Source organism: Flavobacterium bomense (genome assembly GCF_003970355.1).
The window spans coordinates 57672-115342 of sequence record NZ_RYDJ01000008.1 but is presented as its reverse complement, the minus strand read 5'-3'; the positions used below and the strand labels follow the sequence as shown (position 1 = coordinate 115342).

46 protein-coding genes (2 of these 46 cut by a window edge) are annotated in these 57671 nt (G+C 33.7%); 10 read left to right on the top strand and 36 right to left on the bottom strand.

Annotated features, from left to right (window positions below; genetic code table 11):
• Window positions 1-2377 carry the 5' portion of an excinuclease ABC subunit UvrA gene (uvrA, locus tag EKL98_RS08815; RefSeq protein ID WP_126562084.1) on the bottom strand. The gene continues 419 nt to the left of window position 1, outside the view, so only the first 2377 of its 2796 coding nucleotides appear in the window; the start codon lies at window positions 2375-2377; its stop codon lies off the left edge, out of view.
• A 224-nt stretch (window positions 2378-2601) separates the two neighbouring features.
• Between uvrA and EKL98_RS08810 the strand changes: the two genes are divergently transcribed.
• Both EKL98_RS08810 and EKL98_RS08805 read left to right on the top strand, forming a co-directional pair.
• Window positions 2602-2937 (top strand): hypothetical protein, encoded by a 336-nt coding sequence (locus tag EKL98_RS08810; protein WP_317125149.1) that lies wholly within the window; start codon window positions 2602-2604, stop codon window positions 2935-2937.
• A gap of 226 nt (window positions 2938-3163) precedes the next feature.
• Window positions 3164-3748, top strand: coding sequence for an RNA polymerase sigma factor (locus EKL98_RS08805; protein ID WP_126562083.1), 585 nt, complete (start codon window positions 3164-3166; stop codon window positions 3746-3748).
• A 287-nt stretch (window positions 3749-4035) separates the two neighbouring features.
• Here the strand turns inward: EKL98_RS08805 and EKL98_RS08800 are convergent, their stop codons facing one another.
• Window positions 4036-4686: an endonuclease III domain-containing protein gene (locus tag EKL98_RS08800; protein ID WP_126562082.1), complete on the bottom strand. Its 651-nt coding sequence runs from the start codon at window positions 4684-4686 to the stop codon at window positions 4036-4038.
• 77 nt (window positions 4687-4763) lie between these two features.
• On the opposite strand from EKL98_RS08800, the gene bcp reads away from it, so the two are divergent.
• Entirely contained in the window at window positions 4764-5216 is a 453-nt protein-coding gene (bcp, locus tag EKL98_RS08795; protein WP_126562081.1) for a thioredoxin-dependent thiol peroxidase, read from the top strand.
• Between the two features lie 144 nt (window positions 5217-5360).
• Here the strand turns inward: bcp and EKL98_RS08790 are convergent, their stop codons facing one another.
• Complete coding sequence (locus EKL98_RS08790; RefSeq protein ID WP_126562080.1) at window positions 5361-6824, bottom strand: TonB-dependent receptor; 1464 nt, start codon at window positions 6822-6824, stop codon at window positions 5361-5363.
• A 94-nt stretch (window positions 6825-6918) separates the two neighbouring features.
• Here EKL98_RS08790 and EKL98_RS08785 point away from each other — a divergent pair, with 94 nt between their 5' ends.
• Together EKL98_RS08785 and EKL98_RS08780 are read left to right on the top strand one after the other, a co-directional pair.
• Complete coding sequence (locus EKL98_RS08785; RefSeq protein ID WP_126463392.1) at window positions 6919-7683, top strand: MBL fold metallo-hydrolase; 765 nt, start codon at window positions 6919-6921, stop codon at window positions 7681-7683.
• Window positions 7684-7694: 11 nt separating this feature from the next.
• Entirely contained in the window at window positions 7695-8195 is a 501-nt protein-coding gene (locus tag EKL98_RS08780; protein ID WP_126555469.1) for a hypothetical protein, read from the top strand.
• 51 nt (window positions 8196-8246) lie between these two features.
• Here the strand turns inward: EKL98_RS08780 and EKL98_RS08775 are convergent, their stop codons facing one another.
• The 4 genes from EKL98_RS08775 to EKL98_RS08760 all read right to left on the bottom strand — a co-directional run bounded on the left by EKL98_RS08775 (window position 8247) and on the right by EKL98_RS08760 (window position 12537).
• Window positions 8247-8897, bottom strand: a complete 651-nt coding sequence (locus EKL98_RS08775; protein ID WP_126562079.1) for an alpha/beta hydrolase — start codon at window positions 8895-8897, stop codon at window positions 8247-8249.
• A 3-nt stretch (window positions 8898-8900) separates the two neighbouring features.
• Window positions 8901-9239: a hypothetical protein gene (locus EKL98_RS08770; protein WP_126455457.1), complete on the bottom strand. Its 339-nt coding sequence runs from the start codon at window positions 9237-9239 to the stop codon at window positions 8901-8903.
• A 4-nt stretch (window positions 9240-9243) separates the two neighbouring features.
• Window positions 9244-10497: a dihydroorotase gene (locus EKL98_RS08765; RefSeq protein WP_126562078.1), complete on the bottom strand. Its 1254-nt coding sequence runs from the start codon at window positions 10495-10497 to the stop codon at window positions 9244-9246.
• A gap of 111 nt (window positions 10498-10608) precedes the next feature.
• A complete protein-coding gene (locus EKL98_RS08760) occupies window positions 10609-12537 on the bottom strand; it encodes a BatA domain-containing protein (RefSeq protein WP_126562077.1) in 1929 nt (642 codons plus the stop codon).
• A gap of 182 nt (window positions 12538-12719) precedes the next feature.
• Here EKL98_RS08760 and EKL98_RS08755 point away from each other — a divergent pair, with 182 nt between their 5' ends.
• Window positions 12720-13832, top strand: a complete 1113-nt coding sequence (locus EKL98_RS08755) for a lactonase family protein (RefSeq protein ID WP_126562076.1) — start codon at window positions 12720-12722, stop codon at window positions 13830-13832.
• A gap of 146 nt (window positions 13833-13978) precedes the next feature.
• Here the strand turns inward: EKL98_RS08755 and EKL98_RS08750 are convergent, their stop codons facing one another.
• The 10 genes from EKL98_RS08750 to EKL98_RS08700 form a co-directional block, all read right to left on the bottom strand.
• Window positions 13979-15331: a DEAD/DEAH box helicase gene (locus EKL98_RS08750; protein ID WP_126463381.1), complete on the bottom strand. Its 1353-nt coding sequence runs from the start codon at window positions 15329-15331 to the stop codon at window positions 13979-13981.
• A gap of 780 nt (window positions 15332-16111) precedes the next feature.
• On the bottom strand, window positions 16112-17641 hold the full coding sequence (gene eptA / locus EKL98_RS08745) for a phosphoethanolamine--lipid A transferase EptA (protein ID WP_126562075.1): 1530 nt from the start codon (window positions 17639-17641) through the stop codon (window positions 16112-16114).
• Complete coding sequence (locus EKL98_RS08740; RefSeq protein ID WP_199739627.1) at window positions 17622-18449, bottom strand: phosphatase PAP2 family protein; 828 nt, start codon at window positions 18447-18449, stop codon at window positions 17622-17624. Before EKL98_RS08740 ends, eptA begins: the two co-directional genes overlap by 20 nt.
• Window positions 18450-20031: 1582 nt before the next feature.
• Complete coding sequence (locus tag EKL98_RS08735; RefSeq protein ID WP_126562074.1) at window positions 20032-20700, bottom strand: FAD-binding oxidoreductase; 669 nt, start codon at window positions 20698-20700, stop codon at window positions 20032-20034.
• A gap of 37 nt (window positions 20701-20737) precedes the next feature.
• Entirely contained in the window at window positions 20738-20959 is a 222-nt protein-coding gene (locus EKL98_RS08730; protein WP_126455375.1) for a hypothetical protein, read from the bottom strand.
• A 10-nt stretch (window positions 20960-20969) separates the two neighbouring features.
• Window positions 20970-21722, bottom strand: coding sequence for a PRC-barrel domain-containing protein (locus tag EKL98_RS08725; RefSeq protein ID WP_158618322.1), 753 nt, complete (start codon window positions 21720-21722; stop codon window positions 20970-20972).
• A 315-nt stretch (window positions 21723-22037) separates the two neighbouring features.
• Entirely contained in the window at window positions 22038-22535 is a 498-nt protein-coding gene (locus EKL98_RS08720) for a hypothetical protein (RefSeq protein WP_233589404.1), read from the bottom strand.
• 1553 nt (window positions 22536-24088) lie between these two features.
• A complete protein-coding gene (locus EKL98_RS08710) occupies window positions 24089-24895 on the bottom strand; it encodes a HipA domain-containing protein (protein WP_449404007.1) in 807 nt (268 codons plus the stop codon).
• Window positions 24896-25037: 142 nt separating this feature from the next.
• Complete coding sequence (locus tag EKL98_RS08705) at window positions 25038-25370, bottom strand: HipA N-terminal domain-containing protein (protein ID WP_126562070.1); 333 nt, start codon at window positions 25368-25370, stop codon at window positions 25038-25040.
• 5 nt (window positions 25371-25375) lie between these two features.
• Window positions 25376-25594: a helix-turn-helix domain-containing protein gene (locus EKL98_RS08700; RefSeq protein WP_126562069.1), complete on the bottom strand. Its 219-nt coding sequence runs from the start codon at window positions 25592-25594 to the stop codon at window positions 25376-25378.
• A gap of 304 nt (window positions 25595-25898) precedes the next feature.
• On the opposite strand from EKL98_RS08700, the gene EKL98_RS08695 reads away from it, so the two are divergent.
• Genes EKL98_RS08695 through EKL98_RS17855 form a run of 4 tightly spaced genes read left to right on the top strand, consistent with a single transcriptional unit; the run spans window position 25899 to window position 27532 of the window.
• On the top strand, window positions 25899-26654 hold the full coding sequence (locus EKL98_RS08695) for a hypothetical protein (RefSeq protein WP_126562068.1): 756 nt from the start codon (window positions 25899-25901) through the stop codon (window positions 26652-26654).
• Between the two features lies 1 nt (window position 26655).
• On the top strand, window positions 26656-27096 hold the full coding sequence (locus EKL98_RS08690) for a DUF5675 family protein (RefSeq protein WP_126562067.1): 441 nt from the start codon (window positions 26656-26658) through the stop codon (window positions 27094-27096).
• A 3-nt stretch (window positions 27097-27099) separates the two neighbouring features.
• On the top strand, window positions 27100-27366 hold the full coding sequence (locus tag EKL98_RS08685) for a hypothetical protein (protein ID WP_126562066.1): 267 nt from the start codon (window positions 27100-27102) through the stop codon (window positions 27364-27366).
• Entirely contained in the window at window positions 27356-27532 is a 177-nt protein-coding gene (locus tag EKL98_RS17855) for a hypothetical protein (protein WP_199740691.1), read from the top strand. Before EKL98_RS08685 ends, EKL98_RS17855 begins: the two co-directional genes overlap by 11 nt.
• Before the next feature lie 94 nt (window positions 27533-27626).
• On the opposite strand, the gene EKL98_RS08680 is transcribed toward EKL98_RS17855, so the two are convergent.
• From EKL98_RS08680 to EKL98_RS08595, 19 genes are all read right to left on the bottom strand, one after another.
• Window positions 27627-28415, bottom strand: coding sequence for a hypothetical protein (locus EKL98_RS08680; protein ID WP_126562065.1), 789 nt, complete (start codon window positions 28413-28415; stop codon window positions 27627-27629).
• An 11-nt stretch (window positions 28416-28426) separates the two neighbouring features.
• Window positions 28427-29179, bottom strand: a complete 753-nt coding sequence (locus tag EKL98_RS08675) for a hypothetical protein (RefSeq protein ID WP_126562064.1) — start codon at window positions 29177-29179, stop codon at window positions 28427-28429.
• 58 nt (window positions 29180-29237) lie between these two features.
• Window positions 29238-29660, bottom strand: a complete 423-nt coding sequence (locus EKL98_RS08670) for a DUF6943 family protein (RefSeq protein WP_126562063.1) — start codon at window positions 29658-29660, stop codon at window positions 29238-29240.
• 855 nt (window positions 29661-30515) lie between these two features.
• Window positions 30516-31367, bottom strand: a complete 852-nt coding sequence (locus tag EKL98_RS08665; RefSeq protein WP_126562062.1) for a hypothetical protein — start codon at window positions 31365-31367, stop codon at window positions 30516-30518.
• Complete coding sequence (locus EKL98_RS08660; RefSeq protein ID WP_126562061.1) at window positions 31342-32343, bottom strand: type IV toxin-antitoxin system AbiEi family antitoxin; 1002 nt, start codon at window positions 32341-32343, stop codon at window positions 31342-31344. Before EKL98_RS08660 ends, EKL98_RS08665 begins: the two co-directional genes overlap by 26 nt.
• Window positions 32344-32700: 357 nt before the next feature.
• Window positions 32701-33156 (bottom strand): hypothetical protein, encoded by a 456-nt coding sequence (locus EKL98_RS08655; RefSeq protein WP_126562060.1) that lies wholly within the window; start codon window positions 33154-33156, stop codon window positions 32701-32703.
• Between the two features lie 239 nt (window positions 33157-33395).
• The gene (locus EKL98_RS08650) at window positions 33396-34253 is read right to left on the bottom strand and encodes a hypothetical protein (protein WP_126562059.1); all 858 of its coding nucleotides are present in this window, start codon (window positions 34251-34253) and stop codon (window positions 33396-33398) included.
• A gap of 622 nt (window positions 34254-34875) precedes the next feature.
• Entirely contained in the window at window positions 34876-38331 is a 3456-nt protein-coding gene (locus EKL98_RS08645) for a DEAD/DEAH box helicase family protein (protein WP_126562058.1), read from the bottom strand.
• 43 nt (window positions 38332-38374) lie between these two features.
• The gene (locus EKL98_RS08640; protein WP_126562057.1) at window positions 38375-40147 is read right to left on the bottom strand and encodes an ATP-binding protein; all 1773 of its coding nucleotides are present in this window, start codon (window positions 40145-40147) and stop codon (window positions 38375-38377) included.
• Window positions 40148-40229: 82 nt separating this feature from the next.
• A complete protein-coding gene (locus EKL98_RS08635; RefSeq protein ID WP_126562056.1) occupies window positions 40230-41561 on the bottom strand; it encodes a hypothetical protein in 1332 nt (443 codons plus the stop codon).
• A gap of 64 nt (window positions 41562-41625) precedes the next feature.
• Window positions 41626-42207 carry a super-infection exclusion protein B gene (locus tag EKL98_RS08630; protein ID WP_126562055.1) on the bottom strand — a complete coding sequence of 194 codons (582 nt, stop codon included), beginning with the start codon at window positions 42205-42207 and terminating at the stop codon, window positions 41626-41628.
• Between the two features lie 19 nt (window positions 42208-42226).
• Entirely contained in the window at window positions 42227-43387 is a 1161-nt protein-coding gene (locus EKL98_RS08625) for a restriction endonuclease subunit S (RefSeq protein WP_126562054.1), read from the bottom strand.
• Between the two features lie 324 nt (window positions 43388-43711).
• A complete protein-coding gene (locus EKL98_RS18050) occupies window positions 43712-44374 on the bottom strand; it encodes a PDDEXK nuclease domain-containing protein (RefSeq protein WP_233589402.1) in 663 nt (220 codons plus the stop codon).
• The gene (locus EKL98_RS18045; protein WP_233589401.1) at window positions 44371-44772 is read right to left on the bottom strand and encodes a DUF1016 N-terminal domain-containing protein; all 402 of its coding nucleotides are present in this window, start codon (window positions 44770-44772) and stop codon (window positions 44371-44373) included. The genes EKL98_RS18050 and EKL98_RS18045 overlap by 4 nt, the downstream gene beginning before the upstream one ends.
• A gap of 165 nt (window positions 44773-44937) precedes the next feature.
• Window positions 44938-46503 carry a class I SAM-dependent DNA methyltransferase gene (locus EKL98_RS08615; protein WP_126562053.1) on the bottom strand — a complete coding sequence of 522 codons (1566 nt, stop codon included), beginning with the start codon at window positions 46501-46503 and terminating at the stop codon, window positions 44938-44940.
• Window positions 46504-46562: 59 nt separating this feature from the next.
• The gene (locus EKL98_RS08610) at window positions 46563-47834 is read right to left on the bottom strand and encodes a DUF2130 domain-containing protein (RefSeq protein ID WP_126562052.1); all 1272 of its coding nucleotides are present in this window, start codon (window positions 47832-47834) and stop codon (window positions 46563-46565) included.
• A 105-nt stretch (window positions 47835-47939) separates the two neighbouring features.
• Window positions 47940-53852, bottom strand: coding sequence for a DEAD/DEAH box helicase (locus tag EKL98_RS08605; RefSeq protein ID WP_126562051.1), 5913 nt, complete (start codon window positions 53850-53852; stop codon window positions 47940-47942).
• 3 nt (window positions 53853-53855) lie between these two features.
• Window positions 53856-56873 (bottom strand): hypothetical protein, encoded by a 3018-nt coding sequence (locus EKL98_RS08600; RefSeq protein ID WP_126562050.1) that lies wholly within the window; start codon window positions 56871-56873, stop codon window positions 53856-53858.
• Between the two features lie 69 nt (window positions 56874-56942).
• A protein-coding gene (locus EKL98_RS08595) for a helix-turn-helix transcriptional regulator (RefSeq protein ID WP_126562049.1) crosses the window boundary here: on the bottom strand, window positions 56943-57671 show its 3' portion. The gene runs 279 nt beyond the window's last position; 729 of the gene's 1008 nt are visible here — the last part of the coding sequence; its start codon lies beyond the right edge, outside the window — the gene reads right to left on this strand; it ends in the stop codon at window positions 56943-56945.

Here is a 57671-nt window from a genome sequence, read left to right as displayed (position 1 = left end):
GTTTATTAGTATTGAAAAACGCAATCGCATCGTCTATGGTCATTGTAAGAATATCATGAATGTTTTTGCTTTCAAAAGCTACTTCCAGTACTTCTTTTTTGAATCGTTTCCCGTTGCAGGTTTCACAAGGTAATTGTACATCAGCCATAAAAACCATTTCTACGTTGATAGCACCTTCCCCTTTACATGTTTCACATCTCCCTCCATCAACATTAAAAGAAAAATGTTTGGCTTGATAGCCTCTAATCGTTGATAGTTTTTGTTTAGCATACAATTCTCGGATATCATCATACGCCTTGATATACGTCACCGGATTAGAACGGGAACTTCTTCCTATTGGGTTTTGATCTACGTATTCTATGTGTTTAATTTGAGCAAAAGAACCGGTCATTTCAGTAAATTGTCCTGCTTTTTCACCTGCGTTTTCCAACTTTTTTTGCATGGCCGGAAAAAGGATTTTCTTAACAAGCGTACTTTTTCCACTTCCAGAAACTCCTGTAATAACCGTTAATACATCCAGTGGAAAAGTAACATCAATATTTTGTAAATTATTTTCTCGTGCTCCTTTTATGTCTATAAAATTCTTGAAAAGTCTTCGTTTTTTAGGGACGGTAATTTCTAAATCACCGTTTAGATATTTTGCTGTAAGTGAAGTAGATTTTAGTATTTCATCATAGGTTCCCTGCGCGACTAAATGCCCGCCTAAAGTTCCTGCTTCCGGACCTATATCAATAATCATATCAGCGGCTTTCATGATATCCTCATCGTGTTCTACCACAATGACCGTATTGCCTAAATCGCGTAACGATAACAATACTTTTATCAAACGTTCTGTATCTTTTGGATGTAAACCAATACTGGGTTCATCCAAGATATACATTGAACCCACTAAGCTGCTCCCTAATGAAGTGGCTAAGTTGATGCGTTGTGATTCACCTCCAGAAAGTGTTGCAGAATTTCTGTTTAATGTAAGGTAGTCTAATCCTACTTCGGTTAAAAACGATAGACGGTTGTTGATTTCAACCATTAATCGCTTCGCAATTTGCTTTTCATACACATCTAAATCAATGTTTTCGAAAAAGGTTACCAGATGTTTAATCGGTAAATCAACTAAATCAGAAACCGTTTTTGCGTTTATTTTCACGTAGGAAGCTTCTACTCTCAAGCGTTTTCCTTTGCAGGAATGGCATTTGGTTTTGCCTCGATAGCGCGAAAGCATTACTCTGTTTTGAATTTTATAATTTTTTTCTTCCAGTTCTTTAAAAAAATCATTCAGCCCTTGAAAGTAGCTATTTCCATTCCAAATTAGTTCTTTTTGATCCTCAGACAACTCATAATACGGTTTGTGTATTGGAAAATCAAATTTGTAGGCATTATTTACTAATTCGTCGCGAAACCAGCTCATACTTTCTCCTCGCCAAGGGAAGATTGCGTTTTCATAAACAGACAAAGTGGTATTTGGCACGACTAATTCGGAATCAATTCCTATAATATTTCCATATCCTTCACAAACGGGACATGCTCCATACGGATTATTGAAGCTGAACAAATGAACGTTGGGTTCTAGAAATGTAATACCATCCAACTCAAAATTATTGGAGTAGGAATACTTTTTATCAGCGTTTAATTCTTGTAAATGGCAGATCCCTTTTCCTTCAAAGAAAGCAGTTTGCACCGCATCAGCAAGACGATTGTAGAATTCTTCTTCTCCGGAAGTATCGTGATTGACTACAATTCGGTCAATGATTAAGAATATTTCTTTTTTATCTAGTGAATCCGGTAAGTCGTCCAGACGAACCATTTCGTTATTCACTAATATTCGGGCAAAACCTTGCTGTAATAGGACCTTTAGTTTGTCTTCCAGTTTGCGTCCTTCTTCCAGATGAATCGGAGCAAGCAGCAACCATTTGCTGTTTATTGCAAATGTTTTGACATCGGTAACGACATCGGTAACGTTATTTTTTTTGACTTCCCGACCAGAAATAGGCGAATACGTGCGTCCAATTCTGGCAAAAAGCAATTTTACATAATCGTATATTTCGGTTGAGGTTCCTACAGTAGAGCGGGCATTGGTAGTATTCACCTTTTGTTCAATAGCAATTGCCGGAGCAATTCCTTTGATGTATTCCACTTTTGGTTTATCCAATCGTCCAAGAAATTGTCTCGCATACGAAGATAAACTTTCTACATAACGGCGTTGCCCTTCGGCATATAAAGTATCAAAAGCCAAGCTTGATTTTCCAGAACCCGAAAGTCCCGTGATAACCACTAATTTATTGCGGGGAATGGCGACGTCTACATTTTTTAGGTTGTGTACTTGCGCTCCTTTTATAATAATATTTTTCTTTGGATCTAGTTTCGAAAGGTCAACTTGCATAAAAATGATAATTTTTACAAAAGTAATCAATTTTGAACAGAGAAAAGGGAATGAACAACTCACAAATAATCATAAAAAGCACGGTTGAAAAGTGCTTTTCTTCTTGTATCGTTTTAATGTTTTCAATCCAATAAATAAATACTATTATTAATTTTATTTTTGAAAAATTAATAACAAGAACTTTTGAAAACAAAATTATACATTTTTCTTTTTTTAATATCTTTTTGTGTTTTTCGCAAGAGCTACCGCCAATTGTAAAATATTTCTCTACTACTTATGGTGCAGGAAATCAAAACTGGATGATTTCTCAAGATCAAAATCATTATGTTTTCTTTGCAAACAATGAGGGATTATTAGAATTTAATGGATCTAATTGGGAATTGTATCCATCACCAAATGAAACTATTGTTCGTTCTGTAAAAGTGATTGGAAATAAGATTTTTACTGGTTGTTATATGGAATTTCAGTTTTGGAAAAAACGAATAATTAGTGGAGTTTTAGAAATAAAATTGGCGAATTTGATTATTCTGCTAAATATTTTGAAATTACAAACAACTTGAATGTATTCATCGGCATGCTATTTGTGTTGTAAATGTGAAAAAACAAGAAAAATTTTAACAAATTTCAATGAACATCTGTTAATTTATATTAATTTTACTTGGATCTTAAAATAATAATTGGTTAAATTTGAAAACTTTAATAAACCTAAAAACTCTTTAGCCTATATACAAAACTACTTTTTAGAGAAAACTCTCCAATTTTAATTAAAAACTAAAAAGTATAATTATGGTTAATATACAACTCCCTGACGCATTATTGGTAAAGGAATACATCTCAGGTAATGAGGATGCCTTAGCTAAATTGATAAAAAGGCATGAATCAAAAATTTTTGGTTTTATATATTCTAAAATTCCGGATAGAGATATTACCAAAGACATTTTTCAGGATACTTTTATCAAAGTAATAAAAACTTTAAAATCAAATTCGTATAATGAAGAAGGTAAATTTTTACCTTGGGTAATGCGTATTTCCCATAATCTGGTTGTTGATCATTACCGAAAAACTAAAAAAATGCCCATGTTCAGAGAAACGGAAGAGTTTTCCATTTTCTCAATTATGTCCGATGATTCGTTGACCATAGAAAACAAAATAATATCGGAACAAGTCGAACTGGATTTAAAAAAACTAATAGAAGAACTTCCTGCTGATCAAAAAGAAGTTTTGGTGATGCGAATGTACCAGGATATGAGTTTTAAGGAAATTTCAGAGACAACAGGAGTGAGTATCAATACCGCCTTAGGGAGAATGCGTTACGCTTTGATGAATTTGAGAAAAGTGATTGATAAACACCAAATTGTTTTGACTAATTGACAATATACTGAAACTTGCTGCGTTGTAATAGAAAACAAATTTGTATTACTCTATGGCAAAAACTTACTCAAAAAAATCATTAGTTTCTCAAACAATGAAACCCAGTAAAGAAACAATTTCTTTTTTATTAAGCTATTCTAAGGCGTTAAGCATACTGAAAATAGACAATAAAAATTTCGAAATTATATCGAATTGACCAAGAAATAGCAGCTTTCCTATTTTATTTGGATTGTAAAAGACTAGAAAACCGCTTATTCCATTTGGAAGCAGCGGTTTTTTAGCATACTTTATTTTTTATAATATGTATCAATAACCGTTTTTCGGCCAATAGTTTTAGTAATAATATCCTGATCTAAATCCCAGCCACGAGCCGGAGAATATTCTCTTCCGTACCAAATAATTTGAAGATGCAGGTCATTCCAAATTGCTTCAGGAAAAAGGCGTTTAGCATCTTTCTCTGTTTGAACTACGTTTTTCCCATTGGTTAAATTCCAGCGGTACATCAAGCGATGAATGTGTGTGTCAACCGGAAAGGCTGGAACTCCAAAAGCTTGGGACATCACAACACTGGCCGTTTTATGTCCTACCGCGGGTAATTCTTCCAGAAATTCAAAACTCTGAGGTACTTTTCCGCCATGTTTGTCAATTAATATATGGGATAAACCATGAATTCCTTTTGATTTCATTGGCGATAAGCCACAAGGCCGAATGATTTCCTTAATTTCTTCGACAGACATTTTGATCATATCAAACGGATTATCTGCTTTTGCAAAAAGTAAAGGAGTGATTTTATTTACTTGAATATCCGTACATTGTGCGGATAATAAAACGGCAATCAGCAACGTATACGGGTCTTTATGATCCAAGGGAATTGGAATCGTAGGATATAGTTTTTTTAACGTATTTATAATAAAAATTACACGTTCCTGTTTATTCATTATTTATTAAATTTGATTGGTAAAGAAAAACAATTTCGGCGGCATTAGCAAAATTCAAATTCAAATCAATAAAAATAATGACAACATTAAAAAAAGGAGATAAAGCACCTGATTTTTCAGGTCTGGATCAAGATGGAAAATTACATCAATTAACAGATTATGCAGGTAAAAAATTAGTAATTTTCTTTTATCCAAAAGCAAATACGCCAGGATGTACAGCTGAGGCTTGTGACTTAAGAGATAATTTCGAGCGATTTGAAGCAAACAATTATGCTCTTCTGGGCGTTAGTGCCGATGCTCAAAAAGCACAGGCCAAGTTTAAGGAAAAGTATAACTTTCCTTTTCCATTACTTGCAGATGAAGACAAATCAGTGATACAGGCTTTTGGGGTTTGGGGTCCCAAGAAATTTATGGGAAAAGAGTATGACGGGATCCACAGGACTACTTTTGTAATTGATGAAAACGGGATTATTGATGAGGTTATCTCGGCTGTAAAAACCAAAGTGCATGCTGCTCAGATACTAAAATAAGGATTCCGTGGTGTCATCCTTTATTGCATTTGCAAATATAAATGCAAACCAACTTTTAATAATAAACAAAGTCCAGATCTGCGGTTTTAATTGACCCCAGCTCTGGACTTTGTTTTTAATTTAACTCAAAATTTGACTACTGATTCACGAATTGATTTCCTTCAAAACTTTAGTAGGATCAAATCCAAAAAGTCTGTGTTCCTTAATTATTTCTGCAATACCAGGGGGAAGCATTGTTTCCCAACCGGGCTTTCCATTATTAATCATATTTAAAACTTCACGAGAGAACACCTCTAAAATAGAGGGGTCATAATCATCTATATCAACTACTTTTCCGTTGAATTTAAAGAATTTATAGAGTTCTTTCATTCTTGGGTGTACTTTTAAATTTTCGGAGGTGATTATTTCTCCATTTTCCCCAATCATTGGATACAAGAATACTTTCATGTCGCGGTAGAATAATTTCCCGAAAGCTTCCAGAATTCCGCCACTTAAATGACGGTAATATTTCTCGTCAAAAATATCTATTAAATTATTCACACCCATGGCTAATCCCATTCTGGCTTTGGTATAATTCGCAAAATACTCCACTACCTTGTAATATTCCTGAAAATTTGAAATCATTACGGTTTGTCCAAGTGAACAGAGTAATTCAGCTCGATCCATAAAATCTCTTTCATCGATTTCTCCATCAGATCGTAGGTTGGATAATGTAATTTCAAAAATCACTAATGTGTTTTCCGGACTGACCTTGTTCTCATTTAAAAACATTTTTAATGATTTCTCATACATGTCCATGTTGACTTTTGTAACGGGACGAAAACTACCCCTAAAAGCAAGGATGTTTTTCTTGTATAATATAGCAGCAGGAAGTATGTTTATTCCATCAGGATTAAACATAACGGCATCAGTCATTCCATTTTTGACTAATTGTAAACTCATCAAACGATTGTCAACATCAGCAAAACGTGGACCTGAGAAATTTATGGTGTCTATTTCTAATTGATCTTTGTCTAAATGGTCATACAAATAACGCAAGAGACGTTTGGGATCATTGTATTTGTAATACGCCCCGTAAATTAAATTTACGCCCAGAATACCCAATGTTTCCTGTTGCAAACGCACATCAGTTTCTTTAAATCGAATGTGAAGAATAATTTCATTATAATCCTCATCCGGCTCAATTTGATAACTAATACCAACCCAGCCATGTCCTTTGAATTGTTTGGCAAAGTCAATAGTGGCCACGGTATTCGCATAGCTAAAAAACATTTTATTAGGATGTTTTTCTCTGCTTAGCCTTTTTTCTATTAGATTTACTTCATGAGAAAGCATTTTTTTGAGTCGACTTTCAGTCACATAACGACCGTCCTCTTCAATTCCATAAACGGCATCGCTAAAGTCTTTGTCATAGGCTGACATTGCTTTTGCAATTGTACCTGACGATCCACCAGATCTAAAAAAATGTCTTACAGTTTCCTGTCCAGCGCCAATTTCTGCAAAAGTTCCATAGATATTTTCGTTCAAATTGATACGAAGTGCTTTATCTTTGACTGAAGGGATTTGTTCGATGATTTTATCACCTTTTAATTTTATTTCTGTATCCATTTTCTTTTAATATGGCTAATATTTTGTAAAGTTAGTTAAATAGGTTTCTAATGAAAGGGAATTAACCCTATTTTTGCAAATAAAATAAAGAAAGTTGACGGTATATTTTTTAGGAACTGGTACATCACAAGGCATTCCTGTTATTGGTAGTAATCATCCTGTTTGTAAAAGCTCTGATTCTAAAGATAAAAGACTGCGCGTCTCTGTATGGATTTCTTGGGAGAATTATTCTTTTGTAATTGATTGCGGACCTGATTTCAGACAGCAAATGCTTGCGTCAAATTGCCAGAAAGTAGATGGTATTTTATTTACTCATGAACATGCGGATCATACCGCAGGAATCGATGATATTCGGCCTTTTAATTTCAAACAAGGAGAAATTCCAATTTATGCACATCAACGGGTTATAACTAATCTAAAAAGACGTTTCGATTATGTTTTTGAAACGGTCAATAAATATCCCGGTGCGCCTTCTGTTACAACTATTGAAGTTGTCAACAACCAGTCATTTGCCATTGGCAACAAAACGGTTGTCCCCATCAGTGTCATGCATGGAAATCTTCAGGTTTTTGGGTATCGAATTGATGATTTTGCCTACTTAACGGATGTGAAAACTATTGAAAAAAGTGAAATAGTCAAGTTAAAAAATCTAAAGGTATTGGTTGTAAATGCTTTACGGGAAGAGTCTCATGAAACGCATTTCAATTTAAAAGAAGCGTTGGATTTTATAGCTTTGGTCCAACCAGAAAAAGCCTATCTTACACATATTAGTCATATCATGGGGTATCACGAGGAGGTTCAAAAAAATCTCCCCGAGCATGTTTATCTCGCCTATGATAATCTAGAAATTAAAATTTAATTATATTTAAAATGAAAAATTCATTATTCCTGTACCTTACTATTCTGGCTGTGCTTTCTACTGTTTTTACGTATATGTTTTTGAGTAAACAAGTAGTATTTGAGCAAACTAGATATGAAAAAACCACTAAAAAATTAAGAGACAGTCTGAGTTTGGTTTCGAATCAATTAGTGGATGCCAACTATTTTTCTTTGGAAAAAAATGAGAATGCTCAAAATTATTTTGATACTACAAGCGCTAACAAAACAATTCAATACGAGAAATTGATTCCTTTCGTCACTGAAAAATTATTGGATTTGAACGCCAACCCAAAGGGAAATCCGTATACGGGTCAAGATCAAATTAGCACAAATAAATTTATTATTAACAAAGTCAAAATACTAAACCACAGATGGATTATTGCTGATTATAGTGATGGTGAAATTTGGGGTGAAGTTTTGTTGAAATATTTTGTCAATGAAGATAAAAGTATTTCTTTTGAGGTCAATCAATCGTTGTTGTACCAAAAATAATTAAGGTGCCGTATTCCGTTTATAAAGACCTGAATACGGCACAAATATTATTTATTCATTCTCTAAAATCCAGTTTTTGAAGTCATAAAAATTCTGTGGAGCAACTCCATGACCTATAGGATATTCTTTGAAGGTTATATTTATCCCTAAATTTTCTACTATTGCTGGTGTTTTTCTAGCCCATTCAACTGGAATTACTTGATCCACTGTTCCATGTGAAGCAAATATTTTCAGGGTATGAAAGTTGTTTTTTAGGTAATCCTCAGTGACAATTTCTAAATTTAAGTACCCGCTCATCGCAACTACTTTTTGAACCTTTTCAGGGTACGAAAGTGCAACTGCATAACTCAATATAGATCCTTGGCTGAAGCCAATCAATGTGACTTTCTCAGCATTTATGGGGTAGGTTTGAATTAATTCATCAATAAATCCGGCAATTAAATCTCTTGAAACTTTGGCTTGATCGTGATCCGAAAATTTATTTTGATCCGCATCAAAATTGATTGCATACCATGCATATGCACCGTATTGCATGTTATAAGGCGCACGTGCTGAAACAATATAATATTCATCAGGAAGCTCGGTTGCAAATGAAAATAAATCGTCTTCATTGCTGCCGTATCCGTGCAATAAAAGTAAAAGTGGATTTTCGTCTAATTTTATTTTAGGCTCTCGTATTTTATATTCTAAAGATAAATTCATGGATTATGAGATGTTTGATAACCATTTTTGATAATACGTTCCCAATAATGGAACCGGTTTTGTTTCTCCTTTTATAGCACTGGTAATACCGTAAGACCATAAAACAAATACGAAAATCCACATGGGAGCCGAAATCATTAGGCTGTCAAAATTGCTGATGATTAATCCCAGTGATATGAATGTTAAAGTAAGTCCCAGTCCTTGACGGATGTGAAATGAAGCAAATTCATTTTTGTCCTCGGAGTTCATAGACATGGCAATAAATACGCCAATTCCTAAAATATAACTGGTGATTGCGGCCGTCTTTCCTGACTCTGAATTATTATTATTAATAGTATTCATTTTTTTATGCTAAAATTAATTTTCCTTGATTCACAATTCCGTACACTTTACCTCTTAGTTCAGTTCCTAAAAAAGCAGTGTTTTTAGATTTGGATAAAATGGATGATTTTGTAAAAATGCTTTTTGGTTCCGGATTAAATAAGGTAATATTTGCTTTTGAACCTTGATTAATTGATGCTGTTTCGATGCCAAAAGTTGTTTTTCCTGAAGTGAGTTTTTCTATTACGGTTTCTAATGGCAAAACAGTCATCAAAGCTCCAAAAGCACTTTCCAGACCAATAGTTCCATTCTTGGCTCCATCAAATTCCATTTTTTTGTGCTCAATATCCATCGGATTATGGTCGGATGTAATCATATCGATTGTTCCGTCTTTTATTCCTTTCAGTAATGCTTTCCTGTCGGTTTCAGTTCTAAGCGGTGGAGAAATTTTATAACGGGTATCAAAACCTTCCAGTTTTTCATCAGTTAGAACTAAATGATGCACAGCAACACTGCAGGTTACCTGCAGTCCATTGGCCTTAGCCTCTTTGATTAATTGTACTGATTTTTTAGTTGAAATAGTTGGAATATGAAGTTTTCCCCCAGTATATTCTAACAGAAATAAATTCCGTGCAATTTGTATTTCTTCGGCAAGATTTGGAATTCCTTTTAAACCCAGTCGGGTCGAAACTATGCCTTCATTGGCCACTCCATTTCCTTTTATATTTTCGTCTTGGGAAAAAGCAAGAATCAATCCATCAAAATCCTGAACGTATTGTAAGGCTATTTTTAGCAAATTAGCATTATCTAAACTTTTATTATAATCTCCAAAAGCAACGGCTCCCGCTTTTTTCATATCATATAATTCAGCCATGTCTTTTCCTGCACTTTCTTTGCTCAAAGCGCCGATAGGATACAGTTGAGTTGCAAATCCTTGTGCTTTGTTTAAAACAAAATTCACTTGGGATTGATTGTCAATAATAGGAAAGGAGTTGGGTTGTAATGCGATTGCCGTGAAACCACTTTTGGCAGCTACAGTAAGTCCGTTTGATATGGTTTCACGGTCCTCAAACCCAGGCTCCCCGAGCGAAACGCTACTATCAAACCAGCCTTGGGAGACATGTAAATTATCAAGTTGTATTTCTTCTGCTTTATCCAGATTTGGGAGCCAGGTTCCAATTTTTTGTATAAAACCATCAACAATTAAAATATCTGCAGTCTTATTATGAAAGGGACTTTTCGAATCGATAATTTTGGCGTCTCTGAGGATTAATTTCATATGTAGATACTATTTGTTTTTTTGATTGAATATGAAATTTGCATTGACTTTTATGACTAAAGTACATTCATGCTCATTTTATATTGATTTTTAAGTATTGAACTTCGTTATTTACTTTACGAATCGTATAATTGCCATTTCGGTTATTAGAAATAACAGTGCAAAGATAACAAACCATTTCCAAATTTGATTATCAGTTCTGTCAGTTTGTAAAGTGTCAAAGAACGATGGTATTGATTCGATTGTTTTATAGTCAGAAAGAATAGTCTCATTGGCTGAAGCCAAATCACTTTCGGTTCGGTTGTAATTGAAACTAATGTTTTCAATCCACTCTTTTGTATTGTAAATGCTGAAATTCCCTGCTTGTATCGGATAATCATTGAAAGTCATTTTGACTTTATTATTCAGAATTTGTTGGATAGGAATAAATTGTTCGTCTAAGCCTTTTGCCGTTAAAATAGCGCCTTTGTTTAGCGATGCTTCTATAAAATGCGGGTTGTTATTACCAATTATCAAGGCATTTACTCCGTTGTTTTGATTGTGCATCGCCATCTTGTAAAATGTAGGTACAATTAATGGCGATTGCTGAAAATTTGAATTTTCGATGTTAATAGGAGCAGCAAAAAAACTAACTGCTGAAACCGAATTTGCTATCGATGTCAAGAAAACGCTTTGGTCTTCATAAGACAAAGCAGCAGGAGAGGAACTGGATATTACAAAAGATTTTTTTGTCTTTGGATATTGAAAATTAGTCACTTTATTTTCAAAAACACTATGGAATATAGGATGATTGAAGTTGATTTTAGTAATCAATTTTTCTCTGTTTTCTAAAGAACTAAATTTGAGGTTTCCAAAATTCGACAAAAAAGAATTCATATTGGTAATGGAACTTATCGCCGAAGGAATTACAATTAAATTTCCACCTTTCTCTACAAAAGAGTTCAAAGTGGTTATCAAAGCTTGCGGAATTTCATCCAATTCATTAAGAATAATTGCGTCTTGTTCTTCCAGTTTATTATAGTCTAAGGTGCTTAAGGTATAATTGTTATAATTGAATTCTTCACTGGTATAAATTCTGGAAAGGAAGTTGCTTTTCGCTAGTTCTCCAATGCTGATAATGTTGGTTTTCTTCGTTTTTGAAATACTGAAAAAAAACGTGTTGTCATAAGACAAACCATTGTCAACTATAGAAAAATAACCATGAAAGGATTGTTTAGGAATCGTGAAACTGAGGTTTTTTTTCTTTGTGTCTAAAGTTGTTATCGTTTTAGCAATAAGCTTGTTTTCATTGTATAGAGAAATTGGAATCGGGTTGAAATTCTTGCCATAACTGGATATTTGGACACTAATTTCATAAAAATTTTCTACTGTTTTATGGATGAATACGCTGTCAATAGAAACATTGTTTTTTTGTTCTGCTTTTGGAATTATAAATGAAGGAGAATCAGTTGCATCACTATTTTTCAGTTGTTTTTCATCAAGACCTACCGCATCCGTAATGATGACGATATCTTTATTAAAAGCTGATTTATGCGCTTTTATTTTTGCCATTATATTGTCTAATTGGAACGGAGTTGGGCTGTATTTTAGATTTTGTAAAGCACTACGAACAGACTTTATATCCGTGTTCCAATAATTTTCGGAATTGGTAATTAAAGAAAAATTTACATTTTCCGGAGTTTCTTCAAGTAATTCCTGAACCGCTCTTTTTAATAATTCCCCTTTTTTGCCTTTGGCTTGCATGCTAAAAGAATTGTCCAAAATAATATACAATTCATTGGTGGCATTTTTGCTGTCTTGGGACTCGAAAAAAGGTTGCGAAAATGCGAAAATAAGGCAAGTTAGAAGTAATAAACGACAGGCGAGAAGCAACCATTTTTTGATTTTAGAGCTTTTTCTGGTTTGAATTGAAAGTGCTTTTAAGAACCGAACATTGGTGAAATATTCTTTTTTGAAATGGCGTAATTGAAACAAATGAACCAAAATTGGAACAATCAACAAGAACAGAAAGTATAAAATTTCGGGATGTTTAAAATGCATTCTGAGGTTGAGTTTACTTTACTGTATTTTGTTTTCAACGGTGTTCATTGAATTTCAGGAGTCAAAAATACAAATTTGTTGACAGTTTTAGATGAAGTTGTTATAATTTTTCAAAGGAATAAACTATTGACATTCATTAGGAATATAATGTGTATTTTAGCTTTCTAATAAATTTTAAAAACATGAAAAAGCCGTTTGCGGTTCTTCTATTAATCTTCCTTTTTACAAGTGTTCATGCACAAAAAAACAAATTGAATTTACTAATAGGAACCTATACCCAAAGTTGTGACAGTAAAGGAATTTATGTATATGATTTTGATTCAAACACAGGCGATTTCAGTTTTAAAAATGCGACTGAAAAGGTTATAAATCCCAGTTATTTAACGGTTTCAAAAAATAATAATTTTGTGTATTCCGTAAACGAAAATGGGACTAAAAGTACGGTGAGTTCTTTTAGCTATAATCCAGCAAGAGGAAAATTAGACTTAATCAACAAGCAAAGCTCCAAGGGTGCGGATCCTTGTTACATAATCAATGACGATAAAAATGTAATTGTTGCTAATTATTCCGGGGGAAATATTTCCGTTTTTGCTAAAAATAACGACGGAAGTCTAGCTGAAGCGAAGCAAGTTATTCAACATTATGGAAAAGGAACTAATACACAAAGACAAGAAGGTCCGCACGTACACATGGTTCATTTTTCTCCAGATAAAAAGTTTGTTTTGTCTAACGATTTAGGGAATGACAAAGTATATTCATACGCTTATAATCCTAATGCTGAACACACTGTTTTAGAATTAAAAGACAGCATTTCAGTGAAATCCGGGAGTGGACCCAGACATTTAACCTTTAGCAAAGATGGTAAATTTGTTTATTTATTACAGGAACTGGACGGCGCGCTAACAGTATTTAGTTATTCTAACGGAACATTGACAAAGATTGATGAAACGATTATTTTAGCCAAAGATTTCAAAGGATCATTTAGTGCTGCGGATATCCATATTTCACCTGACGGGAAGTTTTTATATGCCTCTAATCGCGGCGAAGCAAATAATATCACCATTTTTGAAATTCTAAAAAACGGAAAATTACTATTGAAAGGGCAAACCAGTAGTTTAGGAAAAGGACCTCGAAATTTCACCATTGACCCAACGGGAAATTTTCTTGTGGTAGCACATCAATATACCAATGATGTAGTGATTTTTAAAAGAAATAAAAAGACTGGATTGCTTGCTGATACTGGCAAAAAAATTGTTTTGTGTTCTCCGGTTTGCTTGGTTTTTACTAAGAATTAAAATTAAAAACTCACAAAAAAAGTGTTGAAAAACGAAAATTATTTTTCAACACTTTTACTATTTATTTTTGTTTTTATCTTTAGACCCCGATGTTCAGAAAAAAATCAGGATTTAGAAAATGAACACTAAACACGGAATACTGATCACTATTTGTTCTTGTCTTTTCTCTTTTTGTCTCTGGTTTTTAGCATATTCCTATTTACAGAACCATGTGTTTTTTTCTTAGTTACACCAGGGCCGCCTAAATTGACTTTTTTATTCTTTTTACTTTTCTCTTGAAAAGCGCCATCTCCGTCAAGTTTTTGTTTTTTCATCATAAACTTGATCGGTTGTCTCTCTTTTTCAGGTTCAATTAATTTTGATGAAATTTCAACGGTTTCTGGGAAAGGTTCAATAGCTAATTCCATATTCATCAGCACTTCAATCTCTACTTTAAATTCTTCTTCGCGAGGTGCGATAAGACTTATAGCGGTTCCTGTAGCATCTGCACGACCGGTTCGACCAATTCTGTGCATATACAATTCAGGTAATTCAGGCATTTCAAAATTGATAACGTGGGTAATATTGGAAATATCCAAACCTCTGGCCATGATGTCAGTAGTAATCAAACCACGTAAATTTCCTTCTTGGAACGAAGCCATCGTACTCAAACGATAATTTTGTGATTTATTCGAGTGAATTACTCCAAACTGACCTTCAAAATCCTCCTCGATTCGTTCGTGAACCATATCAGAAATTTTCTTATTATTGACAAACACCAGCACACGGCTCATGTCTTCGTTGTTTTGCAATAAGTGTTTTAAAAGGTTTATTTTAGTGTTAAAATTAGGAACCTGATAGGATATTTGTTTGATGTTTTCCAGAGGTGTTCCTGATGCCGAAAGCGTAACTTCTTGAGGATAATCAAAATAATCATTCAAAATCGCATCTACTTCATCTGTCATAGTTGCTGAAAACAGAATGTTTTGACGTTTTTTAGGCATCATGGCCAATATAGAGGTCAATTGGGTACGGAAACCTAAATTCAGCATTTCATCAAACTCATCTATTACCAGCTTTTGCATTTCTTCAAAACGAATCACATTATCCAGCGTTAAATCCATGATTCTTCCTGGAGTTCCCACTAGTATGTCGCAACCTGCATACACTGCTTTCTTTTGGGTATTGATATTGACACCTCCAAAGATTCCAATAGTACGAACCGACATGTATTTTGTCAATTTCTCAATTTCTTCCGCAACTTGTACAACAAGTTCACGAGTAGGAACCAGGAGCACTATTTTTGGGGTATGCCCGGGAGTAAATTTATATAGTTTCAACAAAGGCAAAAGGTAAGCAAATGTTTTACCAGTACCGGTTTGAGCGATTCCCATCATATCTCTTCCTGACATTATCACAGAAAATGTTTTTTCTTGAATAGGAGTAGGAGTTGTAAACCCTAAATCATCTATCGCTTTTTGTACGGATTTAGGAAGATTGAATTGCTCAAAAGTAGTCATTTGCTTAAATTTTTTGCAAATATAGTCTTTTTGAAAGTAATGCTCTAAAAATGATAAATATCACAAATCAAACGCATTAAAAACACCAGTTTTCCATTTAATTTTTCAAGCAAATTATATTAAATTCAACAGATTATACGTGATAAATATGTTTGTTGTTAGTGTATTTATTTGATAAGTAGCAAGAAAGATATATTGTCGCAATTATTAAAAAGAGTTTTTGCCACAGATTGTAAGGATTAAAAAGATTTTTAAAATTACATAACGAATTAATCTGTGCTAATCTGTGAAATCTGTGGTAAAGAAATTTAGTGCTTTATTAAAATACGACATTAAATTTTAGTCATTACTTAGATGCACAATATTTAATAATTTATATCAAAAGGATGGTAAAGGCAAATAATATTTGTCATAAAGAAATAATATGCGGTTAGTTAGATACCGACCTCGAAGTTTTATAATTAAATTAGCAATGAATTGACGGTTGATGATAAATAGTGTCTCAACCAAGATATGGAAAGAATAGCAAATATACTTTTACAAATCAACAAATCCAGGTTAATTAAGATTATACTTCAAGCAGAAAATAGTCAAGCAGGACTTAAAAACTGCAACGCCAGAAACCGAAAAACGGTAATGCTCTTTTGGTCACTACTATATTGACAATATAAATCAAATGATCGATTTCTTGAAAGTAATCATTTTAAATAGTTTGTGAATAAAAAGCACTGAATTACAAGGGTTAAAAATGTTTTTACTAAAAGAGATACGAAGTTTTACTTATTTAAAAATGTTCAATTCTTCGTTATAAATAGGACTTTGAATATTTAAAAAATTTAAAACACTGTGAAATACATGGTTTTGAGACAACATCTCATTAGTTTTTAAATGTTTTGAACTGTTATCAGAATACCAAACTATAAAAGGGATTTCATATTGTTCTTTTGGTGCAATACTCAAAGGTAAACCATGCATGTATAGGTTTTTTTCTCCCAAAGATTCACCATGGTCAGACACAAAAATCATAGTACTTTTATAGGCAGTCAATTGCTTTAAATCTTTAATTATATTGGCTAATATATAATCGGTATACACAATGGTATTGTCGTAAGCATTGATTAGTTCTGTTTGAGAACAATTAGCTAATTCAACGCTTTTGCAAACGGGTTTAAAAGTCTCAAATTCAGAGGGATATTTCTTGCTGTATGTAGGTCCATGACTTGTACTTGTATGTAAAACGATTAATATTTTATTCTTTTTACTGGCTAAAATTTGTTCTTTTAATCCGCTCAAAAGTACTTCATCATAATTACAGCCATCGCCTTTGCAATTTGGCATTAGAAATGCTCTGTTTTGATAATTTTTTATATGAATTGGTGGCTCTCCCCAATTTGTTGTTCTCCAAATAACCTCAACATTATTTCGATACAAATAATTGGGCAAAATTTCATACAAATCATCGGTGTTTTTATGTTCTAAAATACTTTTCACACCTGCAGTGGTATAGGTTGCATCCGATTTTGCATTAAAATGAAATACATTATTAGTTTTAGAGAGTAGGGGATTTGTGTTTTTGTTGTATCCATACAAAGAAAAATTTTGACTTCTTGCAGATTCGCCAATAACTAAAACTACAACTGATTTTTGATTATCTTTTATTGTTGCATTTGGTAATAAAATTTCTTTTTCATTTTTTTTGGATTCATGTGCATAAAAAAGTGAAATATTTACAGTATAAGACCAAGGCATTGCAAGTCCGCCCAAAGTTTTTGAATTTTTATCAATCCACAAAACATTACTTGAATTGGCAATTACTAAACCTAAAATAAATAATAAAGTCAATGAGATCAGGACAAAAAATCTTTTTACTGTAACATTTATGACTTTAACTTTGATGATATAAATACTAGGAATTATGCCCAGAAAAAGTAAGTATACAACTAATTTGAATGAAAAAAAACTGCTAGACTCGTCATAATTGGTATTAAGTATATTGCCTATCATACTTTCGTCAATGATAACACTATAGGTATTAACGAAGTAAACGGCAACTGAATTTATTATAAAGAACAACACTAAAAGAAATTTCCCAACATAACGCGACAGGAAAAAAAGCAGAAAAAAAACGAAAGCATTTAGCACTAACATTAGAATCATCAAACTAAGAATTAAAAACATTCCGTTCAAGTTTTTATATTCAACGTTATTAAACACAAATTTAAAAAACGGATAATGAAAGAATATAAAATTAAGAAAACTCATCAATAAGACAAAACGAGTTAATTTTAAATTATTTTTTAACGTATACATGAATGATTTTATAAAGTGAAACAATTAAACTAATTAACGCCAAATCAAATATGATGAAACTTTCTCGATTTATTTTGATGATGAATGAAATACCGCAGATCACAATCAACAGAATAAAAATTGGATAGTATTTTTTATTATTCACCCAATTCCATATTTTATATTTTCGGCTGGCAAAAATACCAATAAGACCCGAAATATATCCTATAATACTGCCTATAATGACGTCTAGCGGATGATGTGCTCCAACACCCACTCTGGAAAACACAATAATCAATCCTGTAAATACAACAGAAAAGACCCATAAGATTTTATAGTTTAACTTTTCAGTCATAAATGCAAACAACAAAACGGTGAGTATAGTAAAAACTGTAATGGAATGCCCAGAAGGCAAACTACTAAATCCGATAGCTGTTTTTCCTACAATGATAAAACTATGATTGTCAAAAATTTGAGCAGGTCGAGGTACTAAGAACAAGTTTTTTAAGAGGCAAGAAAATAGGAGGGAAGCCAATGAAGCTGTTAATATTGCCTCCCATATTTTAGGTGCATACACGATGAAAATAATTAAAAATGACAAAAAAACAGAGGCATCGCCTAATTGGGTAAGATTGTATTCTAAATTTGGATATTGACCTAAATAATGGTTAATATATAAAAAGTAGTCCTTTTGAATTTGTACATACTTAAAAGTAGTTAAAGAATCTTGGCTGAAAAGAAATATAAGAATAACCAATAACAATATAAGCGGTAAAAAAAACAAAGTTGTTTTTAGTTTGGCGTAATTATTAATAACTTTTACATTCATTATAATTTTATGTTTTCAGATTTAGATGAACAAATTTATTTAAAACTCACATACATTTATGACACCTTATTCGGTTAACGAACCACTTAATAAGTATTCCGGTGAAACTGTACCACTTTTTTAATGATATTTTCTGGGATCAAAATTAGATGTTTTTTTCTAATTATTTTTCATTTTTTTATGCATCGATTCACCCTTATGTTCGAACCTAATTGCGGAGTGAATTATCCTATCTGTAACTATTTAGGTTGCAATAAAGCAAACTTGGCTATCTAATTCTAAATGATTGGTAGAGTTTTAAACGAAATTTTGATAAAAGAGGGATATGCAAAGCCATATAACAATGTTTTCTGTGAAACGCTTCTATGAATCAGGAATGGAATTTACAAGCTAAAAACAAAAAATAGGATTATATTCTATTGTAAATAAATTTTAATTTATTTTGTTGGGAAATAGTAAAATAAAAAAATCGTAAAAGCTTAAAATATAGCTTATTACGATTTTTTTTAAAGTGGAGTGGCTGGGACTAAAATCGAACACCTAATTCCTATATTAACTTTTTTTGACAGCTTAAAATTGTAATGTAATCATTTGATTTTAAGCGATTTGATTTTTTTTAATTCAATGATTATTTTTTAGGTTTAAAATATTTACCTAACTGTTTTTAACGTTTTTCAATAATTTAAGTTTTTTAAAGATAAAAAGTTGTGTTTAAAAGAACCGTTAGAGTTCGACTGTCGAACTCTTTTTCACAGTCGAACACTTTAGAGATTAGAGTAATAGAAAAAAGTATATATAAAAATATGAAAAAAAATTAGGTTTTTCTTTTGCGGAGAAAGAGGGATTTGTTTATTTTTTTTAAGTGCTGTAAGATAAGGCTTCAAAAAGCTTTTATTTTAAGTGACACCTCAACTGATACCTCTCAATATGTTAGCAAATTGTTCTAAATTTCAATTACTCAAATATAAGGATTTTTTTGCTGGAATTAATGATTAATTGTAATAATTTGAACTGGTTAGACAATATTTTTCGAACTGGTAAAGTTCAAAATTTAGTCGCCTAAAACATAAATTCTATCCAATTATTAAAGGTTCAACTTGTTTAATTTTTAGGCTCATAAATTGGCAAAATTCTTCAATAGACACAAACTTTTCTTCTAGTTTATTCGACTTAATCCTCATTTTTTGCAGTAGTATTATGCTTTGACGATAACTCATGCCAGTTATGTGTTGTATGTCTTTCGGGTAGATACACAATCTCTTGTTATTTGTTCACATACTCTATCTATGGCTTTGATTAGGCTATTAATTATCTTTTTGATTTGATCACAAAGTAGGACTAAAAATCATCATCAAAACTGTCCAATTTGAACCGGAATAGGGTGTTCAGTTTGCCCCGGAATATCCAGTGGGAGACGAAATATGTTTTTAGTTATTATCGTTTTTATGTTTCTTTTCATAATTTATTGCTATCGGATGCGTTTGTATCATGCACAATATAAATTTAAAAGATTTTTTTTATAATTCTAAATTCGAGAAAAAAGCAATCAAATCGTTAAAGCAGTTTTAACAAATCTCACCGATTATTTCTCAAAAACTACTGTATCAGTTTTCGCTCCTAATTGTGTGAGTGCTTCTGAAATGGCCGTTACAAATTGTGGTGGACCACAAACATAGAAATGCTGTTTAAAGTTGTCTATTTTTTCTTTTAGAAAAGTATAGTCAATCCTACCATTTTCGTACCCCTCTTTTTTTTCATCAGTGAGCGTGTTGATGAAATTCTTGCCGAGCATTTCATTAAATTCTTTTTTTAGAATTATATCTTTTTCGGTTTTGTTGGTAAAAATTAGTTTGTTGTTAGCAATTTTGTCATCCGCTTGTAACTGCCGCAGAATTGCAATGAATGGTGTAACACCTGCACCACCAGCAATGAATACGCCTTCGCCTTTATATTCAATTGCGCCCCAAACATCACGGATGATAAGTTCGTCACCGAGCTTTAATTTTCCTAATTCTTTTGTAACTCCGTTGTGATTATCATAAATTTTAATTGTAAATTCGAGGTGCTTATTATCATTTAAACTTGTAAAAGTAAAAGGTCGCTTTTCATGTTTAAGAGCAGGAGTATTTACGGACACTTCGGTTGCCTGTCCAGGTATGAATTTGAAACCTTCTGGCTTTTGGATTGTAAATCGCTTTACATCATGCGTTACTGGTTCCACTGAAATTATTTTTACAATATGATTTTCCATGGCGTTTGTTTATTAGAGGTTAATAGTATAAGTATACTCAAGAATTAGGTCTTCCTTTCAATCGAATATCTATTCTTTTTTTCTTAATGGTTAACCGCTTCATTATATCCATCAAGGTTGCTTCTTTTGTCTTCTTATAAATTTTGTTGATTGCTAATACAAGTCGTTTTGCTTCCCTTGAAGCTGTCACTCTATCACTATTAGACATATGACTCATTTTGGCTTTTTCAAATACTTCTGCTTGTTGTAAAATTTCCATAATTATTATTTTATTTTTCGTAATAGTCATTGAGTGAATGCTCATATGAATCATTTATCGGTTGCGACGAATCATATTCGGGACTGTTTTTTACTTCTTCTTTTGAGTGATTAATAGTAACTATCTGCTCCTGCCATTTTACATCTTTAATCCAACGTGGAGAAATAATCACTTTTTTCCCCGAAAACCAGTTGCCGGTTTCCACAATAAGAAAATGGATTTTCCAGCTTACATCGTCAATTATAAAATCGTCTACTTTGCCTATGTTTCCGTCCGTTGTATGAATATCATATCCTGTAACTTCCTGTGTGCTGCGTAGATGCGGGTTTTCATTAGCTTGCTTTTTCGTTTTTCTTTGTATCATTTCCTTTTCTGTTTCTCTTACTTCAACTAACGGATATCCCCACATGCCTAGGCCCATGTGTCCATACATTCCGTTTCCGTAATCGCCGGGCCAAGAGTAGTATCCACGAATCAACTCTTCCTGTTGTTCTGAAACAGGTTTGTCTGTTTCAATATCGGGACTGTTTTTTATTTTTTCCTGCGTAAGATTTACAGATAGTTTTTTTGATTCGTAATCCAGTTTTTGAAATGCTTCAGGCGAAATCAAAACTTTTTTTTCGGAAAACCATCCCCCCGTTTTTACCACCACATACCGTATGGTTGAGGTCTGATCATCAAAAAAGAACTCTTCTACTTTTCCAATTTCACCATCAGTTCCTTTAATGGTGTAGCCTAATAAACTGTTTATACTTTGTTTCATTTTATATTGCTTTAATTGTTTCATCGTTGTGATTCATTCAGTTATTATTCTTTTAACTACAAATTTAAAAAGCAGTCATTTTTTCGTTTTATATATATAAATACTTTTATAAAACTACTATTAACTAAATGAGGAAACTGATTCACAAACAATTTAATGTGTTCAATAAAAACCGTGAGGATAATCTAGTATTTATCAAACAGCTCTTTGATAAATCCTTTGTTATCATTTTTAGGTAGGTATATAGTCTTCTTGATTTTCGTCATCAAAAATTGTTTTGTCTGTGGTGAATTGAATTTTTATAATTGTTTTATATTATTCTTTGTTTTCGTCTAAATCATTATGGTTGTCTCCGCCGGTACTGTAATAATTGTTTTCTTCGTCTTCGCTTCCCACATTTTCTTGTTGGTCGTCTAGCTCTGAACCTGGAACATCTAAATCAGCACCCGTTTTCACATATTTAAAGTCCTTTTCGTTTGGTGTTTTCTTTTTTGTAATATCTTCTGGATTCAAATCCTTTTCTTCCTTTAATTGTTGATAAATATCTTCAGAAGGCGGGTAGATTTGTAAGTCTGCGTATTCCGGTGTTTTAGCAATTTCTTTGATCTCCGTTTCACTATGCGTTTTTGCATATTTATCCAGAAGATCTTTTAAAGAATTATAATACTCTTTAAGGCTTTTGATAGTTACTTCCTCACTCTCCGAATTGTTCTCGGGCATTTCAATAATAAATTTTGATAGCTCTGGATATTCTTGGTTAATTGTAGTAGTTATCTTTATTATGCTTTGTTCTAATTGCATTTTAGTTTTCATTTTTTTTCTTTTATGGTTATACTCATTTGAGTTACGTAAATTTAGAATGTTTACAACTCTACTTTACTTCAAGTAAGCGGTCGTTAAATTTTTTTACTTGTTGTAAACAATGGTTCTTTACCATATTTGTAAATTTACAAAACTCTACATAGAGAATGTTATACAATTATTTTTAATATTATATAATTAGCGGTCTGTGATATCCTTTTTGAGTCAGCTTGGGCTACTTTGTAGTTTTTGCAGAAAGAAAGAATTCCAAATTGGTATGATTGTAGTTTTGCGCGCTTGGGACCAAGATTTGATCTTATATAGGAGCATTGTATTTTACCTGGTTACAGCGTATCTGCCTGCAAGGAAGGGACAAGTGGCAATTGGACAAACTGATTCCCGCCAATATTAAACCTCGCCTTAAATATAAATTTGGAATCATATAATATACTATAAACGGGGTGGTACTGATTTGAGAGATCTTATTTTACCAATCACAGACATCTTTAAAGCCTACTCCTTAATAAAAAGAGTCGTTACTCTTGCGCTGTTATAATCTCAGCTAAGAAAGCCCTTACACTAGACCTTTTTAAACAGCTAGTAGGTAGTTTTACAACAATCTTAAGCTGGTACAAGTAGTTTCTCGCCCTAAAATTTGCTTTTTAAGTAGACAAATAAAAATATGAGAGATATAAAAGCAGTGATGTACAATGGTAGAGAGCCCCCCGTCAAATTATAGGGAAAAATCAAAAATGATGCTCGATTTTTCTTAAATGATCTTTAATTCTATTTAAAATTAGTGCTGTAGCAAAATGAGACTAAAAGAAGATTTTACAATGTCTTACAGCAACGTTTTATATAATGTTTCTCCGTTGTCTTTTTTTGAATTTAGAGGCTAATATCAACTAATATGGGTTTATTGGTATTATTGATTGCTTTCTGCAGTTCTATAATAATTATGTAATCTAAATGTAGGCTAGAAGTAAAACAAAAAAAACTAACTAACTGATTAATAGATGTTATGGTTTCAATTCTGTAGAGAAAGAGGGAAAGTTCTATTTTTGCTATGTGGTTGATATATTATATTTTATATCTGTTTTTTTATTCAAGTGCCACTTCAAATTTTGACAGTTTTTCAGCTGTGTTATTGACTGTAAATATACAAAAAACACTTCTAAGAATGGGTTGCAATTTGTCAAAACACGAACTAGTTCGCTATTTTTATTGAACTGCTAAAGATTAAATTTTGAATAGCTTAATTATAATTTCTATCCGATTATCAAAGGTTCAACTTGTTCAATTTTCAGACTCGTAAATTGACAAAATTCTTCAATAGACACAAACTGATCCTCTAGTTTGTTTAACTTAATTCTCATTTTTTGAAGTAGTCTAATGCTTTGGCGATAACTCTTTCCTGTTATGCGTTGTATGTCCTTAGGGTAGATACACAATCTCTTGTTTTCGGTTCTCATACTCTATCTATGGCTTTGATTGGGCTTTGAGATACACTAATGTACTGTTGGCCAAAGTTTCTTGGAGTAAAATTAATCAAAAAAAGGATGCGTTTATTCCCGCAGAAACAAGCTACGGTATCTTTCTTCCAATAGGGTCTTGTATTTCTCCTTGTACTCCTCCGACAGGAATGAATTGTTGATCCATTGGATGGCGACGGCCTTGTTTTTCTGGAAGCGTTTTGCGATTCCTTTTATTTGTTTTTCGTTAAGTCCGAGGTTGATGCCTAGTCTTTCGAAATTCTCCCATTTGAGTTTTTTCTTTTTGCCTTCCAATGTTAGGGCAAGTTCTTCAGTGTCGTCCGGGTTTACAATGGCTACGTTCAATAGATCATAGGCTGGAGCCAATGTCCAGATTTCGCCGGAATGGATCATCGAGAAGTTTTTCAAGTGCATATCATTGTTTCCGGTGAGGAAACTGAAAACACCCAATTCCAGAAAATACAATTTGTCCAACAGGGTGTTGTCCGAATATTCATTTATGGCTTTGCCTACTTTTTCCATTGAGCTTTTGTATTTATCAAAAGCCTCCGTGATCTGGAACATATCGAGCATATGGATCTTCTCTCCCGAGTCTGTTCGGTCGATGCGTTTGGTAATGTAAGATAGTTCGCCGGATTGCAATCTGATCAAGCTAGACTTTACGGTGTTGATTCCGAAAGCTTCGGCAATGCGCATCGTCAGGTGTTCGTTTTCGGGCATTTCAATAAATTGGTCGGATGGTGGTTTGAAAATGTAATTTCCTCCCAAGGCTCCAACAACGGTAAGACGCCCTTTGTTTCCGTCCTGCAGAGAGTCATTCACGATGGATAGGGATAGTTTTGGTTGTACACCTGGAACTGCCACACTCCGTTCCACCACGTTTTTAGCCAATTCTGCCATTTGTTTTAATGAATGCTCGAATACTGGTGGCTGTTTGGTGCCGAAAAACTCTAGGCTGCACTGTTCGTGGAAATCACCAACACTTTTGTCCTCCAATGGTTTGTAGCAGTATAGACACTTTTTACTCATTTTCGTTTGATATTGGTTGAATACTAACCGCTCCGATGCAATTCTGGCAACAAGCCAAGAGCAAGCCCATTCTGTCATTTGGATTTATTTTCCAGTTTTTAGATGCAATATCCAAAAGCCATCCTTCTGGGATCAATCCTTCGAAAAAAGGAAATAATCGTTTGTCTGTATAGCTTTTTGACCTGACCGGCATCGTCAAGCTGATTCCTTCTTTGGGATGTTCCATTGCATAATTTTGGTCGTATTCGAAGGTGTAATCCCCGTCGTCCGTTTCCGTGAGGATGCCGGCCAGAAACTCTTTATAATATACGGCTGCTTTTCTCATATTATTTAGTATTCAATTTTGGATAATTCCCTTGCATTTACCGGTGCCAAGATATGCCCAAACATTTTGAGCACTTGGTTTACTTTTTCGAGGTTGAGGTTTTCCTTTCCTTGTTCTATTTTTCGAATGACGGTAAGTGCTACTCCAGCGCGTTCCGCAAAGGCTTCCTGAGTGAGTTTTACTTCGTTTCTTTTCTCTTTTACAAAATCGGCTAGTGTGTTCATAATTATATGCTTTTGCATTGATTTTAAGCAAATATAGTAAATTATATGCAAAAGCATATAATCTGTTAAATAAAATGTATTTATATGTAAAAGCATATAAATATTGTTTGGTTCTATTTTCGATGCAGAGTGACATTTATGTTTATAAATGACATTTATACCACTGTAGGACATATGGAATATAGCTGTGTTCTAAATTATTTGTTTAAGTGTAATCTTTGTTTAGAAATCAATCGAAAGGTGTTGCAACAGGATGATGATTGAGGGAATTTGAAACAATTATTAATTTAAAATTTTAGAAATTATGGCAAGGCAAAAAGGCATAATTAAGTTGAAGGGTACTATTGGCGATATTACTTTTTACAAAACCAAAGATGGTCATTTAGCGCGCGAAAAAGGCGGCATTGATGCAAGCAGAATTGCGAGCGATCCTGCGTTCCAGAGAACGCGTGAGAATGGAGCCGAATTTGGAAGAGCTGGAAAGGCGGGTAAAACGTTACGAACTGCAATGCGAACTTTGCTCATTAATTCTGCTGATAGCAGAATGGTAAGCCGATTGACTCAATCTATGATTAAAGTCATTCAGGCGGATATGGTAAGTGAGCGTGGATTGCGAAATGTGATTGATGGTGAGGCAGAATTGCTTGCCGGTTTCGAATTCAACATTAGAGGAAAGCTGGGCACTGCTTTATTTGCTCCTTTTGTGGGGACGATTGACCGTGCTACGGGTGATATTATGGTTGATTTGTTGCCGTTTGTTCCTGCGAACATGATTGCGGCTGCTAGTGGAACTACTCATTTCAAAATCATATCAGCAGGTGCGGAAATTGATTTTGAAGCAGAAACCTTTGTAGTTACCACTTCAGAAACGGATATTCTACCTTGGGATTCGAATCAAACCGTTGCTATCAATCATGTCAATCCAGTAACTCCGGGCAGCACAAAACCATTGTTTTTGGCTTTAGGAATTGAATTTTATCAAGAGGTAAATGGAAGAATGTATCCATTGAAAAATGGATCTTTTAATCCATTGGCTTTGGTTCAGGTAAGCGGGCTTTAAGATGGTTTTAGTGTTGAAAAGGACGTATTTTCCCAAGGGAACGCAAGGGGTTTTGGAATGGAACGGCACAATAGTTTGTTATACCATCGAATTGCCCTGGTTGGGAAACCAAAAGCGGATTTCTTGCATTCCCGAGGGAGAATATATCTTACAGAAGCGGTTTAGTCCAAAATTCAAATGGCACTTGCATTTGATGAATGTTCCGGGAAGAGATTTGATTTTAATCCATCCCGCCAATGACGCCAGAAAAGAGTTGATGGGCTGCATTGCTCCTGTATCTAAACACACTGGAATTGGAAAGGGCAGTAATTCCCGAAAAGCATTGGAAAAGTTGAAAGCTCTAGTTTATGCAGCTTTAGAACCTAAAGAAGAAATAAAAATTAGTATCCAGTCTAATCCTTCGACTCCGCTCAGGATGACAAGGAACAAAAAAAGTAAATAAATTATGAAAATAGTTGAAAGAATAAAAGCACCCACACCCAAGTTTTTTAAGGTTTTGAGAAGTATAGGTTTGGCTTTGTTGGCCATTAGTGGAACAATTGTGGCTGCACCTATTATTTTACCCGCAACAGTGGTCGCTGTTGCAGGTTATATGGCTGTGGCCGGTGGAGTGATTTCGGCAGTAAGTCAAATGACAGTAAGCCCCCTAATCCCCAAAGGGGGAACAAAGGAAGAAGAGGAGAACCAAAATAAATCGAGAGATGGAGACTAATTTATCCCTCCGAGCTGGAACTGCATCCGGAACATTTTTGAGCGTTTTGCCCAATATTCTTTCGGAAGATATTGCAAAAACAATTATCTTAGCGGTCGTGGGAGCCACTGCCAGTTTTATGGTTTCGCTCCTTTTAAAATGGTTGACAAAATCTAAAAATAAATAGTCTGGTTATGATTGGTAACCTTTTCCGGATTACCTAAGGAAGCCTAGTCGCAAGACCAGGCTTTTTTTAATTACAAAATAATATGGCTATGTAATTAATTATTATTTTTCTGTTGTTCGGTTATTCGATAAATTATTGGTCTACATTCATCTTTAATGTTGTTTAGGCTTATTGATGTATTAAGATAGTTTTTAAGCACAACAATATGATTTATTAATTTATCCTGTGAGGCATATTTGCTTAATTCGTTTCTCCAAAATTTTTCATTTCTCGCTATAATAAAACAATAATTATCATTTCTTGTTTCTATTACATATTTTAATAATTGTCCGGTAAATTCAACACTTTTTAGTTCTTTTAAAACTTTGTTTTCAAGAAATTTTGTAGATTGATAACCAATATATTGTACAATTGCAAATGCAGATAATTCAAAATTATTTTCTTTTCTAAATTGGTGTGTTTTATTAAACCAATATCGGTCTCCAATAAATCTTACTGCATCGTTAGGAATAAATTCTTTGCATTGCAATCGTAAGTTTTGAATGTGATAATCAGTAATTTGTTTTTTTGCGTCCTCATTTAATAAGCTATAAAGTTTGTGATTTACTTCTTCAACAAAACCCGGGTTTAATGTAAGAATTATAAACTTAGCATTGAATATATTTCCTTCAAAAGGGACGGGTAATATGTCCAAAATAAATTTATGTTCTTGCTTTCTGTTATTTGCCGAATTATATAAATCTATTGTTAGTTTATCTTCTTTACATATAAACTCTTTATTTTTAGAATAGTATTCATTCGATTCCATTGCTAAATCAGCAACAAAATCCCAAGGATTATTTAATATCTTTTTTTTAAAATCTTCGTAGCTACAATTATTCATTTTCAACTAATTTAATCCTCATCACACAATAGATCTCTTACTTTTTCTTGCCAAGTCGTAGGCGGAAAATAAGGTGATTTTTTTAATAATTTTTTAACTCCCTCTTTGTCTGATTGGGATTGTGCAAAACCATTACACAAACCTTGAATACTTACTTCTGTTGTTCCCATTGTTAAATTATAAAATAAACTACCAATAACATTTAGTTTAGTTGCCCAAGAGAGTGGAACACTATGATTGTCTAGTATGATAGCATAGATTCCAGACATTTCATTAACTCCAGCTTCACAACGACTTTCATTTAGTTTATTGCTACTATTTCGAGCTCGATTTGTGCCTCCTGTAGAAGGTATTGAAGGGTTGAGCACAATTTTAGCACTGACAGCATCTCCTGTGAATATTCGTGTTCCTTTGTCGTCTCGAAAGCCTGTATAGACACCTGCAAATATTACTCTGATAATAAATACATCAGGATTTCTTAAAAATTCAAGTTCTTCATAAAAACCTAAAATGTCAGGGTTGTGTTCAGCTTCATATTTTTTGTCAGTTGTAATTATATACATACAGTCGTCCACAAAGAAGAATAGTCCAAGACTAGTATATTCAAAATTTCTTTTGGTTGGGTCAATAAAACGAACCTTAACAGAATGGTTTTCAGTTTTTAGTATACCCGTAACAATATCTAAAAGGTGAGAATAACAAAATTCTTTTATGGATTTTAAATTTGTTAACTTGTCAAATTCATAATTATGAGGTTTATCCATAATTCTTTCAGTTAGTAATTTGTGACATTTTTTTGATTTTTTTCTATCAAATATACAATTATTTTCTACAGTAGCACGATAAAATGGATCTCCGTATTTCGTTTATGAGTATGATATTTTTATGCAATTGATCCTCTTTTTGTTCCAACAACCTCAACGCCTGAATTTGTTTTTTATGCAGCTCGTGTTCCTGTAGCATTTCATTTACCTTTAAGTTAAAATCTTTTTTAAAATCGTCGATTCGTAAAAATGAAATTACGGATCCAATTAAAAATTGGTGCCAGAAATTGGATTTCCAAAGGCTGTAAGCAAGCCAGTAGACCGTTTCAGCATCCTTTTCGTCTGGGAACATAATCACAAAACTGTTGGTAAAGGGTTCTTTTTGGGGCTTTCCACTATTCATTCCTTTGTTGAGGATAAAGATTTGGTTTCCCTTGTAGGTGGTGTCTTTTTGGTGAGTCTTGATGATGAAATTCGGCATGGCGTGTTGGTTTTAAAAATTCGACCTTAATTTTTTGAAAAGAAAAAAGAGAAAAAAAGAAAGCCATAAAAAGAGCAGAAATGACGAACGGGAACGGAGGAAGGAACGACCGACTGGAAGTGAGGAATGGATGCTAAATTTGCTGGTTTTTTTTCTCTTTCTTTTCGAGAAAATGCACTAAGGTTCTTGTTGAAGATTTTAACATCCCCAAGCACCACAAGGAATGGAGCTATAATGAAGCGATAGCGGAATTATAGCGGAATGAATGAGGAGCGCAGTGGCGGGGTTGCGGCAATCGAACAGCTACGCTAGACCGAGAACGGAACGAAGTTTACATAGTGTAGAGAAGGGATAGCAGCGTGAAACGGCGGGGAAAAAATATAAGTCAGCCTTTGGCGTTCCTTGATTTAGGGCAAAGCGACCTCATCAAAGTGATTTGATACGAGTGATTTGTAAATCAACTAAGAGAGTTTCTTAAAAATATATTGAGGTAAGCGGCGCCAACCCCGATGGCTGTGCGAAGGAGCAACCGCTGAAAAAAATAAAGGGCGACAGACATAATACTGCTGGAATGCTGTGTAACGGAGCCTGCGGAGTGTAACGGAATGAAGCGGTATTGTGGATGTACTAGCCCTGCCGAACGCAGGAAGAGAACGTGTGAAGATGAGGAACGAACAGCGGAAAAAATAAGGTTGCCTATTTTTTGGCTGCCTTATTTTTTTGTGCTGTGAAGTGTCTGTGGAATGGAGGAAGACACGACCGACTGGAACAGCCGAACGAAACAAAGAGAACGAAACAAAGAGAACGACCAAAGTGAGACCGCTTGTTTGCCCGTGATGTTTATAATGGAATGGTTTATTCTAAATATCCAATTTTTATCTGTTCTAATAGGACTAAATTATCTTCGATGGTGTTCTCATAAAATTCTACCATAATTTTTGCAATTTCAATATCCTTATTATTTGTACTGACTTCCAATAAATCCTTCAATCTATTGTGCAGTATTTCATTGCGTTTAGCAATTTTGTTAATCTCTCTTCCCATTACTCTAGCGGCGATTAAATGTAATTCGAAAGCATTGTCGCCAAAAAGGTCATTGTGGTTCTCAAAAATTTCCTCTGCGTACATATCGAAAAAATGTTTTAAGATATTACTCACATCTTTTATGTCATCCCTCCTGATTTTAGGTCGGTCTTGCCAAGCAACTAATTTTAAAATCACTATTCCGGGAAGTGTACAGAATTTGAATTTGTGTATTTCTTCCAGTTCAACTATTGGCAAACCCTCATCATAGATTTCTTTGAATCCGGGCATATTGAGACTTGTCAACCCACTACCTTCAATGGTAACCCCATCATTCTTGTCTTCAATTTCACCGAACGGAAGTAAATCTACTTGTATGAAACCTTTCCAAACCAAGACAAAAGTATTCCCCTTATATGGTGAAAAACCTTCCACTTCTATTAGGTACATTTTCAAATTATCATAGGTTCCTTTGTCATCAATAAAAACGGCAAAATCAATATCTCCCGTGATTCTGCTAGGTGGAATATCATTAATGACACTCATCCAAAGATCTCGAGCTACTGCACCAACCAAATAGAAGTCAATATCGAATTTGTTTAAACCTCTTTCTAATGCTGAAAGCATTTCAGAAAGTTGAGGTTGCTGGCGTAATTGTTTAAAATTTATTTTGTAGGTACTCATCGTATATTTTTTGAGCTGTTTCGGTGCATCTTCTATCTCCTTTATTTATTAAATCTGTATATGCTAATAATGGATGAACTACATTATTATTTACATCTTCATTCTCCCAGAACTTTTTAAAAATTTTTACATTTCCATTTATATCAGGAACTAGACGATAATTTTTCATTAAATCGCCTCTGGTTTCTGTTGTATAGATTGTCAATTCTTCAGGGCGTAAATAATTTGTAAATACATCACCTGCTGGTTCTCCTCCCCACCACGTTTTACCATTTTGTAGTTGCAACTTTTTCCAATTATAGAAATCATCTTCTTTTAGAAAACGAAATGTTCCAATTGTTAGTGTTGGTTTTAGGCGTTTTTCATATTCCATTATCCATTTTTCTAGCAGCTTCTTTTTATTCTCCAATTTATATTGCTCTTTGTTTAGCTGCAATAGGTATCCTTCCTGTTTCAAGCCTGTAAAGATGTTATTTACATTTCCAATTCCGGTATTGGTTTCTTCAGCAATTTGTCTGTAGGTATAATTAATCCAATCTTCGTTTATCAGGAATTGATATACCACTTTTAAACCTGTTTTTGTGAAGGCTCTATTCGTTGTTTTATCTTTGATTTCAATGGGATTATTAGCTTCTATCCATAAAAATATCCCTTTCTCTTTCAAGTAAATATTTCCATTCGCTTCTAAATAGGCAATATTTCTATTGCGGAGTTCATCTTTTATTTTAGGGAATATTCTTTGCGCCACCACAATAAACGGATGATATTCCTTGGCCAGTTCTTCTATCTTCTCGAGATGAATAGTTCTTATTTCGGTTTTTATATTCGTAAAAAGATGAATTGTCTGGTTCTCTATTTCTAGTTTTAGTTCCCCATCAATCCTGTCTTGACCTTCTGCATCCTTCCATTTCCCAATGATATTTGCTTTTGTTTGGATGTTATTTAATGCGTTGTGAATTATCTCTTGCGGGTTCATTGTTCACTTATTTTTAACGTTCACGGAAACGTGAACTGGTTTTATTTGTGAACAAAAGTAATATATTAACGTAAGAAAAGAACAAAATATCTTCAAAAAGAATAAAATATGTTCCAATAACAACAAAATTTGAGGGATGCTTTGTTAGTTCACTTTGTTCGAGTGTAAAACTTCTTCAACTGGGTACACAAAAGTTAATGGGATGCTTGGACTAAACGAGGATTTTGTGCAGGTGAATGAGGTAATGACTATTTGGTGTTTTCTCCTGTAATAAGGAATGAGGTTCTGTATTAGCGGAATGAGTTTCTGTGTTAAGAATGCCTTTAGCAATGTAATAGGTAGATCTTTCTTTTTTTTTTAAATAATAGCTTTCCAATTGTCAGGATTATAAAATCCTGAATCTTTTTCCATTTGAATGATTTTGTGAGCAAGATCCCAATTTTCTTGGTTTTCGGGATTGGAAACAATTCTAGTTTTTACTTCTTGTCTGGTAAAGTCTAAATAATATCCGAAAGTTTCTTCGTCAGTAATCCTTGCCTCCATTTCCATCTTAAATAAAGATTCGTGGAGTTTGTTGTCAAGTATGGATTCTTCAAATTCCTGAATTTTTTCATCTACGATGGCTAATACTTCCTCTCTATCTAAATCGGGTTTGATGTCGAAATTTTCTAAAAGCAGAGAATTTAGAGCTCTTAAAATATCAGGTCGGTCAAGCACCGGTTGAGCATTCATCCAACTCATCAAGTCAGCATCTTGCTCATTTTCTCCTAGGTACGATATAATATTTTCTTTGAATTTAAGTATTCTACTCATTGTTTTCTTTGAACTTTTGGAATGGTTTAATTTTAAATTTTAAAAGGAGTAAATAAAACGATTGCTCGTGATATTAAACGAAAATATAGTTTTGAATTATACTGCAATTTCAATGATTTATCCGTCATAATGGGATTTTATCCGCCTCTTATCCGCCAAATAGTTGGAATAGTTATGTTGATGCTAAAAAGTTTTAAATTGGTTATCACTTCAAAATGATGACACATAAGGTAACTGGGCTATTTTCTACCCACTGACTTTAAATATTTGAAAGTATTAGAACTATCTTTTAATTCTTTTTTATCCCAATTCCTTATCCTATCTAATTTATCAAGATTAAGTTTTCCAAAAATTATTACAGTCAATTTTATTTTTAGTTTTCTTTTCTTGCTGAGAAAGCGGTATCTATTTATTTCCTGAAAAATATTTTCGTATTTCGTTACTGATGCGAATAGGAGTATTATTGGGAAGTATAGAACAGATAGGATTACAGGAATAAGAAATGATTTTATATTATTGATTTTAAGTATTTCATTGTAATTATGATAAAGTTTATGGATTACATAGCCCAATAAAGAAAAACCAATTATGGTTAAAACCCATTTCAAAAAACTACTTACTTTTTCATATCCGGGTTTTTCTTTGTTAATTTCAGCAAAGTATTGTAGTATGGCTATAAAACTGACTACCGGAATTATGATTAATTCCCATCCCAGGTTAAAGGTAAAAAAGTTGATACTGAAATCAATAATTATCGTTGCGGAGAATATTTTCAGAAATCGTTTTACGAGTTCACTATTTGTATTTATTTTGTTTATACTAAAAAATGAAACCATAGCAAAACCAACAAACCAAATTGCAAAGTCCTTGAATAAATAGGCTTCCCAAAAGATAGTTTTATTTAAAATCTTTATCACTAAAAAAAGATAAGCCCCAATAATTATATAGCAGTAGACTAATTTTCTGTCGAAGAAAGCTTTTACTACACCAAAAAACGCTTTTGAACTTTTAGAAATATAAATAAGAACAGCTAAAATAATAACCATCCAAAAAAGGATTGCGATTTCTCTATTTGATAATGAATTTATTATTTCCATATTCTATAAACATCAGAAAACCAGAATTACATCCTTTGTAGAGATGCGATTATGTATAGGTGATGAAAAACCTGTATTTACAACCGAACAAAAAAGAATATTCTCGTTATTACAAATGTAATTAAATTAGTAAAATGAAGCAAACGGCAGCTTTGAGTTTAGGAATACTTGAGATTGTTTCGTCGTTCTTCCTCACAATGACATTTTTTGGAATTCTGAATGAGATAATGGGTTTTTACTCTTGATTATCTAGGAACATTTCCCCCATTAGAGTTAACTTATATTTTTGATCTGGTACTTTTGGATTTTGTGGATTTGCTTTTTCAATCGATTGTAATTATTCTATTTTTTTTATGAATTAAGTTGGTGCTTTTTTGAGACCAGCTTGGTACTTTTTTATTAGAAGTTCATCAGTAGGCTGATTTTTAGGTCAACAAAAACTTTGAAGCTTGGTACCTTTTTGTGTCCAGCTTGGTACTAAATACAATAAAAAACTAATACTAGACAAAATATTTAGTCTAGTGTCTAATGTTTGAAAACTAATTTTATACAGAAAAGAAGGTTTTGTGGCAAATTGTTACTGAAAAGTTATTTCAAAAACTGTGATTGCTTTATATAATTATTAAGCATATCCTGCATTTTCGTTGACTTGATTGATTACCCTGATGATGGTGTCAAATTTATCTTCTTCAGGAAAAATACCAAAAACGCCTTGATCGTGTTGTTTATTAAAAGGAGATTGCGTCAGCAATTGTTTTTCAATAACACCTTTTTGGTTGAGGTAGGTTATGATTTTTTGAATGAACGTGATTTGGTTGGCATTCAAATTTCCTTTGGAGATAAAATCAGCAAATAACAAGTTGGTTACTTCAATGTCCAAACCGACAATATTACGTACAAATTTTCCTAATGGTTGTTCTCCGTATTCTTTGATAAAACGGTCTTTGCTTTCCAATGCTTCTTTCAATAAGAAACTCTCCAAAACTTCTAATTCTTTGGAAGTGATTGGCAAGTTTTTATACAATTTATCAATCACGAGATGCGATTTATTTTTCCTGATGAAAGCTTCTACACGGTCTTTGTAACTTTTCAGGCTGGTATAAGTTCCCATAACATTCACTTCTTTTACTTGGTCTAACGGGAGTATATCCGTGAAGTCCGTGTAAACCGGTGTCTCTTTGTCTTCGTCTTTAAGAAATTGAATTAGGCTGCGCAATTCGGTTCTTATTTTTTCTAATTGCGTGATGGTTATGGTTGGCCAAAAGCCGTCTTTTTTGATTTGCTCGAGTAAGGTAATTTTGGCGTAAACTGCCGGAATATTTCTTTTGGTGAACAGCAGTTGTGCAATGGTAACTATATTTGAAATCAAGCCTTGCTGTGCTTTTGATTGATTGATTATTGCCAGTTGTAATTTTCCTATTAGTACATCGAAACGCTTTGCCAGTTCGTCAGTGTCTTCTTTATAGGAAACCAGATGGGATAGGTTGTTTTTGATGTCTAGAACATCACTATTGGTTAAATTATTCCATCGGTTTCTTGCTTTGTATTCCATAACATATTTCCAATGCTTTCTTACTTCAAAACGATTTTCATCCAAAGCTTGAATTGTTTTTTGTAAATCGTCCTTGATTAGTGAACAGTAGTTTTCCTCTTCTTCTGTTGGATCTTGATTGTTGTAGATTGCCATCACAATATCCAGTTTGGTTTCGAATATCAACTGCGACAATGATTTTGTGGGTTTGGGAGTAAATCCATCGGGGAATTCATCAAAGAATTCAAAATTGGCACAGATATCAAAAATCAGGAAAAATTCTTTGTCTTTGCCGTTTCCGAAAATGTTCTTGCACAATCTTGTTCCGCGACCAATCATTTGCCAATACTTTGCAAAGGATTTCACTTCCTTGAAAAATACTAAATTCAATACTCTTGGAGCATCTACTCCCGTGTCCATCATATCGACCGATACGGCAATTTGCGGGTCTTTTTCATCTCCTTTTTCAAAACAGAATTTTTCCAATAAATCCTGTGCCTTGTCTTCGTAGTTGTCAATCACTCTTAAAAAGTTACCGCCTAAATCGGGATAGTTTTTATTGAAACGTTCTTCGATGAAAACAGCGTGTCGGTGGTTTTTTGCAAAAATGATGGTTTTCCCCAGCTTATCGCCGCCTTCCACTTTTTGGCCGTAGTTCATCAGGTAGTCTAAAACGGTATCTACGGTATTGTTGTTGAACAAAAAAGTATTGATTTTACTTTTGTCTATTTCCGGAATTCCTGTAGGTTCTCCGTCTTCTGGAATTCCGAAAATTTCCTCGTAATGTCGTTTGTCTTTTTCGGAAAGCTCCGCATATTTAATGCCTTCTCTCGGGAATTTTACCGGAACTGTTATTGCTTTTGGCGGCACCAAATATTTGGCATCTACAGCTTCGTTTAATTCATAAGCAAAGGTTGGATTGTCGTCCTCAATTTCAAAAAGAGAATAAGTATTGCGGTCTATGTCTTTTTTTGGCGTTGCCGTGAGTCCAATCAGGATGCTGTCAAAATAACTGAAAATTGCCTGGTATTTTTGATAGACCGAACGGTGCGCTTCGTCAATGATAATTACGTCAAAATGCCCAATGCCATACAATCGGCCGTCTTCATTTTTGAGACTGTCGATTTTATTCATTATCGTTGGATAGGTCGAAAACACCACACGAGTTCCATTATCTTCTTTTTCCTTGGTTAAGTCAATCGCGGATAAATGAGGGAGGTATTCTTTGAAGGCATTTTTGGCTTGTGACACTAATGCGTTTCTATCCGCCAGAAACAAGATGCGTTTTGCCCAATTGCATTTGGTAAACATATCCACGATTGCAGCTGCAGTTCTTGTTTTGCCACTACCAGTTGCCATCACCAATAGCGCTTTTCGGTTTTTCCCTTTTAGTTGGTGTTGGTTTGCCGTCACCAATGTTTCTGCCACCCGTTGAATGGACAACAATTGATATGGTCTTTCGACAATAGCCGTGTTTACTCGAAATGTCCTTAGGTCTTTTCTTGAAAAACGTCTTTCTATTGCCAGCTGTAATTCTTCTTTGGTGTAAAAACCTTGTACTTTTCTGTCTGGATAAAAGGTGTCGTCCCAAAGGTGTGTTTCAAAGCCATTGCTGTAAAAAATAATTGGTCGTTGCCCCATACTTTTTTCCAAACAATCAGCATACAGGTTGGCTTGGTGTTTTCCTTTGTGCGCATCGTGCAAGGTGCTCTTGGCTTCTATGACTGCCAATGGCAACCCATTATCTCCCCATAGCACATAATCTACATATCCTTTTCCGGAGGGATTGGTTGATAGCGGCATTCCTGCCACTTCAAATTCTTTTTCTTTTCCTTCTCTCAGATTGTCCCAACCTGCTTCGCGCAAGAGTAAATCAATGAGTAGTTTGCGTGTTTCTTGTTCCGAAGTTAATTCGGGAATGGCTTGTTCCACGGTTGTTTCCTGAAAACGAGTTTCTTTACGGTCAGCAATGAGCTGCAATTGTTCTTCCAATTGCCGGCGCAAGCCGTCGTTTTCCTCGGCTAACCTTTCTTGTGCTTTTAATGTTTTTTGTGCTTCGGAACGTTCCTGTTCCAGTTTTTCGGCGAGTGCCTGAAGTTGCTTAGCGTTTTTATCAGCGGTATCTCCGTAAGGAATTATCCGTTCGTCAAATTCGGGAATATCGGGATTGTTCTCGCTATAGTATTTGCTTAGAAAAGACAGAAAGCGAAAACTGTTTTTTAAGGAATGTAAAGCATCCAAAGCTTTTACGGTTTTGCCGTGTGCCGCATTGTTTCCGTTGAGACGCACAATATCCAGTTCGACCAACATACTTGGTTTTAGTATATTTTTGAAGCTCTCGTTGTGGAGTAAGGCACCTAATTTAGTATCATAGGGCAATTCTAGATCTTCATCATTTTTATACAACCAAAACAAGGTTTTCTCCAATGCACTGCGACACAACAAGGCAGCATAACGGGGTGCCGTGAAGGTGTGTTTTTCTGCATCTGCAATCTCACGGTAGATTTCTGGGAATTCCTGTTGAAGAAAGGTAAAGTTGCTTTGCATATTTTTTTATTGATGCCACTAAAATACTACATTATATTTGATTTTACCGAGTTATCAGTTTATGAAGTATTTCTCCCTGAATGGTGCGTTTGTATTTTTGGTCTTTATGTGTTGGTTTATCCGGAATAGTCAATTCTATCCATCCTAATTTTACCAATGGGTCTAAATATTTTTCTCGGTTAAAACTTTGATTTGTGAGTCCAATATGTTCCAATATTTCGACTCTTCTTTTTGCTTCGGGCAGGAAATTGAGTATTGCTAAAACCTTGTCATTAAGACTGCTTTCTATGATTTCAATAGCTAGATTACCAGCTCCAACACTAGCTCCGACAGTAAAATCTTTTAAATCGCTATTTTTCTTGATTTTATTGGGCTCAGCTCCGACAGTAGCTTGGTCGTTAGCTAGGTTAGTAGCTCCGTTAGTAATGCTTTCAAAATTTACATTTTCCTTAATTTCATTGGGATTAGCTAGGTTAGTAGCTAGGTTAGTAGCTAGGTCGTTTCTGTTTTTTAAATAACGACTAAGCTCTTCCAAATTTGTAAACAAAATATCTTTTTTATCGACTTTAATTATTTGTTCTTTTGCTTGTAGCACCGAAAGGAAATAGGTGCTTTGTTCGTCGGTTTCGAAAACAGGTTCCGGCGAATTATTTTCCTTCATGGCGTTTCTTATGGTAGGGAAACCTGTGCCACGTCCTTCGGTCAGGTGCAACTCTTTGAGTAAATCACCAATGCGGCGGTTGCGGTAATCTCGTGCCACGATGCGTTTATTTTGTTTTAATATTTGTGCATCTACTGGTGGAACTGGACCAGGGAAACTTAGAATTTCTATTCTGTCGGGCCATATTTGTACCTCAACAGGTTTGTCCATTTCATAACTTTTATGGTATACCGCATTGGACAAAGCTTCTTCTATGGCTTCGTAAGGAAAATTAAAATGGCGATTGGCTTCTGCTTTGTGTGCCACTTTTTCGACTGCTTCTTCGATAACATTGTTTTTGAAATAGTCTAATACGGCTCTCAGTTGATGATGAATGGGACCTTTGAAATACTTTTCGGAGAAATTTTTACCAGTTTTGTCTTTGTGGACTACCAATTCGATCCAAGAACGCTCGAGAAACTTTTCGGGATTTCGAGAAAAAAATAACACGCCCACATTTAAGGGGCGCAATGCCTCTTTTGGACCATTTACAATTTTCATATTGAGGCACAAATCCGCAAAAGGAATTTGTTTACTTTCTTCGTATAAATCGCTTTTTACTTCTTGAAGAAACGCCTGTATCAATCCTAAATCTAAATCGTCAATGGCTGCTTTACCGTTTATCCTGTCATCAAATGGAATGCGTGCCGTTAGTTCTTGTAATCGTCTTAAATTATCCTCTTTTGCAATGATGCTACGGGAACCAAAACGAATGTAAGCTTGGCGTAAAGCTCCTTTTCCTTGCGAGATTGGCGCAGTATAAGGACGGTTATCGCCTGCAGGACACCATAACACTAAAATGTGTTGTCCCTGTAGGACATAAGGTTGTATTAAAGGGAAATAATTGGGAAGCAATTGATAGGCAAGGGTTAAAACTGCCCCTTGAATTCTATCTAAACTTTCGGGAGCTAAACCCACTGGAGGTAAGATAGGTCTTCCATCCTTTTCTGCAATGCCTACAATGATGTAGCCACCGCCCCAATTGTTGATGTCGTTGGCAAAGGCACAAATGGTGTGTACAATTTCTTCCGGATTCCAGCCTTGTTTGAATTCAAGACGTTCCCATTCTATAGATTGTCCGTTGACTAAATCGTTTATGTTTATTGGTAATGCCATATTTTATTTAACTACTGGGGGCGTATTTATTAATCGATTTTCAAATTTATAATTTTAATTTTAAAAACGGTTGGAATATTTATTAAGACTTTCCAATTTTAATCATTTTTTCGGCAACTTCAAGAATCTCTTTTATTGAAAAATTTTCAATTTTATTTTCAGCTAGTTTCTGATTTCTTTTTCTCAAAGGGTCTTTATGAATTTCTTCTAGTGCTACTTTCATGTAGTGAAGATATTCACCTTTATCCTCGGAAGGATCTTTTTTGAGTTGTTCTGAAAAACCAACAATTGATTTTGCTAAAACCATTTTATATGCATAATCCTCAATTATATTTTTCTGTTTCACATATTGATTTGCACAAAAGATAGCTGCCACTATAGGTAAAGGAATTAAAGCTATCCTGCCAATAATAATATGTAATTCATCCGTTTGCTCAGTCAAAATCCAAATTCCTAAGCCAATTGCGATAGCAATAAATAATGAAGCTCCTATAATCCAGGATCTAGAAAATTGCCATTTTTTTGCATCAGTAAGTTGTGTCTGAAAAGAAGCACTTATACCTTCGGCAGTTTTATAATTCAATGCTGTTTTCGCATTCTCAATTAATTCTTTTGCATTATCCAGAATCTTAATTCTTTCCGTATCATAGTCGTTAAGTTTCTGTTTGTTCTCTTTGGTTAATTGCTGTAATTCTCCTAAACGATTTTCTCTTTCTTGAACTTTTAGAGCAAATGCACTAATTAGTTTTTCGTTGTTTTTAGCTTCGGATAGACTTTCTTTAATTTCTTCAAGATAAGTTTCTGCTGTTCCGTTAACTTTAACTAAGTTTTCATTAATTGATTCCAGTTTGTCAGAATTCAATACTATTTCAGCTTTGACGTCTTCTACCTCCTCAATTTTTTCTTGAAGTTCTTCAAACTTTTGTGTAATGGCTTCTAATTTTTCAGTAATAGAAGTATTTGAATTGCTAGCTTCTTCCTTTATCTCATTAATGAATTTTAAAGCTTCTTTGAATTCATTACTTTGTTCTAAAAGTTGTTTGTTAACCTCTTGGAACAATTCCCATCTTTCGATGTTGTTGCGAAGATTATACTTTCTTAATTCAACTTTCAAACTATCAATGAATTGAAAAAGAGTTTGAGGTGATTCGATATGGGAAAGTATATTGGTTAGATTATTTATTATAGCGTTTCTTTCATCTAAGGTTGTAGTTTTGATAAAAATATTATGCGATTTAACAAAATAGGAAATATCAACCAGTATAGCATCAAGACCTAAATAAATACTTTTTCCGTTGTATTCATTTTCATTGCCGTAATTTTTATTGGAAAATTGAGCCATATTGGTTGTAGCTAATTTAGCTTTAATCTTATCTCTATATTCTTTAATGCTTTTAACAGATTGTGTTTCCATATTTATGCTTTTTGTTTTATTACACTAACTCATCCTTAAATGCCCGTTGCAACAAACATTTTTTTTAGTACCTCCGAGATCTATTAGCCCATTCAGGTCTGTTTTCCCAAACAAAAGATATTTCTTCTTCTGTTGGAGTTTGTTTTAAGTTAATATGCTCAGGTTTCAAAATCTTCTCCACATATTTAGACATGGAAACCGGAAAATTCATACCGGTACCTATTGCACTTCCATTAATTTGGTTATTCATTTTAAGAATGTTTTTATTTAACATTCCCGAAATAATTGGGTCATCAATAGGTACATTTATTGAACTTTGTTTTCTAATGCAAAATTCTCTTAAAACCGCTTTCTCATGAAAATCAAGATCTTCTATGGCTTGCTTGTATTCAGATTTTAGTTTTATTACCTTATATTCAAAATGTAATTTGTTGAATATCCATATAATTAGATTTACTATTACAAGAACAGTAGAAAATAGAAAAGCCAAACCTACAAATCCTTCATACGTTTGAAATTTATCCAAATGGAGTTTCTTCAAAATTTCTGAACCAGAAAAAATAAATACTCCCGTGACAATTGAAACAACAAGAAAAATCTTTGTTGGTAGTTTCGTAACATCAAAAAATGATTTAAAAAAATCCATACTGTTTGGTTATAATAAATTAATTCAATTCTCCCTGAAACGCCCTTTGCAACAACCCCTGAAACAAGTCCTCGCTTTTTGCCAAGGATTCTTGGGTTTGTTGTTTTTGGGTTTCTATTATTTGTACTCGTTCTGCGAATTGGTTTTGGAGTTTGATTGGAGGAATTGGGGCTATTTCACTATGTACTAATTTTCTATCTAATGTTGGAACACCAGCTCCATGGGAGAATCTTTCGATATTGAAATGTTCGATAAAATTTTTAAGATAAATCAGATTATTGTCGAACGTTTTATAACCATATAGTGAAGTATTTAAGGGCCAGCAATCTTGCTTTATCAGTTGAACTTTACCAATCGAACCAGAACGACCAGTGACAATACAAGCTGTATTAACTTTACTTATATTATGATAACCAACAATTCCTGTTGAGGCAACTACTGGAATATTTCCTTTAATCCTTGAATTGTGTGGTAAATCATAACCTCTTTTTAGCGAAATTATATTTTCAAATATTGTAGTTTTCCAACCTTTTGAATTAGATTTTATATCCCCAAACATTTCCAAAAATAAACTTTGTGTCAAGGCATCATATTTTTCAATGAGTTGCTTGTGGTATTGGCGCAGCTCATCAGCTTTGTCGAGAATGGCGGCGATTTTTTGTTGGGTTAGGAGATCTGGGATAGGAATTTCTAGTTCCTTTAAATTAGTTACAGCAAAACTGGCTTGGTTTACTGATTGATTAGAGATTTTAAGAATTTGATTTTTAAAATATTTAGTTTGAAAATAATAAAATAAATATTTTGAATTAGAAAAATTTGGATTATTTCTAAGACACAATAAATTCATGCCATGAATTAATTTTTCAGGGTATCCTGTGTAAATTGCAGACTTTCCAAGATGCTTAGGGCTATTAATATGTGTAATTAAAATGTCATTTTTTTTTAATAAATATTTCTCATATTTAATTAGATCTTCATCGTATATGTCAGCATAACCTAATCGGTTTTCATCAATGGTTGAATTCCAAATTGTTTCAATTCTCGATATAGGAATACCTTTGGCGTCTTCGCTTTGTTTTATTGCGGCACCATTTCTCGCAAATTCAATAACATCATTTAATTTCATTTGCTTCATTATGTTGATATTATTGCCAATTCGTTCATTTACTGTTAATTCCATATTTTTATGCTAATTACCCTTTCAATTTTTCTTTAAGGACTATATTTAGAGCATCCCGATTTTTAATCGGGACGGTCGAAGGTTCGAATCCTTCTGCGATTACAATGCGATTTTAGGATTTCTGGTTCGCACTTCGACTTCGCTCAGTGTGACAATCAACCATAATTTTAGGGTCACCGGTTCAATCCCTGGAGGAACAGCATTAATTTATTCCTTGTGTTTTCAATCTCGTTAGGGGCGCAGGATTCATAATCCTGAGGTCTTGTATTCAGATCCCTCTTAGTTCGCATTTCTTTTAAATCTGCCCTTGCATATAAGTATCCATTATTCTAACTGTTTTAATTCGTTTTCTAATTCTTCAATTGAAGGTAAACTACTTTTGAGATCGTCAGGTACTACTTCCGTAAACTGAAATTCGCTGATTCCCATTGGTTTGTTGATGTCTCGTAAAGAGAATTCGGCTTCGATATTATTTTTGTCCCTGCATAATAAAATTCCTATGGTTGGTTTGTCGTCCTCTTGTTTTAACAAGGTATCTACCGCCGAAAGGTAAAAATTTAGTTTTCCAGCATATTCTGGAATAAACTTAGTGTTTTTGAGTTCAATTACCACATAACATTTCAGTTTGATATGATAAAAAAGTAAGTCGATATAATAGTCATTTTGGGCTATTTCAAGATGAAATTGTTGTCCTACAAAGGCAAAACCTTTTCCTAGTTCCAATAAAAATTTAGAAATATGTGTGATGAGTTGTTTTTCAATGTCTTTTTCCTGAAAAGGTTTGGTCATCATCATAAAGTCAAAAACGTAAGGGTCTTTGAGCGTTTGTTGTGCTAAATCAGACATAGGCTGTTGCAGTGTGTATTCAAAATTTGTAATCGCCATACCCTGTCTTTTGTAAAGGTTTGATTTTATTTGGAGTGCTAATGTTTCTCTTCCCCAAGCATTCTCGATGGTTTCCTGAATATAAAATTTTGCTTGGTTCAAATCTTTATCTTATCAATAATTAATTTGATATGACCCCACGGAATTTGTATTAAAAGCGGCAATAAATTTTCGTCCCCAAGCTGAGGACTATTTGAATCCTGTTCGTCCCCAAGTTGAGGACTAAAGTAAAATTGCTTATAAAAAAGCTTACAGTATTTTAAATTGGTAACCGAAAAACCTTTCATCTCCGGGAATTCATCTTTAAGATCATTGCTCATATTTTCCAAGAAACTAGTTCCCCAAGCGGTTTGTTTTTCGGTAATCATACTGCCCAGCTCCCAGTAAAACTGAATGAGGCTTGCATTTACGGTAGTAGCCGCTTTGAGTTGGACAGAACGAATTTTAGATTTTATTTCAGTTATCCAATTTTTGTAATCCTTATTTAGTAGCTGTGTCATTTATGTTTTATTATTAATCCAACTCTATTTTTAATTTATTTTTCTAGCTCGACTATACAAGTGATAAAAATATTTTTATCCTCGTTTTGTAATTCTTGGGATGGCATCCCAAGAATTCGCTTTTTCTTCTTATTTGAATTTTGCGGATGGCATCCGCAAAATTCATTATTGTAACATTTTTTCTAAATCGGTCATTGCCTGTTGTCGTTTGCCGTCAATAAGCTTTATATCGGCAATAAGTGTTTGAGGTTTTTCATACACCACTTCATCATAGATAATTTCCTTGTAGCGGTTGATACTGAGGTCGTAGTCGTTAGCTACAATGTCGGCTTTTGGGATAAGGAAGGATTTTTGAGTACGGTCAGTCCCCACCCCAGCCCTCCCCGAAGGGGAGGGAGTTGTACCTATTGATTTCCAATCTAACAAAATGTTGGGGATGTCGCATTTTTCTTTGAATTCTTCTAATACACTTTCTGGGTTAGCAAAACATTGCTCGAAAACTTCTTCTGAAAGTTGAGCGTTGCGTTTGTCATCCAGGCTAAAACCATCGGCTAGCATATCGTAAAACCAAACCTTGTCTGTACCGCCGCTATTGGTTTTGGTAAAAAATAAAATGGCAGTGCTTACTCCGGCGTAGGGTTTAAAAACGCCACTTGGCATAGAAATCACGGCTTGTAATTGTTGGTTTTCGACCAGTTCTTTACGAATACTTTTGTGTGCTCCTGAGCTGCCAAAGAGAACGCCATCGGGCACTATGACGGCAGCACGGCCGCCTAGTTTTAGCATTCTTAATATCAATGCCAAGAATAGCAATTCGGTTTTTTTGGTTTTAGTTATCGCCAATAAACTGCTTTCTACTTCGTCATAATCTAAAGCGCCTTTAAAAGGGGGATTGGCTAAGACTAAAGAATATTGGCTGCTGATGCCGCTACTTTCACTCAAGGCAGAATTGCCAATCAGAGTTGGGTTTTCCATTCCGTGTAATTGCAAGTTCATGGCCGAAATTCGCATCATAGAAGGGTCAATTTCGATCCCGTTGAACATGGTGGAATTATAATGTTCCCGGAAGTCTTGATCCATGAACCAGTCTTCGTGTTTCTCGTGGATGTATTGGGAAGCGGCGACCAAGAAACCAGCTGTTCCGCAAGCGGGGTCGCAGATGGTGTCGTCTTTTTTGGGTTGGGTCATTTCGACCATCATACGAATGATGTGGCGCGGGGTTCTGAATTGTCCGTTGGTACCAGCTTCGGCAATCTTGCCTAACATGTATTCGTATAAATCGCCTTTGGTATCGCGGTTGTCCAATGGCAGTTTGTCAATTTGTTGCACCACACGATCCAATAGTTTTGCCGTTGGTATCATAAAGGTGGCGCCTTTGATGTATTCGGTAAATGCACCGCCATCTTTGCCCAAGGTTTTCATAAAGTCGAAAACGGTAACGTCATTCAAATGGCGTTGTGGGCGTGTGAACAAATTGAACATTACTTCCGGGTCTTTGTCCTTGAAACTGCTCCAACGCAATTCTTTTTGTTCGGGAGAATAGATGGGTTTGTCGGTAGTCACACCGAGCATATTGGTTCTTTTCTCAATCAGGGTTTGTTTGTCGTCCAATTGTTTCAGGAAGATGAGGTAGGTAAATTGTTCGATTACCGTCAAGGGGTTTGAGATTCCGCCCGTCCAGAAGTCGTTCCAGATTTTGTCTATTTGAGATTTTATTTCGCCTGTGATCATAAGGTGTTTTTGAAATTATATATTAATTTGGGCTTCGACTGCGCAAAGTCTGACAGTTCTTATTCTAATTCTACAATTGTTTCGTCACTATCGTAATCTTGTTCTAAAGCTTTAACGGTTTGAACCGCGTTACCTGCAATTCCTCTGATGGAACCGTACATATGAACGGTATTGCTAACTACTTTATGAATTTGTTTCTCGCGTTTTTTCCAATGTGCCATCATCGACCTTTTTTCGGCTGTTAAATCGGCTTCCATTTGCGAAAATCCTTCCACTATGCCTTCCATCTGTAAACGGAATTCATTGCTAGTCAAGAAATCATACAGCATAGCCATTTTATCTCCTTTGTGTTCCTGTCCTTGAACGGCATCGCTTACTTTTATCAACGATTGTCGCAAGATAGCACTTAGGGCTTTAAATTCCTCGAAAGTACAGATGTAAATTCCGTCTTTCATTCCCATCCTGTCCATATCATTAGGCATCACTTTGGTAACCAAAACACCTACATTTGCTTTTTTATCTCGAATATCATTCTTGAATTTTTCAATCCAACCTAATGTAAAGTTTTTGGCATTCTTGCTTTCATAGTAAATAGTGCCACAATTTTGTAGTTCGCGGGTATTAACAATTTGCAAGCAATCGGCGCCATTGACTCCTTTTTTTATTTCACCAATTGTATCTAAAGGGAATTGAGAAGCTAACCATTCCTCAATAGCTAGTTCCATTACTTCGCCTTGCAACTGCATAGAACCTTGTTCCTGCTTGCGTTTCATCTCTTCAATCAGTTTATTTTGGTCATCCGATTTTTTCTGAAACTCCTTGATTTTCATTTCGTTTTTTTCGGCTTCCTGTTTGACTATTTTTTCTCTTTCCACTTCTAAAACCGCATTCAATTTGATTTGATTTTCGGCTTCAATAGCCTCTTTCATTTCTGATTTTTCTCGTTGCAATTTGGCGTTTTCGGCTACCATTTTATTATAATCGACAAGCTTTTTCGATTTTTCAGTAAGTTCTATTTCCTTAGCCAAGAAGAGTTCTTTGTTTTCTTCTTCCAGTTTGATTTTTATTTTCGCAGTTATTTCTTTTTCAGAAACTTTTTTAGCTTGCTCCAACCGGTCTGCAAACATTTCATTTTCCAGTTTCTTTTTGGATTCAAATTCGGCTTTCGCTTTTTCTAATTCTTCGTTTTTAGCCGCTAATTCGGTTGCTTGTGCGTTAACAGTAGCTTGGTATTCTAAACGGATACTGTCTTCTAATTGGTGTTTTAGAATTTCATTCACATCGATTGAATTACCACATTTTGGACATTTGATAGAAGTTTGATCAGACATTGGATTTACGTTTTATTGGTTTACCCAGCAAATTTAGAGAGGGTGTGTGCATTATGTGTACACAGTAAATTACTATTTTTTATTTGTTGAATTTTCAGGTCTTATTTAATTATCGATACTTATGTTATAAATTATATCGTGAAGGACATCTTTTCGTATTTCAAAAATTTGATCATTTAATGTCATATCTTTTGACAATAGTCTTTCTACAGGTTTAAAGCCGTGAGCTATACCACCATCGATGCGAATACTAAAAGAAATATCATCGGCACTAAATTGGAAAAATCTATAATGGGGTAGTCTATTTTCTTCTTTTATATTGATTTTGAAATTAAAGTCATTGGATAGTTCCTTCAAATCATAAGCATAATCGTCATACTCTTTGTAATTGTGAATAATGTATTCCGGATAATTTGGACTTTTGAAGGCTGATTTTTCTAAATGCACGTTGAATTCTGAAATAGAAATTGACCATAATTCCTTAAGTTCATTGATAAATTGTAACATCAATCGCATTGAAAATTCGGATTGATTGTATTTATCAAAATAAGAAACAGTGAAAGATTTGTCCTTTATTTTTGATACTAAATCTTGTGCATTGCTTAGGTTTTCTGTTACAAATTTAGCTAAATCATTACTTTGACTATTTCTGGTAATAGTATGAATTTTAGATTCGTATAAATTACTGGTAGTGAAATTTGGTAACAGAAAAGGTTCGTTATTTTTAATGCTATCCAACTCCACTTTAAAGAATTTTTCTTGTACATCCTTGGTCCATTTGTCTTCTAAATTGGCATAATTTGCCTTAGACACATATCCAATCCTGTTATTATTTTCCAGTTCTATTGTTAGGTGTACCGGAAATTCAAAAAGTGCCTCATCGTTTCCTTTCTTCAGATTGTAGTTATGCGATAATAGGAGTAGCGATAATTTTTCCTGATTGTTGGCGTATTTGACATCACCTTCGATAATAAGGTTAATTTTGATTCTATCTCTTTTTAAATTTTCTAACCATTCCATATTATCAGTTTCCCAATCAGCAATGGTATTGTTGGTATGGATGTTTATTTCTTTGATTCCGAAATGATAATTATAGCGTTTAATTTCATCCAATAAAGAACCAAAAACTGGGTTTGCATTTAATGTTTTAGATTTAAGTACATCCGGTAATTGGTTATCAAGAGCAGTTTTTAACCAATCTATAGCAATATGTCTATCAACATCTTCAATATGCCATTGTGTATTTCGGTCTATTAGACATCTGGTGCAGCCTGTACTTTTGCATTCGCAATTATCTAATACTTCTAGCGCTTGTCGAAGAATTTTTTCTGTATATAAACGGAATTGTGAGGAATAGCCAGCGCCACCTTTAGCTGTATCGTAAATAAAGACAGTTAGATATCCATTGTGTTTTTTAATACCAAATCCTAATTCGGCTTCTTCGATTGCCAATAGTTCGGCTAGTGATTTAGTAAAGATCACACCTAAAGTATAGGCTAGTTTCTTTTCGTTTACAAATGAGTTATCAGGCTTTTTCAAACGTATTTCGGTAAAATCGGTTTTAAATCTACTTCCCAAAATAATGTAATCACGAATGTTTTGAGCTGTACATAGACTTTCTCCATCTTTATCTTTTCCACCCCTCAAGCGTTTGTGCCCTTCGAGTTTTTCGTTTGAAGCTTCTACTTTACCGCAATCTAAACATAAACTATAGCCTTCACCACTACCAGTATTGTAAAAAAGTATTTGTGCATTTTCTTCTTCAGTGCTAGACCTAAAATCGATATACCCGTTTTGATCTAATTTCCAAGGGTCAATATTAAGAAGTAAAGGTTCTAAATATTGGGGTTTGCTTTTTTCTGAAATCACCCTTGTAGGAGTGGTATATAAATCGATAGAAAAACCTGCAGGCTCTATAAGTTCTGTAAAATTCCCTTTGTGTTCTCCTAATTCTATGCCGACGAATGAATTTGAATTTCCACACTTTGGACAGTTTTCATTTACTTTGCCAAAATCTACTGTACGTTGGAAACCACAATGTTTACATCCTTGTATGGTAGAACGCTCTGTTGCTTGTCCCCAGTTGTTTTTCATTATTATACCCGATGATTTATAATTTAATCCATCAATTAGTATGTTGTTTCCTGGAGCAAATTCAGTTAAAGCTCTTGTTATTGGATAACTCGGATTTGTTTTAAATTTGTTTTGCTCATTACGACTGATATCTGATAAAGTTAATTTTTCGAAATCTACTATACCCGTTGGTAAACCAGCATTTGGTAAAAAATTATCTTCGGCTAAGTAGCTTATCACAAATTTTTGAAGGAATTGCCCTTTTCTATATTTTACAGCTTTATAAGCCGGACTGTTATCTCCAAATTCTTTTTCTAATTCCGCTAATTTTTTTTCGTAACCTTCTTTTTGCTTTCTAACCCTTTGAATTACTTTTTTGAAATTATCAATCACCAATGTGATTAATTGTTTGGAACTACTATTACTCAGAGGAGTTTCTTTAACTAGGTAGGTTAATTGGTTTTTAAAGTCGGAGAGATCATTGTTTTCCAACCAGTTTAAAAAGGCTTCGGCAATAGTAGGAGCTCCGTCAAAGAAGAATTTATCAATATTTTCTTTTATATTAAGACCTCTATTTTCATTTTCAGGTTGCCTAATAAAAATACCGAACAGGAAAGAATTAACGTGTCTTACCACAATGTTTTTACTATCAAATGCCAAAATAGGTGGAGCAATTTTATGTTCTAATGCCCATTTTGGATTGTTCATTGTACGCAATCCAATAGGATTTGGAGCACAGAAAGTCAATGCAAGTGATTTGTTTTCTGAACGACGACCTGCACGACCAGTTCTTTGCAGGTAGTTGGCCGGCATAGGAGGTACATTACTCATTACTACAGCAGAAATCCCGCCAATATCAACACCCATTTCCATCGTAGTTGAGCAACTCAAAATATTTATTTCTCCTGTTTCAAATTGTTGTTCTAACTCTTTCAGTCTTTTTTTGTCTTGTTGTGCGGAGTGTTCTCCGGCTAAATATAGCTTGTCAAAATCAAAGATTCGTTCGTGAAGGTCATTCCAGAGTCCTTTATTTCTTGCTTCTTGACTGTTTTCTTTCAACCAAACCTCAACTTCATTTTTATTTATTGGAGTATTTTCTTCACTCAAATGATGTGGATGAGAATAAGTTGGAAATTGGTGGTTTTTACTATCGTCGATTTTGTAGTTCCGTAAATTTTCTTCCATTAGATTACCTTTAACCCAAGGTGAATAACCTCTGAAAATTTTATCTACTAGTCGATTGGTAACAGGACATAAAAATTCTTGTCCAGCAATTTCAAATTGAGTGTTTTCAAGTAAATTTAATTTGTATCCATCTCCATCTGCAGTTAATATTTTTTCTTTTAGGGTTCTCCATATTTTTTCTAAGAAATCATTAAGTAGATCTTCTCTTTCTTGATTAATATCCTGTTTATCCTGCCAACCGAGTCCAGCACATATCAATAGTACCAAACGTGATTGTGCAATAGAATTTGGGTTATAAAGTGCCCATTTCTTTGCATTTGCTATTTCAGAATTAGCGGGATATATCAGTTGCGAACGATAAAATTTTGAAGAAAATAACCTCATTGAATCATCAAAGAAAAAATTGAAATTATAGCGTAGGCTATAATCAGCTGCAATTTTCAATAAATTTTGCCACTCATCCTTTGTAATATTTAGTTTAATGGCTATTTCAGGTAATTGAATATTTTCAAGATTAGGATAAACTACATTAACCAAACCTAAGTTTTCCAAAGACCTTTCTCTAGGAATTCTTCGAGCAAATTGATCGTATAATAAAGATTTAGCATAGGTTTCGTTTTCAGTTGCAATGTTGTTACCTCTGGCTCCCTTGAAAAAAAGTGTTTTGAAACCATCTTTTTCCTTAATAAAATCAATTATTTCTTTCCAGGAAGAACGACTATGATTTAATGATTCCCCATTGCCCGTATTTAAAATGATGTTGATTTGATTTATTTGTTCCTCTATGTTTTTTTTCATAAAAGGTAAAGCCACATCTAATTGTTGGACATACTGAGCTCTTGCTTGTATTAACTCATCTTGACTTGCATCAACCTGATTCTTCTTTAGTTTGGTGAGTAGGAAATGATAGGTTTGATATCTTATCCAATCACTTTCACTGTCAATGTTTATTAATGCCGCAATCTTTGCTGTACCTTGTCTGCTATCTGTAAAAGAGATGTACTTTTTGCCTTTGTAAAGTGTTTTTGATGTGACTGTTATAGCATCTGTAGCATTTGGTGTTTGGTCTAAAACAATATCGGATAAAATTCTATTAGTGAAAGCCGATGAAATCCGGAAGTGTATAGGGTTTTCATTTAGATTCCCACAATGAGGACAATGACTATCCTCTGTCATCAAAAATTCTTCCCCTGATATTATGTTATTGTTTTCTGAAATGGAACAAGGAAATAGGTTTTGATTTCTTAAATTTAGATGTACATTATTTTTAATAAGCCTAACGGAATTATTATTTGTTTGTTCTTGTTGATTTTCCTCATTTTCATTATTTTCCATATTGAAAGCTTCATATCCAACACTCGCTTTTTGGGTTATCTTGTCTCTTTTGTCTCTTCCTTTTGCTCTTTCTCCTTCAATCATCATATTGCCACAACTCCTACAAGCTATTAACTCTAATAAAGGATGGCCACAGCTGCATTTTTTTCCAGCTACAGTGTACATTGTTCCTAATGCTTTTTCAGGTTTTTTATCTTTGTGCTTATCACATTTAGAATTAGTGCATACATAAACCCCTCCAATTCCTCTAGTAAAAAAGTGACCACGTAGTGGCAATAAATTTTCTTTATCTACCTTTTGATCGGCAAGAATATCGACAGCTTCTAATTGTTTGTATTTATCTGTAATCTTTAATTTTTGTCCAATCTCTTTTTGGCTTAAACCAGCAGTTTTTAACAGCTCATTTCTTAAAAGTATTATATTATTTTGAGTTAATTTATCCGTTAGATTTGGAATGTCTTGGTCTGAAATTTGATTGTTTACTCTTTTTCCCTGAATAACTTCAATTTGATTTATTGAAATACCACATAGGTCTGACATAAATTTTTTAAGTATATCCGTATTACCATCACCCACAGTTGCAGATGTGATAGCAAATCTTACATTGGCAACATCTACTTCAAATGCAGTAATTACTCTTCGAATCAATAAAGCCATTTCAGCTGCTTTAGAACCAGTGAGTGTATGTGCTTCGTCTAACAATATCCATCTCAATTTTCCTTTTGATTTTTCAAGAATAGGTACATCGGCATTTCTTACCAACATATATTCTAGCATTGTTGGATTGGTAAATAATATTTGAGGAGGTGTTTCTCTAATTTGGTCTCTTGAAATAAGTTCAGGAAGCCCTTTGGCTTTTTTGTCTTTACTACTTTCTTTGTTTGAAGTTTCACCTGTTAACAATGCGTATTTCACTCCATCTAAAGCAGAACACCAAGCGTGCATTCTTTTTCTCTGACTGGCAATCAAGGCATTTAAAGGATATAAAAATATCGCATTTATACCTTGCTGATGTCTGCAATTTTCGTGGATATCTTGTAGCACTGGAAGCATAAAACATTCTGTTTTACCAGATCCGGTACCTGTTGTTACGGCAATTGATTTTTTTTGATTTAGTAATACTTCCCAACTTTCTAATTGATGTTTATATGGTTTTCTATCTTTTGGAAATTGAAATTCTTTATCTCTAATAGCATCAAGAGCATTTATAAATTCATTTTGAAATACATTAGTAGTTTCACCAAATGTAAGCTTGTCTTGTTCCCAAGGAAAAGTATTTTGGAAAACTGCATCAGCTATTATAGGTTCTTGAGTCAACAAATACTTAAAGTAATCCTGCATTTCTTTATCTCCGGTTGCCCAAAGTGATAGAATAGCATCTGTTAATCTGTTTTCTGTTTTAGTATAAAATTCTTGAAAATTCATAGTTTAATTTTTTAGGGCTTGTAAAATGACTCTGCTGTAAAATTCAGAATTTAGATACTGGCTGTATTGTATATTTCTTCTAATACTTTCTCTATGGTCATCGCCAGCCCAAATAGGATATGCATTTGGGGTATCGTTAATTGACTCAGCGACCGCAATAGGTGCTCTTAATAATAATTTTACAGGCAAATGTTCATTTATAGAAATATTATATTCTTTTGTGATTTTAGGAGTCATACGTGGAAGTTCTTTCAGTACTCTTTCGCCCAGTAAAGCTCGTACCTCACGTATATCACTATATAAGATATTTTCTTTTTTGATATTTTCGCCCATAATAAATTTTAATATATCATCAAATCCATTTTCCCGCATATATAAAGAGATCAATCCGGAAATTTGTACAAAATATTGATTTTTATATAGTTCGTCTAATTCATTTAATGCAATTCCCCAGTCCTCATTTTTAATCCAATGAAAGCAAAAACCTAAATCTTTTTCCATTTCAGGAATAGCTTTTTGGATAAAAAAATCAGTTTCCTCCTGGTTAATTCCTAAAAACAAAAAGGCTCTTGCAGCGACCTTTGAACTTCTTGAAATTGCTCTTAATTGATCGAATGTTGAGAATGGTATGTGGTTTTTAATACAAATAGTAAAATAAGTTAATGACTGCTTCCATATTTGACCATCAAAATTTTCTTCTAATAGTTGGGAGTGAAATTGATCCATACGTTCCTTTTTACTTATTTCTACAAATTCTTCATTCGTATTCACATAACGAGGCATTAATTGTTTGCCCTTTTCTGTGGATGATATAACAATAAATTGATTCGTTATTTCAGTAGAAGGAATCGTATAGTATAATTCATTCCTAACTAAAGGAATTAACTCTATATTTTCGGATTTGCAATTTAATGGGATTGCATATAAATCTAATTCATCTTCAGAAGACTGCAGACTTACATTGTTTTCAAATTGTTTTTCTACATTTAAAGTATGGCTAAATCCAGTAATTTCATAGGTTTTTGTCTTACTACCTTCTATTAACTCTAAACAAACTTTGTTTCTGTAATCCATAGCATCGGCTAAATAATACAGTCTTGTAATTTCCTCTAAAAATGAAATAATTGGTTGAGAGGATTCTTTAATCTCCTTAGTAATTATCACTTCTGTTTTTAATCTGTTTTTAATTCTAAGAATAGTTCCGGTATTCGGTGTACTCAAAATCCGAAGACCATATAAGTTTGCCAAAGTTAGTTTCTCTACTTCAGTAATTACTTTCCCATCGGCATTAGTTATAGCCATCCCTTCAAATGGAGAAGCCATCTCGAAGTAAAGTTTCTTTTGGTTTTTTTGTCCAAGAGAACCTTTTATTCCGGTAGGTATTTTTGAGTATTCGGTATTAACTTTTAAAGAGAATTTATTATTGAGTTGTTGTATTTTTAAAATCGGAGATTCATCCAATTTAAATTCAAATGATTCTAGGTTATTTATTTCTATTTCTGCATTATCTATAGCTTTAGTGGCATATTTAGCTTTGAGATTGCCAATATTAAAAAACATATCATAAGCAATGAGTCCCTCTTTCTCTATCTTAATGTCAATACAGCCCAATGGGATATGATGTAACTTTGATAGTCCTTCCCAACTTTCATTTGAATTATGTTTTCTTATCCAAATTTTAGACTTTGAATCAGGTAACCTATTGCTATTCTCATCATAAATAATAACATTGGGAATGCTATTTACAACGGGCATACTTGCTTTTAGCATCCAAGCTGGTTTTTTACTTACAATTGTACATTCAAATGAGTTTACACCACTTAGATATTTTCTAACTTGTTGTTGATTGCAAATTTCCACTTCTCCTTCAAAAGTTAACCAGGATAATTGTTCCTCGTATAAAGAAAGGTCCATTGTTAGAAGATTGCTATACCAATCTGCGGGAAAAAGTATTGCGGCCTCATTGTTAGAAGTACCATTTCCTTTTATTAAACGCCATTCATTATCGGAAAATCTAGACCAAAGACTCGGTTCTTTTAGGTTCGGAATCGTTTCAATAAAATCCGTTACTTCGTGTTTTTCACCATCCTTTATTACGTATGTATAAGGCAAATTACTTACTCCATTCCACTCTTGATTTTGTTGATTATACCAGTCTGTTTTAAAGTTCCCGTTAATCATTTTACGGAATACACATATTAATTCTTCATTTACATAAAACTGATATTCTTTACCTGTTACTTCAAAGCCTAAAATATTGGATAGGGATTCTGAGTTGTATGAATCTGCAAGCCCAATTCTCAGAATAATACTTATTTTCTCTTTTTTGAAACTTAAAAGCCAGTAGTTTTTAGGTTTAGAAAATCTTTGTTTTCTAATGAGTAATTTTTCTCTAGCTTTTAGAGTATTAGAAATTGCTTTTAAAGCCTCACTTTCTTTAAAAAGCTCGTCATAAATATCCTCTTTATTTAAAAATGATTTTACAATTTCGAAACAATTTTCATAAATGTCTTTGTTTTGACTAGACAGAGGCAAAAGCCCTGTAATGTGGGGTTTGAAAATAAAATCCTCAATCGTTTCTGGTTGTTCTTCTAAAACTGCTATTAAAAAATTTAGGTATATACCTTGATTTTCAGAGATGTGAGATAAAGGTAGCCCTCCTTGTAAAAGTAACGTTCTAAAGTATAGTGTGTTTTGTCGGGTTATCCACTTAATTCCTAACATTCGAGCTCCTGTTACAGCAAGTTTAAAAAAATCTTCTTGATTAAAATTATGTCTTACATTGCCATTTAATGAATTAAAAATCTCGAATTTACTTGGTGTTCCACCGTTGTAATTTTTTTTCCACCATTCTGCGTAATACATTGTAACATCTCTTGGATCGATAGATAAAGGTCGAGCAAGTTTTAATTCTTCTAGGAGTTTTTCATAATCCTCATCATTAAACATATATTTCCAAAGAGGTCTTCCGTCGTGTTTTGGTAAATTTTTTGCTAGAAGTAAAGTAGAAAAGAAGCTCATAAATATTATATTTAAAATTTATAATGCAAATGTAAAAGGGCTCTGTGCATTATAGATACACACCAAGATTCAATAATTTTTTAGCTGTTGTTTGATTCGTTCTTTTATTTTGAGTGCTAATTTTTCTGGAGTAATAACTTTTACCTTTTCACCAAAAGATAGTATTTTCATTTCCAACTCATAATTTATTATAACGTTGATGCGTATTTCCAAAGAATCATCCTCTAAAACTTTCATTTTTTGAGTACTATGGAATGGTTTTGTCTTTATATATGGGGCTTGCCCTTTATTGAAAATAAGTTTTACTTCTTCTGATTGTTCGTCTTGTCCTTTTGAAACCCCAATCATATCTTCAAAAAAATCATTCCAGTTAGTAGTGTCTTCTTTGTATTTATTATTTGTTTTTTCTATATCACCATTTATTCTATCTAATGCCAAATTCCATTGTGAATTATCATTGTATTCATTATATCCAAAAACAAACCATCTGCTATTGTACTGTTTTAAAAAATATGGATGGAAGGTAATTTCATATTCAGGAGTGTTGAATGGTTCATATTTTATTTTGATAACTGTTTTATTGATTATTGCATTGAAAATTGGGGTTATGAGATTATACCCTTTATAGTCAATATTAGATTCTAATGACATCACCTTGTTTTCATTATTTTTCAACCCAAATTTGTCATTTAATAATGGTGCTATTTCATTTATCCATTCGAATTCTGGGCTGCCTTCAAATCTTTGCAAAATTGATATTGCATTTTTTAATAGTTCTGCTTCATTATTATTGAGTGG

What these genes read in the sequence shown, in the direction of transcription:
- EKL98_RS08755 (WP_126562076.1), top strand. Translation starts at nt 12,720, where the DNA reads ATGAAAAAGCCGTTTGCGGTTCTTCTATTAATCTTCCTTTTTACAAGT.
- EKL98_RS08735 (WP_126562074.1), bottom strand. Translation starts at nt 20,700, where the DNA reads ATGGAAAATCATATTGTAAAAATAATTTCAGTGGAACCAGTAACGCAT.
- EKL98_RS08805 (WP_126562083.1), top strand. Translation starts at nt 3,164, where the DNA reads ATGGTTAATATACAACTCCCTGACGCATTATTGGTAAAGGAATACATC.
- EKL98_RS08705 (WP_126562070.1), bottom strand. Translation starts at nt 25,370, where the DNA reads ATGAGAAAAGCAGCCGTATATTATAAAGAGTTTCTGGCCGGCATCCTC.
- EKL98_RS08605 (WP_126562051.1), bottom strand. Translation starts at nt 53,852, where the DNA reads ATGAATTTTCAAGAATTTTATACTAAAACAGAAAACAGATTAACAGAT.
- EKL98_RS08725 (WP_158618322.1), bottom strand. Translation starts at nt 21,722, where the DNA reads ATGAAACAAAGTATAAACAGTTTATTAGGCTACACCATTAAAGGAACT.
- EKL98_RS08670 (WP_126562063.1), bottom strand. Translation starts at nt 29,660, where the DNA reads ATGCCGAATTTCATCATCAAGACTCACCAAAAAGACACCACCTACAAG.
- eptA (WP_126562075.1), bottom strand. Translation starts at nt 17,641, where the DNA reads ATGTATACGTTAAAAAATAATTTAAAATTAACTCGTTTTGTCTTATTG.
- EKL98_RS08675 (WP_126562064.1), bottom strand. Translation starts at nt 29,179, where the DNA reads ATGGATAAACCTCATAATTATGAATTTGACAAGTTAACAAATTTAAAA.
- EKL98_RS08730 (WP_126455375.1), bottom strand. Translation starts at nt 20,959, where the DNA reads ATGGAAATTTTACAACAAGCAGAAGTATTTGAAAAAGCCAAAATGAGT.
- EKL98_RS08695 (WP_126562068.1), top strand. Translation starts at nt 25,899, where the DNA reads ATGGCAAGGCAAAAAGGCATAATTAAGTTGAAGGGTACTATTGGCGAT.
- EKL98_RS08740 (WP_199739627.1), bottom strand. Translation starts at nt 18,449, where the DNA reads ATGAATGTAAAAGTTATTAATAATTACGCCAAACTAAAAACAACTTTG.
- EKL98_RS08625 (WP_126562054.1), bottom strand. Translation starts at nt 43,387, where the DNA reads ATGGAATTAACAGTAAATGAACGAATTGGCAATAATATCAACATAATG.
- EKL98_RS08770 (WP_126455457.1), bottom strand. Translation starts at nt 9,239, where the DNA reads ATGAATACTATTAATAATAATAATTCAGAGTCAGGAAAGACGGCCGCA.
- EKL98_RS08660 (WP_126562061.1), bottom strand. Translation starts at nt 32,343, where the DNA reads ATGAACCCGCAAGAGATAATTCACAACGCATTAAATAACATCCAAACA.
- EKL98_RS08615 (WP_126562053.1), bottom strand. Translation starts at nt 46,503, where the DNA reads ATGATCACAGGCGAAATAAAATCTCAAATAGACAAAATCTGGAACGAC.
- bcp (WP_126562081.1), top strand. Translation starts at nt 4,764, where the DNA reads ATGACAACATTAAAAAAAGGAGATAAAGCACCTGATTTTTCAGGTCTG.
- EKL98_RS08650 (WP_126562059.1), bottom strand. Translation starts at nt 34,253, where the DNA reads ATGGAAATAATAAATTCATTATCAAATAGAGAAATCGCAATCCTTTTT.
- EKL98_RS08765 (WP_126562078.1), bottom strand. Translation starts at nt 10,497, where the DNA reads ATGAAATTAATCCTCAGAGACGCCAAAATTATCGATTCGAAAAGTCCC.
- EKL98_RS08760 (WP_126562077.1), bottom strand. Translation starts at nt 12,537, where the DNA reads ATGCATTTTAAACATCCCGAAATTTTATACTTTCTGTTCTTGTTGATT.
- EKL98_RS08645 (WP_126562058.1), bottom strand. Translation starts at nt 38,331, where the DNA reads ATGCAAAGCAACTTTACCTTTCTTCAACAGGAATTCCCAGAAATCTAC.
- EKL98_RS18045 (WP_233589401.1), bottom strand. Translation starts at nt 44,772, where the DNA reads ATGACACAGCTACTAAATAAGGATTACAAAAATTGGATAACTGAAATA.
- EKL98_RS08640 (WP_126562057.1), bottom strand. Translation starts at nt 40,147, where the DNA reads ATGGCATTACCAATAAACATAAACGATTTAGTCAACGGACAATCTATA.
- EKL98_RS08800 (WP_126562082.1), bottom strand. Translation starts at nt 4,686, where the DNA reads ATGAATAAACAGGAACGTGTAATTTTTATTATAAATACGTTAAAAAAA.
- EKL98_RS08630 (WP_126562055.1), bottom strand. Translation starts at nt 42,207, where the DNA reads ATGGATTTTTTTAAATCATTTTTTGATGTTACGAAACTACCAACAAAG.
- EKL98_RS17855 (WP_199740691.1), top strand. Translation starts at nt 27,356, where the DNA reads ATGGAGACTAATTTATCCCTCCGAGCTGGAACTGCATCCGGAACATTT.
- EKL98_RS08610 (WP_126562052.1), bottom strand. Translation starts at nt 47,834, where the DNA reads ATGTCTGATCAAACTTCTATCAAATGTCCAAAATGTGGTAATTCAATC.
- EKL98_RS08635 (WP_126562056.1), bottom strand. Translation starts at nt 41,561, where the DNA reads ATGGAAACACAATCTGTTAAAAGCATTAAAGAATATAGAGATAAGATT.
- EKL98_RS08750 (WP_126463381.1), bottom strand. Translation starts at nt 15,331, where the DNA reads ATGACTACTTTTGAGCAATTCAATCTTCCTAAATCCGTACAAAAAGCG.
- EKL98_RS08655 (WP_126562060.1), bottom strand. Translation starts at nt 33,156, where the DNA reads ATGAGTAGAATACTTAAATTCAAAGAAAATATTATATCGTACCTAGGA.
- EKL98_RS08790 (WP_126562080.1), bottom strand. Translation starts at nt 6,824, where the DNA reads ATGGATACAGAAATAAAATTAAAAGGTGATAAAATCATCGAACAAATC.
- EKL98_RS08720 (WP_233589404.1), bottom strand. Translation starts at nt 22,535, where the DNA reads ATGAAAACTAAAATGCAATTAGAACAAAGCATAATAAAGATAACTACT.
- EKL98_RS08680 (WP_126562065.1), bottom strand. Translation starts at nt 28,415, where the DNA reads ATGAATAATTGTAGCTACGAAGATTTTAAAAAAAAGATATTAAATAAT.
- EKL98_RS08685 (WP_126562066.1), top strand. Translation starts at nt 27,100, where the DNA reads ATGAAAATAGTTGAAAGAATAAAAGCACCCACACCCAAGTTTTTTAAG.
- EKL98_RS08665 (WP_126562062.1), bottom strand. Translation starts at nt 31,367, where the DNA reads ATGAGTACCTACAAAATAAATTTTAAACAATTACGCCAGCAACCTCAA.
- EKL98_RS08780 (WP_126555469.1), top strand. Translation starts at nt 7,695, where the DNA reads ATGAAAAATTCATTATTCCTGTACCTTACTATTCTGGCTGTGCTTTCT.
- EKL98_RS08600 (WP_126562050.1), bottom strand. Translation starts at nt 56,873, where the DNA reads ATGAGCTTCTTTTCTACTTTACTTCTAGCAAAAAATTTACCAAAACAC.
- EKL98_RS08700 (WP_126562069.1), bottom strand. Translation starts at nt 25,594, where the DNA reads ATGAACACACTAGCCGATTTTGTAAAAGAGAAAAGAAACGAAGTAAAA.
- EKL98_RS08690 (WP_126562067.1), top strand. Translation starts at nt 26,656, where the DNA reads ATGGTTTTAGTGTTGAAAAGGACGTATTTTCCCAAGGGAACGCAAGGG.
- EKL98_RS08775 (WP_126562079.1), bottom strand. Translation starts at nt 8,897, where the DNA reads ATGAATTTATCTTTAGAATATAAAATACGAGAGCCTAAAATAAAATTA.